Origin of the sequence: Microcoleus sp. FACHB-68, assembly GCF_014695715.1 — a bacterium.
Taxonomy (GTDB): Bacteria; Cyanobacteriota; Cyanobacteriia; order Cyanobacteriales; family Oscillatoriaceae; genus FACHB-68.
In genome coordinates this window covers 57672-115342 of the sequence record NZ_JACJOT010000005.1, presented here as the reverse complement: position 1 = coordinate 115342, position 57671 = coordinate 57672, and the positions used below count along the sequence as shown (strand labels likewise).

The following is a 57671-nucleotide window of genomic DNA, read 5'->3' as shown; positions in this document are numbered from 1 at the left end:
AATCCTAATCACTTCGGCAGTTACCTTAATTTGGGAAATTTACTGATAGAACAAACTCAAGTTGATCTGGCGATAGAAGCTTATCAAATTGCCTTAAAATTAAATCCTAATAATCCCGATATTGTCAATAATTTAAACCTTGCTCTCGAAGCAAAAATAAATCCAGCCGATTATTTATTATTTTGGGCAAGTAAATTTTATCAAGTCGGCAGATATCAAGAGGCAATTGATCGATATCAAAAATATTTAGAACTTCAGCCAGGAACCATTGATCTTTACTTAACCTTAAGTGATTGTTATACTAGACTTGAGCTAAACGAAGATTTTATTCAAATAGTTGAAGAAGGAATTCGTCTTTACCCAACGGAAGGCCGGCTGCACTTCCCATTAATTCTAACATTACTGCGAAATAGACGCAATTTAGAAGCTGTTGCCTGTGCGGAAAGAGCGTCGCGTCTGCTACCGGAGGATTATACCTTTAAAATTCTCAGTCATCTAATTGTGCCGATTATTTATAATACTCCGGGTGAAATAGATATCTATCGGCAGCGATTTGTCAAAGGACTCGATGCTTTAATTCAAGAGACAGTTTTAGACACTCCAGAAAACAGACAAAAAGCTTTAGCCGGCACAGGAAATGTTACAAACTTTTACTTAGCATATCAAGCGCATAACGTTCGAGAATCCCAATGCCGGTATGGAAATTTACTCCATAAAATTATGGAGGCTAATTATCCAAATTGGGTGCAGCCTATTTCAATGCCACCCATTCCCCCCCAGCAAAAAATTCGGATTGGCTACCTTTCTGCTTACCTACATTCTTATAGCGGAACGCTTTGGTTAATTGGCTGGCTGCGCCAACACGACCGAAATAGTTTTGAAATTTACTCTTATTATATCGGAAATGAACCCGATCCTATCACCCAAAAGTTTCAGGAATACAGCGATTTGTTTCATCATATTCCAGGCAACCTGGAAGCAGTTTGTCAGCAAGTAACTTCAGACAATCTCCACATTCTCATATTCCCGGAAATTGGCATGAATCCCCCAACCATGCAAATCGCAAGTTTGCGTCTTGCGCCGGTGCAGTGTACAGCTTGGGGACATCCAGTAACCACCGGCTTGTCAACCATTGATTACTTTTTATCTAGCGTGTTAATGGAACCCGAAAACGCGCAAGAACATTACTCTGAGAATTTAATCCTGCTGCCAAATATTGGAGTAGCCTACCCAAAACCCCAAGATATTCCACCGCTAACCAAGACTCGCGCTGATTTTGAGTTGCCAGAAGAAAGTATTATTTATTTGTGCTGTCAAGCTCCATTTAAATATCTGCCGCAATACGATCACATTCTTGCAGAAATTGCCCTTCGTGTTCCTCATGCTCAGTTTTTATTTCTGCGGGGAGTTGTGCTTCAGGAACGATTACAGCGAGCATTTTCAGCAGTTGGACTAAAATATGAAGATTACTGTGTATTCCGCAAAATTCCCACTCGCTCTGATTATCTAACAATTAATTTACTTTCTGATGTTTTCTTAGATACTTTTACCTGGTCAGGTGGAAATACTTCGCTAGAAGCAATTGCTTGCAATCTTCCGATTGTAACTTGTCCAGGAGAATTTATGCGCGGACGTCATGCAGATAGCTTCCTCAAAATGCTCGGCGTGACAGATACAATTGCTCAAACTGAAGCCGAATATATAGAAATTGCAGTCAGATTAGGATTAGATCCAGATTGGCGGCAGGAAATCGCCGAAAAAATTAGAATCCGGCACGACAATCTTTTTGATGATAAAGTCTGCGTGGAAGCATTAGAAGCCTTTTACAAACAGGTGGTTCAAGAACGGCTGAGTTGACAAATATTAATGTCAGGCTAGGCGATGCCAAACGGCAGGCTACGCTAACACTAATCCCTTGACTAAGAAGGTAACTTGAACCGGCAAGGGAACTTAATTGAATAAAATAGAATTAATCAGCTTAAAACCCTCGGTGATCAAAGCTGTAGCAATAAATGAGAGATTGCGCTTTTAGACAAGTTAAATGCTTGTAAAGAATCGTGTCTTCTCCTAGGTCGGCGATCTATTATTAAAGATTGTGAGAAGCAGCCGCCGGCACATGGAAATAGCCGGCAACTCATGGGAATAATAGTAACAACACGCAGCAGGTGCATTTACAGAGGGATAGCGTGTTGTAATAACCGCTCAGATCGCACTCAAGCGTCGGCAAGGGAAAGGTGGAGATCCCCAAGGTTCCGCCTATGGGCATTGCCGGCAACCGTTGTGATCCAGGCATTTGGCATCACCACATCCAGAAAGTGAAGGTTTTAGTGTAACCGATCTTTGATAGCGACCTTAAATTGGGAATCCTTAATATGTCGCCCAGCAAAGCAATCGCCCGTCTACCGCACCCATCAGACAATATGCCTAATTTGCTAGATTCGGATTGGAACGAACCCATAAAATTTTCAAAAGTTACACAACGACTTCAAAAAGTCAAAGATTTTTCTCTCCCTCCTCCCCTCTCCCCATCCCCCCCTCAATCGAATTCAGGGGTGAAAGCGGTAATTGCTGATTTTATGCCGTTCGGGGCGCGTCACATTCCCCGACGCAACCGGCATCGAGGAACGATCTTGCCCGGTTCAAAAGCGCACGCTGAAGGAGCAAGTGCATGAAACTTCGTAAGAAGACTTTGCTGATTGTTGGCGCAGCGCTGATCACTTTGAATGCCGTTCTGTACGCCACAGCTTCAACGATTTTGCTGCGTGACTTCCAAAGACTGGAAGAACAAGGCGTCCGCAAAGATCTAGCCCGCGCCGTTAATACGCTGGGTGACGAGATATCTAAATTGAACACAATCGTTCAAGATCAAGCGGCATGGGATGACACCTACGCTTTTATCCGAGGTCAGAAATTAAAATCAGCCTTTACAGAGAACTATCTCAAGTCCAATTTTGGGGATGACACGTTTAAGCAATTAAGACTAAATGTGGTGGTGTTGAGTGACAGTGCCGGTCGCATTGTTTTTAGCAAAGGCTTCGATCTGAACCGGCAGACAAAAACTACCATTTCCCAAAGTTTGCAGAAACACCTGTCTCCTAACAGTCCCTTGCTGAAACACGCGAATTCTGAAACCTGGGTATCTGGAATCATTCTGCTGTCGGAAGGCCCATTATTGATTGCCTCACAGCCGATTTTGACCAGTGAACGTAAAGGGCCGGTTCGTGGCACTCTGATTATGGGACGCTACCTCAATGCCGCCGAACTAACGCAGTTAGCTAAGCTCACCCAGCTTTCTCTCGGTTTGTACGAAGTTCAAAAAGTTAGGGCCAACCAACAGGGCACCACACAGCCTCAACTACAGAGTGCAATTGCCCCTTTGTTACAGGATAAACCGGCAATCGTAGAACCATTGAGTGAAGATCGCATCGCCGGCTACACGCTGCTCAAAGATATCTATAACAAGCCGGCACTGCTGTTGCAAGTCGATTTACCCCGAACCGTCTATCGGCAGGGTAAAGTTAACGTCCGCTATTTTACTCTCTCCCTTTTAGGCGTCGGGCTTGCATTTAGCGCTGTTACCCTGTTGCTGGTGGAAAAATTGGTACTTTCTCGCTTGGCATCTCTCAGCAGCAGTGTCAGCAACATCGGCCAGCGCGGCGATCTTTCGTTACGAGTCTTAACAACCGGCAATGATGAACTGTCCAGTCTGGCTGACAAAATCAACGGAATGCTCGAAGCCATCGAAGGTTTCCAGCATGAGCGCCACACCACCGAAGAACGCTATCGCCTGATGGCGGAAAACTCCACTGACATTATTGCCAGACACAGCCCCGACGGAGTGTTTCTCTACGCATCGCCGGCTTGTCGCGCCCTACTCGGTTATGAACCCGAAGAACTAATTGGCCGGCCCGCTTATGACTTCTTCCATCCTCAAGATTTAAAATCAATTAATAAATCTTATAGTGCTTTACGGCATCAGCCGGTTACTTACACAATCAGCTACCGCATTCGTCGCAAAGACGGTGATTATGTCTGGTTTGAAACCACCAGTCGCACCATCCGCGACCTGGAAACCGGAACCGTACAAGAAATTATCTCAATGTCCCGCGACATCACAGAGCGCAAGCAAACAGAACAAGAATTGCGAGAAAGTGAGGCGTCTATTCGCGCTTTGTATAAGGTTACTTCCGCCCGGAAACTCACCTTTGAAAAACGCCTCCAAGGACTTTTAGCGATGGGATGCCACCGATTTGGCATGGAATGCGGCGCTTTGGCTTTCATCGAAGATGACCGCTATGAAATCATAGCCGGCCACTCGCCCAACCATTTTCTCAAAAAAGGCGATGTCTTCGATTTGCACCAGACTTACTGCCTAGAAACCATCGGGCACAAAGAACCGCTTTACTTTGAATCCATGATGGTTTCCCGGTGGCACCGGCCTCCCTCTAATAACTTATTCGCTCAAGAAGCCTATCTTGGCACCCCCGTCATTGTGGCCGGCAAAGTTTACGGCACCCTCAGCTTCTGGAATTCTAAGCCGCTCCACAGACCCTTCAGAGCCGTAGACAAAGAGCTTTTAAAGCTTATGGCTCAGTGGATTGGGCGCGAACTTGAGCGTCAAAAAGATGCCGAAGACTTGGCCAGAGCGCGTGATCAAGCACTTGCCGCCACCCGCGCAAAAAGCGAATTTCTCGCCACCATGAGCCATGAAATCCGAACCCCCATGAACGCGGTGATCGGCATGACCGGCTTGCTGCTCGACACGCCCCTGATGCCCGAACAGCGAGACTTTGTGGAAACCATCCGCAGCAGTGGCGACGCCCTGCTCACCATCATTAACGACATTCTGGACTTTTCTAAAATTGAGTCCGGAAAGATGGAACTCGAACAGCAACCCTTCAACCTGCGCTCTTGTATCGAAGAATCCATCGATCTGCTCGCTTCCAAAGCTGCGGAAAAACATCTGGAAATGGCTTATTTAATTTCTCCAGACACCCCGCTCGCGATCATGGGCGATGTTACCAGGCTGCGGCAAATCTTGGTCAATTTGCTGAGCAATGCTGTTAAATTCACTAACAAAGGCGAGGTGGTGATATTAGTAATCGCTCAAAAAATAGAGCATGAAGAATTAAAATTAAAGAAAGAAGAAAATTCTCACTATTCAATTATATTTGCCGTTAAAGATACTGGCATTGGTATTCCCGGTGACCGGATGGAACGCCTGTTTCAATCGTTCACCCAGATAGATTCCTCCACCACTCGCCACTATGGCGGCACGGGACTAGGTTTGGTGATCAGCCAGCGCTTGAGCGAAATGATGGGGGGTCAAATGTGGGTGGAAAGTCGCGGCGTTTTGGGCGGCAATCCCCCTGATGAATTTGAATTGAGGGATCGCGATGGCGATTCAGAAATATTTGGAATTAAGCAACAACTGGATCGTTTAAATTCCAAAGGTTCTACGTTTTATTTCACGGTGAAGGCTACTGCCGTTGAAACTTCTTCAGTAATTAATCTTGCCGACTTTCAACCCCAACTGCTTGGCAAGCGGCTGCTGATTGTGGATGATAACTCGACGAATCGGCAGATTTTGACCCTACAGGCGCAGTCATGGGGAATGCTGACAGAAGTTGCTGAATCGGGTGCGATTGCTTTAAACCGGCTCAAACAAGAAGAGTCGTTTGATTTGGTAATTCTGGATATGCAAATGCCAGAAATGGATGGTTTGACTTTGGCTAAACAAATCCGTCGCATAGCGGGTAACGATGCCTTGCCGTTGGTGATGCTGACTTCTTTAGGCCGGCAAGAAATCGATTTTCCCACTGCCGGTGTTGAGTTCGCAGCCATTTTGAGCAAGCCAATCAAACAATCTCACTTATACAATGTTCTAATAGGCATTTTTGGCGGGCAGCGTCTCGAATCTTCTCGACCCTGGCAAATGGGTGCGATCTCGCCCGATCTCGGAGAATTGCGGCCTTTGCGGATTCTTTTAGCTGAGGACAATCCGGTTAATCAAAAGGTGGCTTTGCTCACTTTACAGCGGATGGGGTATCGGGCAGATATGGCCGGCAACGGGTTAGAAGTGCTTGACGCTCTGCACCGGCAGCCCTATGATGTGGTCTTAATGGATGTCCAGATGCCTGAAATGGATGGGATGGCCGCCGCCCGCCATATTCGTCTGGAATGGCCTGATGGTAAGCGTCCTCGGATTATTGCAATGACAGCCAATGCCATGCAGGGAGATCGAGAAGCGTGCATTATGGCCGGCATGGATGACTACATCAGCAAGCCAATCCGGGTAGATGAACTGGTTCAAGCTTTAGGCAAGTGCCAGCCTTATTCCAAACCCGCAGAGACTGCTTCGGTTGTTGGAGAGGGGGATGACGAAGTGTTTGGTCAAAAGATAGAAGACGACAGCATTGATGAATCCCAAATGCCGCCAGTCCTTGATGCCAAAATGTTGCAATCACTACGGGACATCGATGCCTTAGTTGAGGTGATTGATCTTTACCTGGAAAATGTCCCTGCATTGCTGCAATCTATCAGCGGGGCAATCAGCGCAGACGATGCGCCGGCATTGAGAACAGCAGCTCACTCTTTAAAATCAACCAGCGGGACGGTAGGTGCGCTGACTCTTTTTGAACTTTGCAACCAACTGGAATCAATCGGACGTGCCAACACCACTGCCGAAGCGCCGGCGCTAGTGTTGCAAGTTGAGGCGGAGTATGAGCGAGTGAAAGCCGCCTTGGAAATTGAAAAAATGAAGGATGAAGGGTGAAGAGGGAGTCCTGAGTCCTGAGTCCTGAGTCCTGAGTTGGATTAGTAGGAAAGTGCTTAAGTGGAGAGTGGAAGAGTAGGTGAGTAAGTGAGGGGGAGAGTGGGAGAGGGGAGAAAAAACTTCTCAATGCCTCGTTCCCAGTCCTCCATCCTTTGTGCCTTAAAACTTCCGCAGATCCAAACCGGCTTCTTTCGCAAAAGCCTGTAAACCTTTGTGTTCTAAAGTTTTAATCGCTTTAGTGGAAAGCCGCAATTTCACCCAGCGGTTAGCTTGGGGCCACCAAATTCGCTTCCACTGTAAATTGACTTCTTGCAGTTTGTGGGTGCGCCGGTGGGAGTGAGAAACTGCAAAACCATTATTTGCCTGTTTGCCGGTCAGTTGACATTTGCGTGCCATTGCAACTCCTAATCATCCTTCTTATGTGTGCAATCTCCCATTGTAACCCACTCTTTTTAGTTAGGAGTGCTGAGTGCTGAGGGGAAGAGGGGGAGAGGGGGAGAAATGCCCCATGCCCTATGCCCTATGCCCTATCCCCCATGCCCTATGCCCTATCCCCCATGCCCCTCTTAGACACCGGCAGCGCGTTCTGTGAGGCTCGTTAACAGTTTGTTAGAGCGCTCAACGAAATTTTGCATCCCTTCAGCATCAAAGCCTTTCTGAGCCATCAGCGCCAAATCATAGACATGATGGCAAATCATATTAGCCAATTCGCCAGAGGGAGATTGCCCTTCACCTTGAATAATGCTGCCTTGGCTGATATTGCCCAGGTTTTGGATCATCGGGTGAGCTGTATTGATCACCAAGATATGTTCCTCTGGGAATTGCGACAACTCTTGTTGTTGCATCAAGGCATTCATATCACGCAACCGGCGCAGAAATTCTGGCAAAAGTACCATTGCCGGCGGCGTACCTTTGGCATCGTCTGACTTCAGCGCCTCGGTGCGAATCGTCAGTTTCGGCTTATTTAAAGCAGTTTGGAACAAATCTTTGATCTGTTCGCTGCGGGTTTTGTTGGTTGTGGGATCGACAATTTCAGATGCTTTGTCTTTCTCAATCAGCTTGTCGTCGAGTTCGGAATCCACACGAGAGAATTTAACATCTTGATACTCTCGTTCCAAGAAGCTGATGAAGTGAGGATCGATGAAGGAGTCCATAAATAGGACTTCTAAACCTTGGTTCTTGTGCAATTGCACGTAAGTTGCTTGGTTAACTTCATCGGTGCAATAAAATACCCGGTTTTCATGGCGCTCTTTATTGCGTTCCAGGTATTCTTTAATCGTGGTATAAGAAGGGCCGCCGGCAGGGTTAGATGAAGGGTTCACTTGCTGCCAAATGTCGCCTTCCTCAGATTGCACTTCCACTGCCGGCGTGTCGCTGCCGGTGCCGGCATTCAGTTCGGCTGTGCTACGGAAGATAATGATATCTTCAACTTGTTTTTTGAATTTATCATCGTTCAAGCAGCCGAATTTGACAAAGGTGCCGATATCTTGCCAGCAACGGATATATTCCTCTTTGCTATCGCGGTACAGTTCTTTGAGACGATCCGCAACTTTCTTGGCAATAAAATCGGCAATTTTGCGAACGGTTCGATCCATCTGCAAGGCGCTGCGGGAGACATTCAGGGGAATATCTGGGCTGTCAATAACCCCGCGCATGGGCAGCAGGAATTTAGGAATAATTTCTTCGCAGTGTTCGCTAACAAAAACCTGATTGCAGAACAGTTTAATTTGTCCTTTGGTAACATCTACATCAGGTTTGAGTTTAGGGAAGTAGAGAATGCCGTTGACGAGGAAGGGATAGTCGGTGTTTAAATGCACCCAAATCAACGGTTCTTCTTGGAATGGGTAGAGGTAGCGGTAAAATTCTAAATAGTCTTCTTTGGTGAGACTGCTAGGAGATTGCCGCCACAAAGCTTTTTGCCGGTTGATGGTTTCGCCATCAAGTTCAATCGGCACCGGCATGAAGTCGCAGTAGGTTTTTACTAGCTGTTTAATGCGGGCAGATTCTGCGTATTCTCCCTCTTCATCTTGAAGTGTAAGGGTAATGGTGGTGCCGCGAGTAGTGCGAGAAGATTCTTCTAACTGAAAAGTGGGTGAACCGTCGCAAGACCAGTGTACCGCTTGAGCGCCTTCTTTGTAGGAAAGGGTATCAATCTCGACGTGTTTAGCCACCATGAAGGAGGAATAAAAACCCAAGCCAAAGTGACCGATGATTGGCTGTTCGTCGCCGGCTTTGTACTTTTGAATAAATTCTTCAGCGCTAGAGAAGGCGACTTGATTGATGTATTTTTTCACCTCATCAGCCGTCATGCCGATGCCGTTGTCGGAGATGGCTAAGGTTTTCTTTTCTTTGTCGAGGGTAATCTGAATTTTTGGTTCCTCCAACTCGCCGCTGAGTTCGCCGGCAAGGGAAACCATTTTCAGTTTTTGGATCGCATCGACGGCATTAGAAACTAATTCCCGCAAGAAGATTTCATGGTCAGAGTAGAGGGACTTCTTGATAATGGGAAAAATATTCTCGGTATGAATAGTGATAGTGCCCTGTTCCAGCATTGTCATAGCTCTTGTTTTGGTTACTACTTAAAGACTGAGGACTGAGTTGAGTTTTCTGCTTTCAGCCTATAGCGCTTTGCCGGCTGACTGCTAAACTTTACCGCTCAGTCCCGATTATGATCGATTTTGTAGGCTGACGCCTGATTTTGCTTCAGGGATTGCCCCACCGGCAGTGATTCGGATTTCCCTACTTTTTATGGGATTATTATTTGGGTAAAGACCAACTCACTTGACTCACTTCTTTGCCCAGCAGAAATTATAACTTTGAAGCTGAGTGTTCAACGTCCGGGGAGTTCACATCTCGGAAACTTTTGAGAAATGTCACAAATATCCCTGTGACACGCTTCTACAGTTTCTGATTTTATTAAAATTGACTAGATGGGCAGTACTGGACTTGAACCAGTGACTCTCTGCTTGTAAGGCAGATACTCTACCACTGAGTTAACCGCCCGGGTTTCTCATAGAATACTATGGTAGCACCTTGTAGAAAATAAATCAATCAGCCAAACTGATTTAAGATGGGCATTTTCTACCCCAATCCCCATTCCCCTATCCTAAATCCTGAATGCCCTCTGGTCGCACCCATGACCGTATTACCTTGTGGACTTTGCCGGTGGTTGCCGGCCTGACGTTCGCGCAAACCCGGAGTGGTAATCTCACTTTGTTGGTTGCCGGTGGCTTTTTCTTCAGCGGCCTGATGTTTGGCCCAGATTTGGACATTTACTCGCGGCAGTTCCAGCGTTGGGGATGGCTGCGTTGGATTTGGTTACCTTACCAAAACAGTTTGCGCCATCGGTCGTTTTTGTCTCATGGGCCACTGATTGGATCGGCGCTACGGCTGCTTTATCTGGCCGGCTGTGTGGGGATTGTGGTGATGTTGGGGTTATTAGCCGGTCAGCAGTTTTGGGGTTGGTCTTGGACTTGGGACATGGTTGCTGACTTTCTTCTGCAATTACTCAAACTTTATTATGCTGAATGGATTGCGCTGTATATCGGGCTGGAATTAGGCTCAATGAGTCACTATCTCAGTGATTGGGGCGGGTCAGCTTACAAGCGGATTAAGAAGTATGGGCTGATGGGCTGGCTGTTTCCGGCTGCGAGTTCTAAGAAACGCCGGCGTCCTGCAAGTGAAAATAAGCGCCGGCAAACTAAAGGTAAATCTAAAATTTAAGTTGGTAATTTTTCAGTTTAATAAATTAGACTGGTTGCAAAAATTTGGTTTGATTTTTTTTAACCGCAGATGCACGCAGATGATAGCGCAGCGTGCCGTTAGGCATACGCAGATGAGCGCGGATGTATTAACGTTAGGTGCCGTTGATTTTGGAAAATTTCGATCTTAGCAATATATTTATTTATTAAAATTAAACTTTAAAATAAAGCAAAAGCAATTTTTTATAAACCACATAACTATTAATAAGGTCTTTTTGTAGAATTTTATTGGCACCGGCAGCAAATCTAGTTAAGAATTATTAATAAGTCTTGGAGTTTTCCCTCATGTCTACCGCGCAAACACCCGAACCGGCTGCATTTGATTCCGCTACCCTCACAGCTCTACAAAAGCTGATTGAAGTTGTTGCCAAGTTGCGATCACCCGATGGCGGTTGTCCTTGGGATTTAGAGCAAACACCGCAAACCTTGATTCCTTATGTGATCGAAGAAGCTTATGAAGTGGTAGATGCAATTCGTAGTGGCGATAAAAAGGCAATTGCCGAAGAATTAGGCGATTTACTGTTGCAGGTGGTGCTGCAAGCGCAAATTGCCAGTGAGTCTGGTGATTTTACAATGGCTGAAGTTGCCACCGGCATCACAGAAAAATTAATTCGCCGGCATCCTCATGTATTTGGTGATGTGGAAGTTAACAGCGTTGATGAAGTTCGTCAAAATTGGGAGGAAATTAAAGCAACTGAAAAGGGAGAAACTACAGAATCGCAAACATTTTCCTCAAAACTAAGCCGGTATGCGAAAACGTTGCCACCGTTGATGGCAGGAATGAAGATTTCTGAGAAAGCTGCCGGTGTTGGTTTCGAGTGGGAAAATGTTGAAGGAGTTTGGGAGAAGTTTCAGGAAGAGTTAGGGGAATTTAAATACGCCCTTGAACATGAAGATAAAGCCCATCAACAGGCAGAATTAGGGGATATTTTATTTGTCTTGATTAATTTAGGCCGGTGGTATGATTTAGATCCTGCTGAAGCTTTACAGGAAACCAATTTGCGGTTTATTCAGCGCTTTTCAAAAATGGAAGTTTTTGCAGAGCGACCGCTAACCGATTATAGCTTAGATGAGTTAGAAGCGATGTGGCAAAAAGCAAAGGCTCAGTTAGCAAAGCAGAAGCAGGAAAGGGATAATTCGGACGAGTGAAAATTGTATCTACACAAGTAAAGCCCGCGCTGGCGGGCTATCACTCGGTTTTCGCTATTTTAGTAAAGGTAGCGCCTCTTCATAGATCCATTTCTGAAATTGAATAGCGGTTTGCTGATTTGCAAGGTCAAGCAACAATTCTATTCCCCGCTGTTCTACAGTTAAAAGAAGCTGTTGCCAAAGATATAATTGACCATTTTTGCCTTGACTGACTTGTCGCAAACTTTTTAAATTTTCTGGAATTTTCTTTAAGGCAGTGTCGGTGAGATTCAGTGCCGGCAGCAAATCTTCAGCAATCCATTCGATTCCTTCTGCTGTTTTGATAAGTCGCAAGGAATGATCTTTGAAATATAGCTCTTGTTCGGTTTGTTGTGGGGTGTGCATAAAATCAACTTTCTGTTTAGGACACTAATAGCATTGCATGAGGCGCTTAAAACCCTTACTAGGAAATGATTTGAGTAAAATGTGAATTTGATGTGATTGATGTGAATTTGTAGCGAAATTGAGCTTTGACTTAGATGAGTTTTGTGGAATGATGTGAGTTAGTAGCCAAATTAAATAAAAAATTGTCTTAAGAAAAATTTAAGATTTAGAGCAGGTGTATGGGCGTTCGGGGATCTCAATCAGGTATTCAAAAAGCGGTAGCAGCTCGGATTTCCAAAGGTTGGACACAACAAGAATTGCAAAAGGCGGCAAAAGTTGGTAATCAGGCAGTTTCAAAGTTTTTTAACGGCAAGTCTGTTGCTCTTTCGACTGTTAAGCACATTTACTCAGCACTTGATCTGATACTGGAAGAGGCGGATCTGGAATCTGAGACAAGTCAGGTGGATGGGAATAATAATCTCAATGGCTTGGTGCGAGAGGTGCGGGAAAAAATCACAGCTCGAATTATTGAGCGATGTGGCACAATGCGCGTGCTGGACATGACTCAATCGATTGGGTTAAATGATATCTACACCAGCGTCAATATTCTGGAGAAAATCACCGGACGCAGAGGCATCGGAATTGATAAATTGATGCAAGGCTTTGACCCAGAACAAGAAAACTTTGACCGTGTAGGATTTGGGGAAATTTCTGAAGAGCGAGTACCCGGAATAGAAGCAGTCAAGCGCTACTCTAAGCTGATGGTTTTAGGTAAACCAGGAGCGGGTAAAACTACTTTTTTGAAATATCTGGCCATTCAGTGCATTGGTGGAGAATTTCTAGGGGATCGAGTGCCGATTTTTATCACCCTAAAGGATTTTGCTGAAACTGATACTCAGCCAGGATTAATTGAATTCATCAACCAGAGATTCGCTGAGAGTGGGGTGACAGAAAGTCAAACTGCTGATTTGCTAAAGCAAGGGAGGGTATTTCTTTTGCTCGATGGCTTGGATGAAGTCAGAGAAGAGGATGCCAGCCGAGTCATCAAGCAAATTGAGAGGTTTTCAGAACGCTATTCCATAAATCATTTTGCAATGACCTGCCGGATAGCGGCACGAGAGCATACATTTCAACCATTCAAAGAAGTGGAAGTTGCAGATTTTAATAATGAGCAAATAAAGACATTTGTTGGCAAATGGTTTCAGATAAAACAATTAAGTTTGGTTAATCGATTTATGACAGAATTAGAGGAAAATGAGTCAATTAAAGAATTGGCAACTAATCCTTTACTACTAACCTTGCTATGTTTAGAGTTTGAAGATTCAGGTGATTTTCCAAAGAACCGTTCTGAATTATATGAAAGAGCAACTCATACTCTACTGAGAAAATGGGATAGTAAGCGTGGAATTAAGCGAGATCAGGTTTATAAAAACCTATTTGCCAGCCGAAAAGAAGATTTGCTTAGTCAACTTGCATTGAGTACCTTTGAACGTAAAGAATACTTTTTCAAGCAGAGAGATGCTGAGCGGTATATTACTGATTACATTCGCAATTTACCAGATGCCAAAACCGATCCTGAAGCTTTGCAACTAGATAGTGAAGCAGTGCTGAAATCCATTGAAGCACAACATGGCTTACTGGTAGAACGAGCAAGAGGCATTTATTCTTTTTCTCATCTCACATTTCAAGAATATTTCACAGCCAGAAAGATTTTCACCAGTTGTAATCCGGATTCATTAGATGACAAAGCTTTGCAAAGTTTGGCCTGCCACATTACCGAACATCGTTGGCGGGAAGTCTTTTCGCTCACCCTAGAAATGTTACCAAATGCAGAGAGTCTCTTACTGTTAATGAAACAGCAGGTCGATACAATTTTAGCAGAGGATGAGAAGTTGCAGAAGTTCTTAAGGTGGGTAAATCAGAAATCTTTAGCTGTTGATAAATGCTACGAGCAAACTGCTGTTAGAGTTTTTTATTTTTGTCTTGAGTATATTTATAATTTTAATATTTTTTCAATAGATGATTTTATTGAATTAGCTGATTATTTTAATATTCACAGTTTTAATGATTATTGGTATTGCTCTGGAGATAAGGGTTTAAAGGGTTTAATCGATCTCAAGTGCTATGAGTTACTTTATTACGAAAATATTTCTAAGTTCATTCCCAATAGTGCCCTTGCTGATAGAATTGAAAATGTTCTGGATGACAAAATTGAACCTCATCTGAAACAATCATTACAAAAACTTAGAAATGAGTTAGCCGATTCAAATCAAGATCAAGAAAAATTTCAAGAATGGTGGCAATCTAACCGTCAAACTTGGATTAACAAAGTAAAAGTAGAAATGATTAAATACCGAAATATAGCTCATGATTGGCAGTTGAACAGTAAGCAGTTTCAATTACTTGAGCAGTATTACGATGCGAATCTATTGCTAGTAGAATGTCTCAGCAGCGATTGCGTTGCATCCCCTGAAGTACGACAGGAAATAGAAGACACCTTACTATTACCCATCGCTGAAATTGAGAAACGCAAAAACCGCAGATAAGCCCAGATTAATTGCCGGTTATCTGCGGTTTAATCACTTACCTGTGCAACGCTACGGCATCTTCTCCCGAAACACTTCTAACACTGCGTCGTGAATCGCCCCATTACTGACAACGACACCCTGGTTATTCACCATTTTTGTGCTTTCAGAAAAATTTAGGGGAATGCCATACATATCCGTCACCCGCCCACCGGCTTCTTCCACCACAATCGCACCGGCAGCGTGATCCCAAATATTCTCCCGGTAATCTGGCGTCTTCGGTGAGGGCAACCGCAAGTAAAGTGCCGCCATTCCACAGGCTACCGCGCCATACTTTGCCTGAGAATCCATCCGCACAGAGGGGGCAGTAATGCCCGCCGCCTTCGCCACCGCATCTTGCCGCGACTGATCGCTGTGCGCCGCTTCCACACTCTCTACAAAGCGGAAATTACTGACATTGCCGGCACTCATTACTTGAATTGGGCGTAATTCACCGCCGGCAAGTGGCATCATCTGCGCCCCCTCACCGCGCACTGCCACAAATAGCGCCCCGGTTTCGCCGCCTTCCACCGGCAGCGCAGGGCAAGCCAAAACCCCCACTTTTATATCACCGGCTTCCACTAGGGCGATCGCTACTGCATATTGATCTTGACGTAAAAACCCTTTCGTGCCATCAATCGGATCAAGTGTCCAATAACGCGGCGCTACCGTACCATTACCCCGATCAATCCAGTCCAGCACCTGCTCAGGCGTTGCATCAGCAATTAATTCTTTAACATAATCGGTTATTTTTGTTAAATTCTCAGCCATCGCCGGCTCTCGTAGTTGGGCAGCATCCTCCTCACCTACCACCGGATCATCGGGAAACGCCTCAGAGATCGCCTTGCAAATCACCGCCTGAGAGCCATAATCAGCAATCGTCACCGGGCTTTTGTCGCTTTTTTCCATCGCTGCCGGGATTGCAGCGCGGACTTGCTCACACAGTTTCGCCGCCGCAATTGCAGCTTCAATGGCAACTTGTTTCTCTTGTTCGTAAGACATAAAGGATTTTGAGTGGTGTACCAAACGCTATTTAGAAGTAGAGTATGTTGCTCTTTGTCGCAGCAACCACCGGGGACTTAAGTCCCCGGCTAATAGCAAAAGTCCTCTTCAGAGGACTGAAACCGTTTGCCAGTCCACTTTAGTGGACTTTTGCTATTAGCCCGGAAATTTATTTCTGGGCGGGATTTGGGGCTAATCGAGAAGCTCAACAATTTCCCAGTCCACTTTAGTAGACTTTTAGTATTAGCTCGGAAATTTATTTCTGGGCGGGATTTGGGGCTAATCGAGAAGCGCACAAGATGTCAGAACTAACCATCAATAACTCATAATTCGTAACTTTTGCAAAAAAAAACCCGTTTCCTTAAGAAAACGGGTGCATGAACCGGCTTGCCGGCACAATTGCAAATTAAACGCTGCCGGTTAAAACCACCGCCACGACAACACCGAGTATGATCGCACCGGCACCCATAACAAACGACCAGAAACGATGGTAACTATTCACCACCGTGCCGCTTTCACTATTCATCTGAATCAAATCCATCCACGGTGCGACGCCGCGACGAAACCAACCCAAAGTACCCACTTGCCCCCCAATCAGGCTTTTAACTCGTTTCATGCCAAATAGGAAATTCCCAACCGGCCCGAAACGAGACGCATAACGCAAATACATTAACCCAGTCCGATCTTGTAACATCAGATCCGATCCAAACGCATAACCGGCATCCCCGCGCCCGATCAACTCACCGTCTAACTTTGCCGGCACACCCCGCAACGGGCTTGCATAGGGGTTAGACATCAGCGTGAGAACATCCGTTGCCGGTGCCTGCTTATAGCTAGGGAACATCACCAGCGTCTTGATTAAAGTTCCTAGCCCAAACCCAATCAGCGGACAAGCAAGCGCCATCTGTGGCCCGATAGAAGTGATCAGGAAAATGCCGAGTACCAAACCCCCGAAAATCCCAATGACTTCAGCGCTGTAGAGCAACAGATCCAGCACAAAACTACCGTAGAGCCGGCCTTTATTCAAACCGCGACCTTCACCGATGACGCGGCCCATGTCGAATTCAATCTCAATGCCCAACTGTTCTGCGTAGGTACTCAATGCCCGAACCCGCTTACCTGTCAATGGATGAGTAGAATTCAACTCCATCCACCAACCCCACGGGTTAAACATATCCCACAGAAACACCCGACCGATTTTACTCGGATCGGAAGCAATTCGGTAAGCGGTGCCGGTGGAAGAGGCCGCCTTGTGGTCATAAATACCTAGCGCCCGCGTGCCTTCCATCAACCGGCTGGGTTCTTGCGCCCGCTGCCCCTCTTCCAAAATGCCATAGGCAATCTTGACCAAAGCGCGAGACAAGGCGTTCGGGTTGCCGGTGACTTCAGCCGCAAAGTGATCGGCAAAATACTCCCGTGTGCGCGACAAATACAACACCAGATAGGTGCCGGCAACATAAAACACATAAGCCACCATCGCCGCAGTTGCGAAGGCATCTTTCATCTTTTCGCCACCGCTACGCCCCATGCGTCGGGCAAAGATATATATCAGATAAACGATTTGCACCAACGTTGAAGCCAACGTCATCACTGCAAAATCCCAGTGGACAACGTGGCCGAGTTCGTGGGCGTAAACCGTTGCAACTTCGTCATCGTCGAGGTAGGTAAACAACCCCTGACTCACCACTACCCGCGCCGTATTTGGCAAGGAACCGTAAGTAAAGGCGGTGGGGTTTTCGTCGTCGATAATTCCCAAGCGGGGCTGTTTCAGTTGTTTCTCGGCACACACTCGCTGAATCACGGCGGCTGCCTCTGGACTTTGGCTTTCAATGTCTGCCAGAGATACCCAACGCGTGTGATACAGCCAGCTTTGGGTTAAGTCCATCAACCAAGGGGAGAGGAAGAAAACAGCGACGTTGAAAATCAGGGTAAACGCCACTGAGATGATTAAACCCGTGGTGGGCGTTTCGCTGCTGAGGATGAAGAAGACGGCTAAGGCTAAAACCAAAACCATACCCAACAGCAAGGAAATTGTGACGCCAGAGGCGAGGGTGAGATTACCGGCTCCAGACATGGCCAATTTTAGGCCGGCACTCCCTGCCCGACCGGCTTTCTCAACCATACTCGGTTGAGCTTGAGTGCTTGCCGGTTCGCCGGTGATAGATTGTCGGGCTTGCTGTGCCCAGTTTGCCACGTCGGGATTCTCGTTGAACGCTAGCCGGTTGCAGAGTGCCCTCGCTTGTGAGTGCTGGCCGTTGTGCTGATAAGCTTGAACCAGCCACATCTGCGCCCGGAAATAGTCTGGCGATTGAAGATCAGTGCAATTGAAGCAAAATTCTTCGAGGCTTTGAATCGCTTCTGGGTAGCGCCCTTGTTTAAAGGCGTCATGCCCCGCTTTGAGCAATCCAGATTGAGAGGACATAAGTGTTTCTGTGAAGAAGGAGTAGAACGGATTCAGGTCTTAGGTGGGCAAAGATACTGATTGATGCAACTACCTTTAGATAGAGTTTTCTATTCCTTAATAACCTGTAAATTTAATTTCGTCTGCAATTCCTCCACAAAAATTAAGCTGCCGGTGGCAGAAGGCCGCTTGGGAGATTTCTGTACGCGTTGCACTAGGATTGAAAGAGAAGCCAACATTTTGGCGAAACTTTGGCGTTTGATTCAAAACCATGACCACCACTCCGATAGCTTCTCTTCCTCTGACTGCGATCGCTCAGCAGACGCGTCAAGCTGCACGCCAGCTGGCAATTCTCCCCACCGAAGCGAAAAACCAAGCGATTGAAGCGATCGCCCAGGCTTTAGAAGCGGCTGCCGGCGATATTTTGGCAGCGAATGCAGCAGATTGCGAAGCCGCAGAGGCTGCCGGTATTGCCAAACCACTTTATAGCCGGCTGAAATTGGACGAGACGAAGCTCAAAGGTGCGATCGCCGGTGTGCGAGATGTGGGTAAATTGCCTGATCCAGTCGGTGCAATTCAAATTCACCGGCAACTCGATGAAGGGTTAATTCTCAAACGCATTACTTGTCCTTTGGGAGTGCTTGGTGTGATTTTTGAAGCGCGTCCCGATGCATTAATTCAAATTACGGCCTTAGCAATTAAATCTGGCAACGGTGTCATCCTCAAAGGTGGACAGGAAGCGGTGCGCTCTTGTCAAGCATTAGTGAAAGCAATTCACCAAGGTTTATCGACAACGGCAGTTAAACCAGAAGCGGTGCAATTGCTGACAACGAGAGAAGAAATTCAAGCCCTACTGAAGCTAGATGAGTATGTGGATCTAATTATTCCCAGAGGCTCTAATTCTTTTGTGAGATTTGTGCAGGAAAATACTCGCATTCCGGTACTCGGTCATGCTGATGGAATTTGTCACCTTTATGTAGATAAATCCGCAGATATTCAGAAAGCTGTAACAATTGCAGTGGATGCAAAAACTCATTATCCGGCTGCTTGTAATGCGATTGAAACTTTGTTAGTTCACAAAAAAATTGCTCCTCAATTTTTGCCGGCAGTTGCCGAGGCGTTGCAAAAACAGAATGTGGAATTACGGGGAGATGATAGCAGCCGCGAGTTTGTCAATATTGTGCCGGCAACGGAAACAGACTGGTCAACTGAATACAGCGATTTAATTTTATCGATTAAAGTTGTAGATTCTTTGGCAGAAGCAATTGACCACATCAATACTTATGGCTCAAAACACACGGACGCCATCGCCACTGAAGATGCAGACGCTGCTGATACATTTTTAAATCAAGTAGATGCTGCCGGCGTTTTTCACAACTGTTCAACACGCTTTGCCGATGGTTTCCGTTACGGTTTCGGTGCAGAAGTTGGAATTAGCACCCAACAAATGCCGCCTCGCGGGCCGGTAGGTTTAGAAGGGCTGATAACCTATAAATATAAAGTTGCCGGTGACGGGCATATTGCGGCCACTTATTCAGGCAAAGATGCGAAACCTTTTACTCACAAAGATTTAGAGTAAAAATAAAACCGCAAAGGCTGCCGGCTATAAAGATATCTAGTTTCTATAGCCGGCATTTTGTAAACTCTAGAAAACAGGTTGTGACGAGCTGTGATGAGGTGGACAATGAGCAACATCTGTGTTTAGCTCAATTGTATAAAGACGGCCAAAAGCTACTACAAAGTTTGGTTAACACTACTTTTGAATAAATCCATGCAGTGGTTTAAATTGGCTTTACAACTTCGCGGTTCAGTTGCACCTACGGTATTTCCTCGCGTCGTCTTGTGCGGTGTATTTGGATTTTTAGTCTCTTTGATTTATTATTATGGTGCGCCTGTATCATGGGATATTTTTGGCAGCGTAGTCACGAATGTTGTATTCAATTTAGTCTTAGGTTTATTATTAGTATTTCGCACCAACACAGCTTATGAGCGATTTTGGGAAGGTCGAAAGATTTGGGGAGTTATCGTTATTAATGCTCGAAATTTAGCTCGTCAAATTTGGGTTGGGGTTTCTGAAGTTGAACCGGCAGACAGAGAAAATAAAGCGTCTGTTTTAAAGCTGTTGGTGGCTTTTGCGATTGCGACTAAGTTGCATTTGCGAAAAGAGCCGGTGGACAGCGAGTTAGAAGCGCGAATTAATCCAGCTCAAACGCTTAAACTTAAAAAAGTCAAAAATCCCCCGTTAGAAGTGGCGCTTTGGATTGGAAATTATTTGCAGCAACAGCAAAATCGCGGTTGCTTAACAAGCAATCAGTTAAGGGCGATGAATAAATTGCTAGATAGTATGGTAGAAGCCTTAACCGGCTGCGAACGCATTTCCAGAACCCCGATTCCTTTAGCTTATTCAATTTATCTAAAGCGATTGTTGCTGATATACGGCCTGATATTGCCTTTTCAAATTGTCGATAAGACGCAGTGGTACACAGGGTTAATTGTCGCTTTAATCAGTTTTATTTTATTAGGAATTGAAGAAATTGGCAATGAAATTGAAAATCCTTTTGGGTACGATCCCAATGACTTACCGTTAGATGAGATTTGCAACACTATCTCGAATAACATTGAAGATTTGATCGTGCTGGATGCGAATGAACTCTCCTTGGTAGATAATTGGCAGACAACTGCAGTGGAGTAACAAGTTAATGGATTCAATTCAACTCACCGGCATCAAATGTTATGGATATACCGGCTACCTGCCAGAGGAACAAGTTCTCGGTCAATGGTTTGAAGTGGACATCACACTCTGGGTCGATTTGGCAATAGCCGGCAAAAGCGATCACATCGAAGACACCCTCGATTATCGCAGCGTGATTTCCACCATACAACACTTAGTAAAAACCTCTAAATTTGCCTTAATCGAGCGATTAGTTGATGCGATCGCAGAGGCTAGCTTAGAACCGGCACAGGTGCAGCAAGTCCAAGTTCGCTTAAGCAAGCCGGCTGCCCCCATCCCCGACTTTGGCGGTAAAATTACTGTTGAAATTACTCGATCAAAATAGCTTTTCCGATGAAGTCGCGGGTAGACAAATTTTAAGTCCGCCACGCCGACTTCGTTTGTTTAGCTAGGGTTCAACCGCCTCTATATTTGCTTCCTGTTTTAAGCATTCAGTAAAACAATGGCAAGACCTGCAAAAGCAAGTCCTAACATTTGAGTTCTGCTCAAGATTTCGTGAAAATAGAAAGTTCCCACTAAAACAGTTCCAATGACAATGGTCAGATTCACTAATGAGCCGGCAACACCGAGTTTTACTTGCTTATTCAGAAAGCCAAAAAACAGGTAGGTACTTGGGGAAAGCAGGCAAACAATCGCAATACTTTTCAAGTCGCCGGTCTTTCCCCAATTTGCGCTTAAAGAATCGCACAGAGTAAAGAGACCACCACACAGCAAGACTAAAACCCAGATATATAGTTTTGGCATCAAAGGCACCGAATAACATCAACTAACTGGCATTGAACGAACATCCCTTAAATACAATACATTTTTACAGGGAGAAATCCATTGAGTTTTTCAGCAATTTATCTAGAACGGGTATTTTACAAAAGATATGCATTAAAATTTTGATCGTTAAATACTTGGTTCACGACCAACAGTAACCGAGTTTACCGGCTTATTTCTAATCCTGGAAACCAGGTCGGCTTCTTCTATTACCTTTCCATCCAGCTAATGCAATTGTGCATCTGTTGACGCATCGCCTCTTTATCTGCATGAAAACGGCGACCATGACCGGGAAGCACCCATTCAAACTCATACTCAGCCAGCCGGCGCATTGACTGAAGCAATTCTGGCCACGAGTACCAACAAACATCTCGGAAAGCAACTAGATGGTTGCGAGTTTCAGACCAAGCAAGATGATCGCCGGTAAAGAGAAACTTGTTTTTGTATAGTAAAACTGTGTGACCTTTCGTGTGACCTGGAACGGGAATTATTAACAAATCAGGTGCTAATTCTACCGGCTCAAATCCAGTGAGTTGAATTTCCACATCACGAGTGCCGGCATTGATTTCATCTTTATGCAAGATTCGCTCACACCCAAAATGCTGCTGAAACTTCTGATGATCTGCCACATCATCTCGGTGAGTAAGATACAAATAGCGAATCCCTCCCATTGCTTCTATCCGCTTGACTAAGGGCGGGGCAAAACGAGGAGAATCGACCAAAATATTACCTTCCGGTCGCACAATTAAGTAGCTTGCAGCCCCATAAGAGTCTTCTGAATGGTAGCCGCAATGGTAGACATTTTCTGTGATTGGGATGGGAAAACTTTGCTGTGCGTCTTTGATATCTTTTGGCTTTTCAACTGTGCCAATCGAAGCGGTCGGACAAGCCAAAAGCGCTTGCATCGCTCTCAATCTTTCGGCTTCGTCTGTGGGTTGGTGATAAACTGCTGACTGATCGCCGGCGCTGCGAAATACCTCTGGAGTCATCCACCGGCACGTATCGCAATCAATGCAGGTACTATCCACATAAAAGTCACCAGCGATATTTTCAGGCCGGCGCTGTTGGAGAGTTGCCATTTTTAAACCTCTTGAATATGCTTTTGTTGTGATTGGCTAAGAAAGTCCGTATTGTCTCTAGGACTTTACGGACTGTCGAGTAGTCTCTATTACTATTGTGGCAAGTAAATATTGATGTTGTGTATTTGCGGTTGAGTTAAGCACAACCGAAAGTCAAAGATAATAATTATAAAGCTTATCTATCAACACCTATCAAAGCAGCCGATCTCATCGTCTTAAAGACATTTGTAGTCGCCAGCTCAAAAATTTGTTTACCCCACCGGCACTCCATCCCAAGCCGGCCCACTTTGCTCAAACTCTGCCGGTACTGAACCTAAGCGAGACTCGCAGCGCCGAATATAAAGCGCCGCAACAGTATCTCGTATATTTTTGTTGACAATTTCTTGAAAAGATGCTATTGCTAGCGGAAAGTTTCCCTGCTGCCATGATTGAATGCCCATCTCAAATGCCGGCAGTGACAGGATCTTCGCCTCATCAAGGGGATGAGTTTGTGTACCTAGTACCTCGTAGATATTAATCGCCTGCTGCTTGCCACGCGGTGCAACCCGATCAATCCAGCGTAAATGAAAAAACTCCGGTTGATTTAACTCAGCAATTGCCGCATCACTAACAATCACCTGGCAACCGTAGACTTTTGTCAAATCTTCCAACCGAGATGCCGTATTCACCACATCACCAATCACGGTTGAATCCATGCGAGAATTTGCCCCAAGTGTACCAATCAAACCTGTGCCGGTGTGTACCCCAATTCCAATATTTACCGGCTCTTTTAAATTAAATAAATCCCGGCTAGCATTAAATGCACGCAAGTTTTGCCGCATCATCACCGCCGCATTCAAAGCATCTTGCGCGTGCTGTCCTGGCCGGTCAAAAACCGCCATAATCGCATCGCCCAAAAACTTATCAATAAACCCAAACTGGGATGAAATCGCTTGATTCATCTGCGTAAAAAACGCATTTAACCAGTTAAACGTATCAATTGCTTGCTGGGATTCTGCAATTGCCGTGAAACCGCGAATATCGCAAAAGACAATTGATAATTCTTCCTCTTTCGCATTCCCCAGCTCAATCGATTCCACACCGCGCGGCGCAATACGTTGAAGAAATTGTTCTGGTACAAACAGGCGAAATTTTTCCGTTAGCGCTTGATTTATTTGCCAAGCGGCTGCCATATTTCGCTGAGTTTTTTCCTTCATTTGCTGCCCAATTTGAATTTGCGATTGCCGCATTCGCATCTGGTGTAGATACAAGACACTAGCAATCTTTTTTAGCAGCAAGGTGCTTTTAACCGGCTTGGTAATATAGTCATCGCCCATCATCTCCAATCCTCTCAGACGAGAATCGTCATCATCAAGAGCGGTTAAAAAGATCACCGGCACTGTTTGTAAATTCACATCTTCGCGCAAACGCCGGCACAGCTCAAACCCATCCATATCCGGCATCATTACATCCAGCAAAATCATTGCCGGCAATGATGTCTTGGCGATTTCCAGCGCTTTAGCCCCGGATTCTGCCAAAAGGGTGTCATACCCTTCTGATTGCAGTAATTCTTCTAATAAACATAAATTGTTAGGCTCATCATCAACAAGCAAAATGCAGGGCTGATTATTTGACATAAAATTGAGAAGAAATTGGCATTGCAGGATAGGTGAAAGAATTTAAAACTCTCTCAGGAAACTTTTAAATCCTCAATTATTAATCGTTAATTTAGATGCCCCTGATTCAGTCTGGCCGGCCTCTTGTGCCTTTAAGCCATAATACGGTTTGCTTCGGCTCTATATTAATTTGAGCCGGCAAAAGAACGCACTGTTGAAAACACGCGATCAAAATTAAGCGGCTTGCTTAAATAGCCATCCGCACCGGCTTGAAGACACCGCTCACGATCTCCCGGCATCGCCATTGCCGTCACCGCAATCACCGGCACCCGCTGCCAAAGTGTGTGAGCTTTTAGCTGCTGGATCAGTTCAAACCCATCCACATCTGGAAGCTGAATATCCATCAAAATTAAATCGGGCAGTGAACCGACTGTCGCCAAAGGTGAGTAAATCGCCTCCAACATGGCAGAACCATCACAAATCAGCTCAACCATGTACCCCTCAGACTCCAAAAACTCTGCAATCAAAATTTGGTTAGAAGGTTGATCTTCCACAACCAAAACGCGCTTGAGGGCGACAGCAGTTGCACTTCCACCAAAACTGGGATGTTTGCTAGAACGGCTTAATCTGGCAAGCCGATCATGAGCAACCGGCACCTCCTGGCGCGGTTCCGTCACCGGCAGCCAAACTCGAAACGTACTACCCTCACCGGCAATTGATTGGAACGACACCGTCCCCCCATGCAGTTCCGCCAGCCGCTTTGTTAGCGCTAGTCCCAAACCTGTGCCTTCATGCCGGCGTGTCAAGGAAGAATCTACCTGTTGAAACGGGCGAAACAGCAAGTGCCACTTTTCCTGGGGCACCCCGATCCCAGAATCACTCACCTCCAAACACAGGTACGGCGTCATGGGATTTACCGGACTTCTGTCAGGGCGAACATCTTGCGCCAGTTGAGTGCCGTAAGCTAACCGCCCAGCCAGCTTGATGTGTCCTCCTTCCGGGGTGAATTTAACCGCATTTGACAGTAAGTTAATCACCATCTGCCGCACCCTACGCTCATCGAGCATGACACGATTAAGCCGGTAATCTAATTCCAGCGTCAGTGCTAAGCCCTTGGCTTGGGTGCGGGGTTGAATCATTTTCAAACACTGCCCGCACAGTTCTTGGATTGAAACCGGCTCTAAATCTAGCTCAGCTTTGCCGGCTTCAATTTTAGATAAATCCAAAATATCCGTAATCAATTGCAACAAATGCTGGCCGCTTTTTTCAATCGCCTTGACATGATTAACTTGTCGATCCGTCAAAGGGCCACCAGTTTGCCGGTGCAGCAAATCTGCGAAGCCCAGAATGCTGTTGAGGGGCGTCCGCAGTTCGTGAGACATCGCCGCCAAAAACTCGGATTTTAGCTGGGATGCTCGCTCTAAATCTTTATTAATCTGCTGTAAGTGGGCTTGGGCTTCGGCGCGTTCGATCGCCACACCCAAGGTGCGACAGGCTGCCAGTAGCATATCCTGTTGGGGGGCTTCCTGCAGTTTTTGCAGATTGCGCGATTCTAAGGTGAGCAACCCAATAATTTTGCCGGTGGTGGAGGGAATGGGAAAGATGCCCAGCTGCCCGATACCGGGATGGCGAAATGCCGGCACTGCTTTTGGGTGGTTTTGATAGTCATCCACAAATAAGGGTTTGCCGGTTTCTACAACATCCCAAACCAATCCTTGCCCGTAGGGAATGCCCTGAGCCAGCACCGCTTCCATCTCAGCTACAGCCGGCGCACCATAAGTGGCAATAAATTCAGTGGAAATTTGATTGGTGAGGATGCCGGCGTAACGATCAACCCCGACGCCGTTAATCACTTTCACATCCCCAAAGGCAGCATTCATCGCCTGTACGAGGTAGCTCAGGGCAAAGTGGCCAATTTCCCGCAGTTCCACAGACGCTTGTAGCCGTTCCGTTAAACCGAGTATAAATCTCAGACGCCTGACTTCAGCATTCAAGTTATCTTGGGATCTGCGATAGCCGGTGACATCCCGAAAGGTAAACAGCCGGCCCCCATCGGAAGTCATGGTGGTATAAACCTCCAAGCAGATGCCATTTGCCTGTTCTAGATACAGGGAAACACTCTCGCTTTCTGTTTGTTCAAGGGCTTGCCTGAGCTGTTCTACCTGCTCAGTTGACCAATAGCTTTGTTCTACAACTTGGGCAAAAACGACGTCATAATGAGGCTGCTCTTGAAGCCAATCAGGCGACATCCCCCAAATTTCAGCGAGTTTGCGATTAAACAAAATTAAGCGATCAAATTGGTCAAACAGCGCAATCGCATTATCAACTTGGTTAAGGATGAGTTCTCGCTCCTCCTTTAACCGCTGCAAGCGCCGCTCAATCTGCTCTTGATTCATAAAGTTTTATCAACCAGACGGGGGCTGTATTCAATTCTTAATTTTAATTTACAAAACATAACAACTGCCATGATGCCGCTCTCTTTGCCATTGTGATTTGAGAGCCGGCACTCTGGCAAGCCATTTTTCCCGCTTTCCTATTTGTTTTGTCTAAAAGATTTTCTCATAATCTCGCCCTCACCCTTAAAGCTGTTACGGCTGGGGTTGGGCGCTGGCTAGCTGCCGGTAAAGTTCAGCTTGCTGGATAGCGATCGCCGCTTGAAGTGCGATTTGGTTAAGCAGGCTAATCTCATTCTGCTGCCAGTGTCGGGGTTCGTAACACTGATGAGCGATTAACAACCCCTGCAAATTATCTCCTTGCAGGACAGGAACAACCAAATTGGCTCTGACCTGAAACTGAGCCAATAAATTAATGTGACAGGGCGCTAAAACAGCGTCATAAATATCTTCTATCGCTCTCACCCGCCCTTCTTTGTAATAACGAACATAGTTTTCTTTAAAACAGCAATCTTCTATTTTTACTCCTAAAATGGATGGACAACCTTCTGCCACAGATTCTACAGTTACACGCCCACTCCAATCAAATTCAAAACAATAAAAGATGAGTCGATCAATAGAAAGAAACTGTCTTACTTCTCTAAGAATTTTGTTTAGAACTTCTTCTGAGTTAAAGTTAAAACAGATTTTTTGAACAATGTTTGCCATTAATTGCTCTTGTTTATATTGCTGGCGCAGCGCTTCTTCAATCTGCTTGTATTTAATAATTTGTTGTTCAAGTTCTTGATTCGCCACTTCAAGAGCTTTTGCACGAATCAAAATTTCTTCATCATAGTTTCTATTTTCATTGAATTTTGCTAGTGATATTTGAGTTGCCAATTCCGCACCCTCACTAACCTGCGCGTAAGACAGCAAACCCTCTAAGTTGTTTCCCTCATTTAAAGGCTGCTGTGGTTGCGCCGGCACCCAATTGCTTAACAGTTGAAAAGCGGCTTCTGGAGGCAGCGGTTTGCTAAAAAGATAGCCTTGAGCGCTGTCACAGCCAATCGACTGTAAAAATGCTAACTGTTCTAACGTCTCAACTCCTTCAGCTAATACTTCTAAATTCAAACCTTGTCCGAGAGCGACAACGGCTTTTGCAATTGCGGCATCACTAGGATCTTGGAGGAGATCCCGCACAAACGACTGATCGATTTTGATAGTATGTAGGGGAAAGTATTTGATAGAATTGAGCGAAGAATAACCCGTCCCAAAATCATCCATTGCAATTTTAATTCCCATTTGCCGCAGTTCTTGCAAAACAGCAATGGTGAAATCGATGTCTTGCATCGCAATACTTTCAGTAATTTCTACCTCTAAATAACAAGCATCTACGTTAGTTTCTTGTATAATTTGCTTGATCGTTTTGACTAAACCTTGCTGTTGAAACTGCCGGCCAGAAAGATTGACCGCAATGGGAATCGGTGGCAGCCCTTGTTCGCACCAAGCTTGATGCTGGTTGCACGCACTCCGGATTACCCATTCCCCAATCGAGCAGATCAGTCCTGTTTCTTCTGCTAAGGGAATAAACTGATTGGGTGGCACCAATCCCATCTGCGGGTGCTGCCAACGAATCAGCGCCTCTAAGCTGACAATTTCGCCTGTATTGATATCTACTTGAGGTTGGTAATGCAGCAGCAACTCGTCTCTTGCCAACGCCTTACGCAAATCGGCTTCCAGCTCCAATTTTTCTAGCGCTTTAGTGTTCATATCAGGCAAGTAAAACTGGTAGTTATTTCTCCCCTGCTGCTTAGCCCGATACATGGCAGTATCTGCATTTTTCAGCAACGTTTCTGCATCTTCGCCATCATAGGGAGCTAAGGAAATTCCTAAACTTGCACTGATATAAAGTTCCTGAGCTTCGATAAAAAACGGAGTGCTCAGAGCATCCAAAATTCTCCGAGAAATTCTGCTAATGTCTTCCACATAACCAATGTGGGGGAACAAAAGCGTAAATTCATCTCCACCCCACCGCGCAACGGCATCGCACTTACGAAGACAACCCCGCAAGCGTTCTGTTACTTGCTGCAATAGCTGATCACCAACTGCATGACCTAAAGTATCGTTAACGGTTTTGAAGCGATCTAAATCTAGAAATGCCACCGCCAGCATTTCTCCTGTTTGATGGGCGTTTGCTAGTGCCAGGGAAAGTTGTTCGTCAAATAGCAGCCGGTTGGGAAGCTTTGTGAGCCGATCATGGGATGCTTGATGGCGCAGCATAGATTCTACGCGCTTTTGCATCAGCGCCATATACAGGTGAATCCCAATCGACTGTGCCAGCTTGATTTCATCGGAAGTCCATTCTGGACTTTGCTCTGTTTTGAGTTCGCGCCAAGCTTCAAATGATTTGCGCGGGTGCAGGTTCCGTTCATCACGGTTGTAGCGCCCTGCCCACAAAATTTCAGTATCATAAGCGTTACGAAAAATACTCAGGCACCCCACACATTGGTGCCGGTACTGGAGTGGGATGATCAAGATTGAGCGAATTGGCGTGGATTGAAAGGCAAACGCTAGGGACTGCCCTTGAATGTCGCCACAGAAGTCGGTGATGATCTGGGGGGAGGGCACTCCACTGCTGCTGAAGGTGGGGCTGCTTTGAGTGTTGATATCGAGTGCAATCAGTGATTTTCCTGCTTGTTGCCAAGCGAGGGCAATTTCTTCATGAGTTGAACTATGGGTTGCCGGCGTTTCCTGCCAACCGATCAGTTCTTTCCAGACGGTTGTTTCTTCAATAAACGGCACCGTCGGCTGTTCGCCATAAGTATAGATTTGTGATGGCTGCGATGCCGGTTCCACAACAATATGTAGCCGCCCGCCAGAACCTTGCAGTGCTTTAACTGTTTCTTCTAGAACCATTTGCCGGATTTCAGCCTGATTAAGGGGGCAGTGGAGGAGGCTGCTTACTCGATTAATCATGGCTTCGTGGTGTGCCTGCTGCTGCACTTGAATGACCAAGTTAGACTGAGCAATGGCAATGGATATCTGATCTACTAAAAGTTGTACAATTTGCAACTCTCGCTCTGAGAAGCGGCGCGGTTGGGTGTGGTGGATGGCAAGCAGTCCCCAAAGCCGGTTTTGATAGACAATCGGCACGGTTAAAGACGCGAGCACTCCCATTGCCAAAAGATATTGAACGTGGCACTCGTCAACCGGCGCGTAGCGGATGTCTTCAACGCTCAGATTTTCTCCGGTTTCTGCACAATCCAACTGATTAAAGGTTTTCCGCTGAGCGGTCACATCAATAATCACTCGCTGACGTGTTTTAAGAAACATTTCCCTGGCTTGCGGCGGGATATCATCGGCAGGAAAATGCAGGCCCAGCAGTGAGGGTAAGCGCTGCTCTTGGATACTTTCGGCAATGACTGCCCCACTGTCATCTGCATCAAATTTATAGATATTGACTCGGTCTACTTCTAAGTAGGAGCCGATTTCTTGCACGGCTGTGTTCAAAATCTCTGGCAATTCTAGTGATTGCCGGATGCGATTGGTGATTTGATGAAGCAGATTTTCTTGGCCTAGTATCATTTGTAACCTTTTAACGGGTATTTGTAAAAAAAACCTTTGAACCGGCAGTGTACAGAAATGAACGATGAGGCTGAGCGCGAATCTGCTGCTATGTTGACTTTGCCCATAGGGTGCTGAGGGGCGCTGCCGGTCTGGGTTTGAGTCGCCAACCACCAAACTTGGAAGCAGCCTAATACTTTAGAGATATGGTTTATTTTCTTTGAGAGCATTTTTAGCAATAAAAATCATTCTTAAAAAAGTTGACTTTTTGTACATTATTACTTGTGATTTCATTAGTCGCTACTTTTTGCCCACATTTCTCTCGAAAGAGCGAAAAAATATTAAGTCGAAGTGTAATGCTGAATACTTAGAACCCTAGAGTGTTCTAAATGTAACACCAGCAACCATAGATGGGACGCTGGAATTGAAGGAATTGCGAAGGCACTTGCTCTAGAAAAAAAGCTGTAGATGACTTTAAAGTTTATTTAAACGACTTAACAAAGGCTAACCGGCAATGGTTCTGACTTGTGTGCCGGGTGAACAATAGCCTGAATTGAGATGGGCTTGCCCTGCGCCTTAAAACTGACGCACTTGAGTTGAAACGGGACTTTTGATATAAAATTCTATCATTAAGTCTGATAGCCACCGGCCCGAAGCAATTTAGATGCCGGTGAGAAGACACGATCAGCTTAATAAAGCCTGAAAGCCGATTCAGTGCTTAAAAGCAGTTTAGAGAGGATTGAACACAATGGCATTTACGCTTCCTGAGTTACCGTATCCCGCCGATGCCTTAGAATCAGGCCATATGTCGGCACAAACTTTTTCCTTCCACCACGACAAGCATCACGCAGCTTACGTGAATAACCTCAACAAACAAATCGAGGGGACGGAACTCGCGGACAAATCTCTTGAAGAAATCATTACCGCAACCTCTAAAGATTCCAGCAAAGCCGGCATCTTCAACAACGCCGCCCAAGTTTGGAACCACACCTTCTTCTGGCATTGCATGAAACCAGGTGGAGGCGGTCAGCCCTCCGGCGCACTTGCCGATAAAATCAACTCAGACCTCGGCGGCTACGACAAATTCAAAGAAGAGTTCAAAACCGCTGCCACCACCCAATTTGGTAGCGGTTGGGCTTGGCTGGTTTTAGATAACGGCACTCTGAAAGTCACCAAGACTGGCAACGCAGAAAACCCCCTTGCAAACGGGCAAACAGCGCTGCTGACTCTGGATGTGTGGGAACACGCCTATTATCTCGATTTCCAAAACCGCCGGCCTGACTTTATTCAAAACTTCCTCGATCACCTAGTTAACTGGGATTTCGTCGCCGAAAACTTGGCTAAAGCTTCCTAAGCAAGTTATTTACTGACTTGAGAAACCCGGTTTAAAACAGCCGGGTTTTTATCGGTTTAGTTGAGATAGGCCGATGGGTTTAAGGCTGCCGGTTAAATACTTTCCTTAAAATCACTACATCCTCATACAAAAAAGTATTTAAAATCAAAATTAAAGGCAATAGGATTCTGGCCATTTATCTGGAAAAATGAGCAGAGTGCCGGCAATTATGTTGCTTACCTAAAAGAATAAAAATTGCGTTATTTTTGAGTAAAACCGTTATTTTCTTGTTAATTTATTAAAGATAACTATTTCTCCTCAATCGGCTGTATTTTTGAGTTAATCCAACAGATACAATCGTGAGAAACACTTCCTTAATTAAGTGATCAAGGCCAAGCCTCTAGAGTGAAGCCAGCCGGCGCTAACATTACTCCTTTTTCTAGATTCCTTCAAGGTCAGATAAGCACATAAAATTTTATCTGTCAATAAGCAAGCCTTAAACAATGAATAGCAAAGAACTGGCCCAGTACATTGAAGCCACCGACAGCATTTCTAAACCCTGGCTGTTGGTACAGTTGCGCTTAAAAAAATTGCAAGAGAGCAAAGACACCCTTTCGGCTGAAGATTATGCCAAAGAGCTAGCCGATATTCACCAGGACTTGATGAAATTAGGGGAGTGGTGGGTTGGCATCGAAGACGAAGCTTTCGGAATGTAAAGGCAGTTTCTCACAGAGGGCAGCGCATAGCAAAATTTAGTAGAGGCACTTAGCAATTTTAAATAAAGAATAAATACAAACCTCCCAAATACTTCCACCTTGCCAAACGCTTTTAGCCCCCAGCTATTTTTCATGCCCACACCCACTCAAAATCATGACCACAACCCAGACAACTAGAGACGAAATCAACCTCAGTGATCCGCAATACTACTTCAGCCGCGAACTAAGCTGGCTGGAGTTTAACAACCGAGTCTTGCGTGAAGCCCTTGATCCCCGGACGCCACTACTAGAACGCCTGAAGTTTTTGGCTATCTTCAGCGCTAACTTAGACGAGTTCTTTATGGTTCGCGTCGCCGCCTTGAAACAGCAGGTAGAAGCGAAAGTTAGTAAATTATCTGCCGACGGGCGTTCGCCGCAAGATCAACTAGATGTGATTTGCCAGCGACTCCGCCCGATGGTGACGGAACAGCACCAGCATTTTGAGCGGGAAATCCGACCGATTTTAGCAAACCACAACATACACATCTTGGAATATGTAGACTTAAACCAAGAGGAACGACTGTATCTGCAACGGTATTTTGAGGAGCAAATCTTTCCCGTCCTAACGCCCTTAGCAGTCGATCCGGGTCATCCATTTCCCTATATCTCTAACCTCAGCCTGAACCTAGCAGTTGTGGTAAAAGATCCGGACAGTGAGGAAGAATTTTTTGCCAGAGTCAAAGTGCCTAAAGTTTTGCCCCGGTTTGTCTCTTTGCCGGCAGCCGAAAGAAGCAGCGAAACTGCTTTTCTGTTTATCTCGCTTGAGCAGGTAATTGCTCATAATTTAGAATTCCTGTTTCCCGGCATGAACATTCAGGAATATCACCCGTTCCGAATTACCCGCAATGCGGATTTGGAAGTGGAAGAAGACGAGGCGGATGACTTGCTGCTGGCAATTGAGCAGGAATTGCGGAAACGCCGGTTTGGTGGATCGGTTGTGCGGATGGAAATTCAAGCCGCCATGCCGATACCCGTGCAGCAAATGCTCAGAGAGGAGCTTTCTCTGGCGGAAAGTGATGTTTACGAAGTCGAGGGTTTGCTGAGTTTAGGGGATTTGATGTCCTTTATGGCATTGCCCCTGCCGGAACTTAAAGATCCCCCGTGGACGCCGGTGGTTCCGCCTCGGTTCCGCCGGCTGAGTGAACCCCATGTGGAACACTCGAAAGTAGATAGCGACGAGGGAGAAGATATATTCGCACTCATCCGCCAGCGAGATTGGCTGCTGCATCACCCGTATCAATCGTTTGCCGCAACGGTGCAGCGCTTTATCACGCAAGCTGCCCACGATCCAGCGGTGTTGGCAATTAAAATGACACTTTACCGCACCTCTGGAGATTCCCCCATCGTCAACGCCTTGATCGCAGCGGCGGAAAATGGCAAACAGGTGGCGGCTTTAGTGGAACTGAAAGCCCGGTTTGATGAAGAAAATAATATCCACTGGGCGCGGAAGCTAGAAAAAGCCGGCGTTCATGTGGTTTATGGTTTGGTGGGGCTAAAAACTCACACCAAAGTTGCGATGGTGGTGCGGCGAGAGGAAGATCGGATGCGCCGGTATGTCCACATCGGCACCGGCAACTATAATCCGAAAACCGCCCGGATTTATACAGATTTAGGACTGTTAAGCTGCCGGGAAGAGTTGGGTGCAGATTTAACAGATTTGTTTAACTACTTAACCGGCTACTCGCGGCAGCGATCATACCGCAAACTTCTCGTCGCGCCGGTGAATATGCGCGAACGTATGATTTCACTGATCCGGCGTGAGATCGACCACTGCCGCAACGGTCACACGGGCCGGATTGTGGCCAAAATGAATTCCCTCGTAGACCCACAAATTATTGCGGCACTTTACGAAGCCTCTGGTGCCGGCGTACAGATCGATCTGATTGTGCGTGGGATGTGCAGCCTGCGTCCCGGACTGCCTGGGGTGAGCGAGAATATCCGCGTCATCAGCATTATCGGTCGCTTTTTAGAACACTCCCGAATTTATTACTTCCACAACCGAGGTCAAGAAGAAGTTTACACCGGCAGCGCCGATTGGATGCCTCGCAACCTCAACCGGCGCGTTGAAGCGATCGTGCCGGTGGAAGAACCCGAAATTGTTAAAGACCTGGAAGAAATTTTGGGAGTCATGCTAGCAGATAACCGCCAAGCTTGGGAGTTACAGTCTGATGGCAGCTACATTCAGCGTCGTCCAGCAGAGGAAGGCAACGAGCAATCCGCCCAGAAAATCCTGATGGAAATTGCGATGCAGTAGTCATTTGTCATAAGTGGGCAGTCATGAAACATAGATCCTTGACAAAGGACAATTGACAGCGAACAAAAAACAGCACACAGCAGATAGATGACCAAAGTGATTGGTTTGATCAGCGGCACCTCAGTAGATGGCATTGATGCCGCTTTAGTCGATATCACCGGCACTGAATTCGATTTAAAAATTCAGCTACTGGCGGCAGATACCTATCCTTATCCCGCCCAACTCCGAGCGCAAATTCTGGCCATCTGTGCCGGCGCGGCAATTTCAATGGCAGAACTGGCAGAACTTGATGATGCAATTGCTCAGCAATTTGCTTTGGCAGCCACCGCCGTTGCCGCCGGCACCCCAACTGATTTGATTGGTTCTCACGGCCAAACAGTCTATCATCGTCCACCTCAGCCAGATCCGGGCACAAATGATTCTTCTCTACCGTTGGGCTACAGCCTGCAACTCGGACGGGGTGCTGCGATCGCCCATTTAACCGGCATTCCCACAGTCAATAACTTTCGTGCTGCTGATATTGCTGCCGGGGGCCAGGGTGCGCCCTTGGTATCCAAAATCGATCTGTGTTTGCTCACCCATCCCACCCGCAGCCACTGCATTCAAAACCTTGGTGGCATTGGCAATGTCACCTATTTACCCTCAGCCGGCTCCAAGATGCAAAAGCCGGTGGGATGGGACACCGGCCCAGGTAACGTCCTGCTGGATCTGGCTGTGCAACAGCTCACAAATGGCGCTCAAACTTACGACAAAGACGGTGCTTTAGCCGCCGCCGGCACCCCTTGTCTGAGTTTGGTTGAGCAGTGGTTGCAGCACCCATTTTTTCACCAGCCACCGCCCAAATCCACAGGCCGGGAACTGTTTGGCCCAGACTACCTTCAAGGCTGTCTTAGTGAGGCTGAAGCTTATTCCCTCACACCAGCTGACTTACTAGCCACGCTAACTGAACTCACGGTTGCTTCGATTGCTCACAGCTACCGGACTTTTTTACCCCAAATGCCGGATCAAGTCTTCTTGTGCGGCGGCGGTAGCCGAAATCTATACTTAAGAAGCCGGCTGCAAGCCCAACTTCAGTCTGTGCCGGTGTTAACAACTGATGAAGCCGGTTTAAATGCTGATTTCAAAGAAGCGATTGCTTTTGCTGTGCTAGCTTATTGGCGTCAGAGGGGCATTCCCGGTAATCTCCCACTGGTGACAGGTGCGTGCAAGCCGATGCTCCTCGGTGATATTCATTTCCCATATTCTTTGCCTGAACCGGGCGAAGAGTAGGAATAATTTTTTCAGGCACGATCACGAAGGAAGAAGAGAATTTATTCACAGGAGTTGTGAGCAATTAACAGGATTTCTTTGTTGCCGGCGAAAGGCAATAAGATACCAGACAAGGCCATTACGGCAGCAATTAGTTCAACCAAGGAATCATGCCGTGAGTCACACGTTTTTAATGCAATCAGGTCGGTGGATGTTAGAGGGCAACTGGCTAGAGCGCAATGGAATGCCGATGCCTGTCAAAGGTAGAACTTTAGTTGCCTGGAATCAAGACAATTGGTTCACGATGGTCACAAAGCTAATATTTCCAGGCAGCGAGCGGGGTGAAATTACGTTTCAGTACCGAGGACACCTTGACGGAGGCGAGCGTCAATATACTTTTGTACTCCAGCACAGCGAACTTGGCCGAGTAGAGGGTGAAGGCTGGATCGCCCCGGAATCGATTGTGCAACGCTACTGGGTACTCGGTGATCGGCAGCGCCGCAGTGGTTTTGAAACGTTGCACCGCATGGATGTTAATAAGTATTATCACTCTAGTGGGATCATGGCCGGCCACTCTCTCATTAGTACGATGGAAGCAACCTATGAGCGTCAAATAGACTAGCCGGTTTAGGCGTTCAAGTGGCAAGTGACAAGTCATTCTTCTCGTCACTTGTCGTTTTTTATTGGCTTTTTCTCACGCTAGCTCTGTGAAATTTACTGATTACCAAAAAGCTAGAATTCGACTTTCGGGGAAATCAGCTTATTGAGAGTTGCAAGTAAAATTTTTAAACAAAATGTATAGCAAATCTCTATTGTTTGGAATCTCTAAAAGTTCATTTTTTATAAAAAATAGGGATTTTTATCTCATGATCTATACAAAACATATAAAAAGTATTAAATACTGTTAAATTTTTAGAATTTTATTAGTTTTAAATTTGAACAAAAAAGTTTAAAACTCTGATTCTTATTCTTTTTGGGCAAATTTTAACAACGTGAGATGCATTGAAGAATAAAAAATCCAGCACGTCTTTTGCAAATAGCAAGTAGTTGTTATTCTTATAATTCCCTCGTTGATGGCCGCTACTGGAAAATTAAGTATGGCTATATGCATATTTATTGATGATTGTCAAACAGTAAATTTGATGTTTCTAATACTTTTTGTGCAAGACTCTGTAGACCATCCTTTGTAGCGTGTCCGAAAGCGCAACCACCTTTTTCGAGGGAGGTTTTCAAGGCAGAAGCCGCGCAAAGGGTTAGCATAAGTTGAAAAACTGGCAGCGCAAATACCTATGAACTTAACAGCTGGCACAGTCCTTCAAAATGGCCAATATGTCATCAACGCGACTTTGGGCGAAGGTGCGGTAGGCATCACCTATCGGGCCACCCAGACCGATTTAAACTTACCTGTAGCGATTAAAACCCTCAACGAGAGCCTGCGCCATCAAGCGAACTTTGAGCAGTTGCAGAAGCAATTTCAAAGCCTCGCGCGTCGCCTGCAAAAGTGCCAGCACCCGAACATCGTCAGAGTTTTCGATTGTTTCAAACAAGCTGGGTTGTTTTATATGGTCATGGAATATATTCCAGGCCAGACTTTAGCAGAACTCATACAGTTCAGCCAGCCGGTGCCACAAGAGCAAGCACTTGACTATATCCGTCAGATTGGCTCAGCAGTGGGCGTCCTTCATGAACATGGTTTAGTGCATGGGGACATCAAGCCCCAAAACCTGATTCGCTTAGAGGGCAGCAATTGTGTGGTGGTGACTGACTTTAGTATTGCCAATGAGCTGAGTGCCGGCTTTTTTGCGACCGGCTATGGGCCGGCTGAGCGAGACTTTGCTCAATTGCGGCATACCCCAACCACCGATATTTATGGACTCGCGGCCACCCTCTACGGCTTGCTAACCGGCCAACCGCCGGTGGCAGCACAATTGGGCGAGGGTATTCTGTCCACAGATGGGCAACCCGGTAAACCCAACCTCAGTCTGGCCGTTCTTGAGGCGATTCGCTGCGGTTTGGAAACAGAGGTGAGCCGGCGTCCACAAACAGTCGAAACCTGGCTGTCATTTTTACCGGCAGGGAAACACATGAACGAGATAGAGCCGGCAAACCCAGAAGTTCAAGGGGACAGCAGCGAGGAACTCGAAGAACCGGCAACGGTAACAACCCCCAAAACTTCAGATCGGCACTCATCCAATAAACGCTTTGTTAGACTCAGTTTTATCCTAACTGCCGTGCTTGCTGGGCTAGCCGGTGCCGGCTTTGGGTTGTCACTTCGCTTTGGCAATGCCGGCAAGGTGGGATCTGGTCTCTTTAATCCTGAACAGTCCTTTCCCCCGCTCAAAGACTGGCCGGGGACAGACACGCAGGGTTTATCTCCATACGCCCTCGGTAAGAAAAGTTTTTCCGCTCACACCCAAGAAGAAGCGGTGGATTTCTCGCCGGCACAAGACGCTTCAGAGCTTGAAGAAGAACCAGAATGGGCCGCTCCACCTAGCTCGGTTTCCCCAGCTAGTACCTCACCCTCAGAGGCTGGCGCTGCCATTCCCCTACGCCAATCCTGACTAACCATCCCTCCAGGGTCAGAAATTTGTCAGCGCCTCAAGCCTGAATCTAGGGCCAAAGGGTTTCCTCCTCCCCCACTTGCTTTGATCTAGATTCAGACAGCGCCTCAGCCAGCAGGTTATAATTTGTGCGGATAGGCACAGAGATTTTTTTATGAGTGATCCATTAATCCATGCTTTTTTTGTCGGCAGAGCCGTGGCTGAAGCTCTCAACGAAGAGCTGGAGAAATCCGTAACCAACGCGTTTAGTGAACTCGGTAAATTCGATGCTGAGCAACGCGAGCGCTTGCGCCAGTTCACGATCGCAGTCATGGAGCGAGCCAATCAAGCAACGGCAGCGGTTCCCACGCAAGGCACGTCTGGTTCCACGACGAGCCGGTACAGTTCAGCTTCTCTTGATTTGCAAGCAACCATTGATGAGCTGCGAGCAGAAATCGCTCAATTGCGTGTCCAGTTGCAGCGCTATCGCACCGGCTCTCTTTAAAGACAGAGTGCTGAGTACAACGGTTGACTCAGGACTCTGTGACTTTGCGACTTGAGACTATCAATTACCTGAAACCACAAGTTAGGAAGCCTAGTGTCTGTTCTCCCTGATGATCCTGTCACCCCTAAACAGCACCAGAAGCGCTCCGCATTGCCAGCGCATTCCGCCGGTGTTCGTGCCACCTCTACCCAGGGAATAGCTTGGCCTCCAGTTTTGGGCAAGGCTAACAAGGATAAAGCTTACCGCTGGAGCCGCGAAGATTACTCCCACAAACGGCGCTTTGTCGAAATCTGGACGTTTTTTCTGTTGTTTATGTTCACTTTGTGGCGCGATAGCAAAGCTTGGAGTTATCCAGGTGGCATGACGGAACCTAAACGGATTGCCAGACGCCGCGCCCAAGCTATCTGGATTCGCGAGTCGCTCTTGGAGTTGGGGCCAACTTTTATCAAGCTGGGACAGTTATTTTCGACGCGTGCCGATATTATTCCCGGTGAGTATGTTGAAGAACTCACTAAGCTGCAAGATAAGGTGCCGGCTTTTAGTTATGAGAAGGTGGAGCGAATTATTGAGCAAGACTTAGGGAAGCCAATAGCGACGCTCTTCAAAACTTTTGACCCGGTTCCTTTGGCAGCCGCAAGTCTGGGACAGGTACACAAGGCGTACTTGCACTCCGGGGAAGAGGTTGTGGTTAAGGTGCAACGCGCTGGACTACGCCGGCTGTTCGGAATCGATTTAGATATCGCTAAGGGAATTGCTCGTTACTTTCAAAACCATCCAGACTGGGGCAGAGGTAAGGATTGGATGGGAATCTATGACGAGTGCTGCAAGATTCTCTATGAGGAAATCGATTATCTCAGCGAAGGGCGCAACGCGGATACTTTTCGGCGCAACTTCCGCGATGAGAACTGGGTGCAGGTGCCGCGTGTCTATTGGCGCTACACTTCGCCTAGGGTTCTGACTCTGGAATATATGCCAGGGATTAAGATCAGTCACTACGAAGCGCTGGAGGCTGCCGGTTTAGATCGCAAGGAATTGGCAAATCTCGGTGCTAAAGCATACTTGCATCAACTCCTCACTGATGGCTTCTTTCATGCTGACCCCCATCCGGGCAATATTGCGGTTAACCCGGACGGCTCGTTGATCTTTTATGATTTTGGCATGATGGGCCGGGTCAAAAATGATGTCCGGGAAAAGATGATGCAGCTGTTTTTTGGCATTGCCCAAAAAAATGCCAATAAAGTTGTGACTTCTTTGATAGAACTGGAAGCTTTATCCCCGATGGATGACATGGGTCCGGTGCGCCGGTCGATCCAGTATATGCTGGATCACTTTATGGATCAGCCCTTTGAAAATCAGTCGGTGGCAGACATTACTGATGATTTGTACGAGATTGCCTACGATCAGCCTTTCCGCTTTCCGGCTACCTTTACCTTTGTGATGCGGGCTTTTTCCACTTTAGAGGGGGTGGGGAAGGGACTTGACCCAGATTTTAATTTTATGGAGGTTGCAAAGCCTTTTGCAATGCAAATTATGACGAATGGCAATTCCTCAGATCGCAGTAGCTTTCTCGATGAACTGGGGCGTCAAGCAGCTCAGGTGAGTAGCACGGCCTTGGGTTTGCCGGGTCGAATTGACGATACGATTGAAAAGCTAGAGCGGGGGGATCTCCGCATTCGCGTCCGCTCAACTGAAACAGACCGGGCCATCCGCCGGCTGAGCAGTATGCATTTGGCAACGAACTATGCGTTGCTGATCGGTGCTTTCACCTTGTCGGCTACGATTTTATTAGTGAATAATTATGTCTGGTTGGCGCTGGTTGTGGCTCTGGTTGCAACCGTGCTAGCTGTGACTTTGATTCGACTCCTGATGCGGGTTGACCGATTTGATCGGATGTCTTGACGCGCTCTGAACTCTGGCTGAGTGAAAATGGGGCAGTAAGCGTTAGCACAGCCTGTGATTTCTTCACAGACTGCCCGCACAAGTATTTAAGTGAAGGCTTAATCACTCGGTTAGTCTGATTCACTCAGGGGACTGTGGACTCAACACTCAGCAACCAGCACTTATTGCTTAATACTGAATTCATGAAACGCTACTTTGCCGGCCTTACAGACCAGGGACTGCTTCGCTCTGTTAATCAAGATGCCTACTACATCGATCCCAGCGGACGATTTTTTATCGTGGCGGACGGGATGGGCGGTCATGCAGGGGGTCAGGAGGCGAGTCAAATTGCGACTCAGGTGATTCAGAATTATCTGATTGAGCATTGGGATTCGCCTCAGTCTTCAAATGCTCTGTTAGAGGAAGCTTTTCTTAAAGCCAATCAAGCAATTTTGGTAGATCAGCGCAATCATCCAGAACGCTCAGATATGGGGACAACTGCAGTGGTGGCGATTTTTAGAGAGGAAGCGTCACAAACTGCCGGCACCCAGTCGCCGAAAAGTTGGGTGGCTCATGTGGGGGATTCGCGCCTCTACCGGCTGCGCGGTGCCAAGCTAGAGCAAATTACGGAAGATCATACGTGGATCTCGCGCGCGGTGAAAGCTGGGCATATTACTTTGGATCAAGCCCGTAACCACCCTTGGCGTCACGTTCTATCTCAATGCTTAGGCCGGCAGGATTTGCAAGAGATTGATATTCAGCCGATGGAAGTACACCCAGGTGATCGCCTGCTGATGTGCAGCGATGGCTTGACTGAAGAACTTCCTGACAGTGCCATCGGCTCTTACCTTAAGTCTATTCGTGCCTGTGATCAAGCCGCGAAGACGCTGGTGAATGCCGCGAAGGATAAAGGGGGACGCGATAACATTACCGTGGTGATCGTGGCGGTTGAAACGCGAACTTAAGGTAGATCACGGGTTAAAAATTTAAGTGCCGGCGGATACAGCCTAGAACGCTTCACAACTTCTTTTTCTGTTAAGCCGGTCTGACATTTATTACAGAATCCGAATAAATAATCTTTAATACAACTGAAAGAGGGACTTTGGCAAGAGTTCTCTCAAACTTTTATATATCAATGTTTTTGTTAACCTTTTTCCTGATTTAGGGGAGAAGATACATCATTTCTAATTAAACATATAAGCTGGGATAATTAAAGATTTGTTCAGGTTGAGCAATTTTACTCTTTACAATTTGATACAACTACATTACTTTGCCGGGGAACCTTAGGAGGGAGGTTGAGCATCTTCATACCTAAGTTACCTATTTGGACGGATGTGCCCTTTGTCAAACGATTGTTATCTTTTGTAATATAAGTTGAGAGTTGACTGTTTCCGGCAATCCTGAAACCAAGCGGCGATCACTGAAAACGAGTGCATCGATCTGGTCTATCCAGAGTTTGAGAGTCAAAAATCCTACTTCTTCTTAAATCGGAGGACGTTATGAGCCAACCTATTAACCTATCTTTGGAACAACAATTCAGTATTCGTGCTTTTGAAAGCCAAGTTCAGCAAATGAGCCGGCAACAAGCTCAGGACTTTTTGGTAAAACTTTACGAACAAATGATGGTTCGTGAAGCAACTTATCAGAATCTTCTGAAACACCAATGGGGTCTAGAACAGGGTCCCAGCTTTGGTTAAAATCGTTTATGCCATAGTAGGCGACCTCCCTCTCTTGCTTGGTTCCAAGGAGGAAAGAAGCTGGGGATGCTGGGGCGTCAACTTTACCACTCAATAGCTGCTGTGTTGGGTTTCTAACAGAATATTTTTCTAGTTTCTAGCTATCGTTTTGATTTTTCTGAATGCTTTTTATCCTGACTGGTTGCCGGCAACTTGTGACTCAACATCTGATGCGCCACTCAGGTTAATGCGTAGTGTTTGCTCCTGTCGTTTGACTGCTGCTAAAAGCTCAGCATTCTGGAGAATCACGCCCACTTGATTATTAAATATTTGCAAATATTGCTGATCGCTTTGATCAAAACTTGCCTGGAAATAATCAGGCACAACATTCGCCTCAACCGGCGCGTGAGTTGAACGCTCACCCGGTTTAATTTTATTGATTAATTGAGTAACAGCAATCAACTCACCATCGGGATTCCAAACCGGCATACACAGTAAACTGCAAGTGCGGTAGCCGGTTGTGCGATCGGTTTTCTTCGCCATGTCTGAATCCGGGTAATCATATAAATCAAAAGGAATATTTAGCGGCACTCCCATCTCTGCCACTTTGCCGGCATAACCTTGTCCCACAGCCACTCGCAGTTCCTTCATTGAACCATCTCCAAAAGGAATTCTTGTCCATAGCTCATTTGTCTCGCGATCCAGTAACCAAAGCGTGCTGCGATCCGCATTCATCAATTCTTTCGCAGCTTCCATCACCCGCTTGAGGATCGAATCAAGCTCTAAACTGCTTTGAGAAACCGAGCGAGTTGCTGCCATTAGTGCCGCCGCCACCCGCTGCCCTCTCGCCGTTTTATGATAAGAGCGGAAGCTTTCCAAAATCATTTGAATCAGGGGAGCATTTTCTGCAAATCGTTCTTCATCTAATTGAGTAAAACCTTCTGGATCAATTTGTTCAGATAAAGGTGACGTCCGGTTATAAAAACGCTTTAATTTGTTAATTAACTGAATAACTCCAATTAAATTTCCTTGATCATTTAATAGGGGCAATGTCAGCATTGTATAAGTGCGGTAGCCATTTTTAATATCTTGTTCTTTGGCAGTAGTAGAGCGGGGATCATCATAAAAATCGTAGGGAATATTAATGATTTGCTTGCAGGCTGCCACTTCTCCCACAATTCCTTTATCTGCCGGCAACCGAATTTCTAAAGACCGATCCCCTTCCGCTTCAGCAATAATTGACCAAAATTCATTTCGTTCTTCATCTAATAGAAAAATTGTCGTGCGATCCGCACTTAAAGATTTACCCATTTTTAAAGTAATTGAACGCAAAGTTGCGTCAAGAATATCATCAAATCCTTGACCGTCCATGACCTGATTAAGCATCGCTAATGTCTGGCTAACAACATTTTGCGGTTGATTCTCCGCTTGTTGTTTCATCGCAGCGAACTGTTTAGCATTTTGCAAAGCAACTCCCACTTGAGAGTTAAAAATTTGCATATATTTTTGACTGTTTGCATCAAAACTATCCTCAAAACATTCAGGCGCTTCCGGCCAAGTTTCGGGATCATATTCAAGATGCTCACCCGGTTTTCGTTTATTAACTAATTGCGTCACCCCGACTAATTCACCTTCAGGACTCCAAACCGGCATACACAGTAAACTGCAAGTGCGGTATCCTGTTTTTCGATCAGTTTGCTGGGCGGTTTCTGAGTCAGGATGATTGTACAAATCAAAAGCAATATTTAAAGGTTCGCCGGTGGCAGCAACTTTGCCGGCAAATCCTTGTCCCACTCGCACACGCAGTTCCCGCACAGTCCCATCTTCAAAGGTAATTTTTGTCCACAATTCATCTTTTTCGGAGTCTAGCAACCAAAGCGTGCTGCGATCCGCATTCATCAATTTTTTAGCAGCTTCCATCACCCGCGTGATAATTTCTTCCGAATCTAGACTACTTTGAGAAACAGAGCGAGTGGCTTCTGTGAGGGCTTCCGAAGCTTGCAATCTTTGAGTTAACTTATAACAAGACTGGCATCTTTCTAAAATTCGTTGCAGTGCCGGCACATATTCAGCAAATTGCTGTTTATCTGCTTCTGTAAAACCCGTTTCTGCAATTCTTTCGGCAAACAAATCGTTGGGATTATTCGGTTGCTTAAGCTTATTCACTAACTGAACAAAGGCAAAAATATTTTCCTTTTCGTTCAACAAAGGTGAAGTAAATTCATTATAAATGTGGTAAGCAGTTCTCTTATCCTGTTCCTGAGCAACTCCGGAGTACCAATCTTCTGATAAATCAGCAGGAACGCTAACAGCTTGTTTGTAAATCGTGACTCGACCGGCACTCGGATTATTCGCCAAAATTTGTATCTTCGTAGAACTTATACTGGCTGTTCTGGCAATCACTGACCATAATTCATTTTTATCTTTATCAATAAAAAAGATAGCCATGCGGTCAACACTCATTAACTCGCCCAGCTTCAGGATAATAGAACCCAAAATTTCATAAAGAATATCATCAAAATCTTTGCCCTCCATGCCGCTGAGCATCGACATGAGTTTGTGTTCTTGATTAGCAACCAGTTGCTGAAAGCTAGGTTGCAGAATTGCTAGAGCTTTGTTTAGCCAAATCCAGTTAAAAACAGCCCCATAAATGCGGTTATAAGCCTTGAGAGTTCCGCCCTCTTTGACGACTAACCCAGAAAGCCGCAATTCCATCTGTTCAAGACTTTGATCAGCGGCAATTTCACCCCGTTGTAAAATTTGCTGGTAAAGTTTTAGGAGCGGTTCTGTGCGGTCTCCACTTCTGAGCAGCCGGTCGCGAATCGTCTTGAGATGCGGGGGTTCATCTTGCGCTTCCCAGTTCTCAATCAGGCGAGTTTGCACGATTTTTTCTACCCATGCTTCGGAGTTTTTGATCAATTTACCTTCTACATTCTCAAGAATAAGTTTGCAAAGCTTTTGGGTGAGAAATGGTTGGCCGCCGGTCCAGTTTAAGACCGCTTCTAAAACGGCTTCAGGGTCACTAATTTTTCCTTCAAAACCTTGAGCGAGTGGTTGAGCTTCGTAAATTCCAAACCCGTGCAACTCGATAGCGCGACCAATATTAAAGGGAGTGTGGTTTTTATCTTTAATTAAATCTGAGGGACTGGCAACTCCCAACAAGGCAAAGGTCAGCCGGTCATATTCATTACAGGCACGAATAAAGGCAAAAAAGTCATAAGTTCGGAAATTTAAGCTGAGAATGCTATCAATTTCATCGATAAAAATGACAATTTGTTCACTGATAGAATCAAGCAAGACTTGTTCAATAAACTCACTTAAGCACTGCACCGGCGGCAAAAATTCGCGATCGCGCAACCAAGACCTTAAATTAATCTGAAGGTGAAAACTTGTCACCAGGCGTCTCATCAAACCGGCATACCACTGCTGCGGCGTGATATCTTGGCTACCAATTTTCGTCAGATCAATCGCCGCACAGGCAACGCCTTCCGCTTGCAGCCGGTGCATTGTTCGCACCCGCAAGCTAGTTTTCCCCATTTGTCGGGAATTCAGTACATAACAAAACTCCCCTGCTTTTAACCCTTCATAAAGGTCTCGATCAGCTTGCCGCACGACATAAGTCGGGGCATCAAGGGGTAAATGTCCGCCCACTTTGTAGCGATAGTTTGAGTCTGGTTCTTCATCTAACACGGGTTCTGGTTTTTGCGAAAACATAGCGTCCCTGACAATTTAAGATGCAGTTGTAGCGCGGGAATGACCCGCCTATTATCCTTTTTGAGATGCACAAATCCTGACAAAATAGATACAATCGAGGCATTACATAATTGCCGAAATTACCGCAATCCTTGTTGTTTTAATCTTATATTCCCCCAGACTGTATCTTCTACTTTAAACACCGGCATCGGCTGCTGAGTATAATCTACTGCTAAATCAATCCCGCCTGATCGTAAATTCAGATTTTTCTAAGTAGAGATCTCCCCCTGGGAATGGAAAAAGCATTTTATCACCTCTAGCAATAATTCTGAATGGATATTTCCTGATTTTTTAACTTGAGGAAATTTTGTTTAAGCGATCTCGGAAATACTGACGATACAAATCGAAACGTGGCGTTACCTCATTTCCCCGCAACTGTACTAATCCTAAACTGTGTAATTTAAACGCCGGCACGGATTCTAATTCAACGGGTTTGTTTGTTACAACTACTTTAGCGAATGCTTCAGCTAAATTTGGGTGCTGTTGAAGGTTCCATAGGTGCCGGCGCAAATGATCACCATAAATTCCTGCTTCTGTTGGGGCAATTTCTGCCAGTTGCCTTAAGGTGAGTTGCTGCCCAGCAATGTAATAAAGCGCTAAGCGGACTAGATAAGGATGTCCTCCCACAATTGTCATGAGTTGTTTAACCTCGCTTTCCCCCCAATTCAGTCCATGCCGGCACGCCAAGTCAAACACTTGATCCGTGCTAAATTCCGATAATTCAATCGGCAAACCTACATTAAACGGCGATTGATTGATATCAAGCGGAATGTAAACTTCCGTTGAGTGAACAACGACTAATCGCAGTTTTTCCCAAACATAGCCCTCATTCGCGCCATATCCCGCTTCCTCATACCAAGCGCGTAATAACCCAAAAAAATCATCGGCAATTTTGGGATAGTGAAAAACGCGATCAATTTCATCTAAACCCAGCACAAGTGGGCTATCTGTTTCCGGCAATAAACAATCTTCAAAGAAGGCGGTACAGTTATCTTTACTGCCGTAAGTATCACTCCAATAATCATCAACTTGATAAGGCAGCCGGAGCTTTCTGCTAATTTTGGCGCAGAACCATTGTAAAAGTTCTTTGAGGTTGGTAAAAACTGCCGTATCCGCGTGTTGAAAACTTAGGGGAACGGTACGATATCCCTGTTCTTTTGCTTGATAAAGAATTCTCGCCATTAATGACGTTTTGCCCATTTGTCTAGGCGCTTTAATCCGAATTAAACATCCAGGTTGCAAAATTTCTTTATAACATTGCGTTTCACAGGGAACGCGCTCAACGTAAAATGCAGAAGCAAGACGCACTTGACCACTCGGTAATTCAGGTTCGGCAACCGGCGAGGGTGGAGTGTTTGAGCTTAAGGATGGGGAGGTGGAAGTTAAGGAATTGCCGGCACTTTCCCACTCTTCAATTTTCTGCGGTTGCCCCTTTTCAACCCCCTCTGCCAGTTGCTTGAGAACATCACGCACGATCCTCGCAGTGTCTGCCGGCGAAACCCACTCATTCTGCACAGTTCCGTGCAGGTAGCTTTGCAAGTCGTGATTTAGCGACAAATTGGGAGGAAAATTAACCCGAATCGGTAACAGCACCGGCTTGCTATTGTGGCGAGAGTCCCGCAACTGTCGCGCCCGCTGCAACTCTTCAATGACCATTTCACTCACGGCTGCTTGTGGGGACAGTAGCAGCAAAAAACAGTCACACTCTTTGAGTTGTGAGTCAAGCTGAGATAGCCAATCTTCTGCCGGCTGAATAGAACCCGGAGAACTTGCTCCCAAATTCGTAATAAATGCTTTGTGTCCAGCCGCTGAGATCGCTTCACAAAATTGCGCCGCTAAAGACGAATCCGGTTCTTGGCTACGATAACTGATAAAAACTTTTTTAACAAGCTGATTTCCCGACTTTCCTTGTCGCTCAATGGCTCTTTCTAGCGCTCCTTTTACCTTTTTTTTAGTGACTTTTTCTCCTAAAGTATCAGAAAGCTTTTGCCACAATTTATAACCGACATATTTTTCTACATATTCAGGATTAATTGGGTAAATTTCCTCATAGGTTTGTCCTTGCCAAGAGCCGGTAAACACTTCTCTTTCTAGATCGTTAAGGTGCTTGCCGGTGCTGGCATAAATTAAGTTGTCTGCAAATTCTAAGGCTTCTTTACAATCCATATTGCCGGCTGAATTGAAGAAAATATTAATCTAAATTATAGAATTCACGTCATCCCTCAGGCAAGGTAGGGAGCGAGTGAGAGTGGGGTTTTTCCATTTCAGTGTTTTCTGACTCTGTCTAGATCGCACTCCACAAGGTTGCTGAGCCTTGTCGCTTGCCGGTTGTGCCGCGATTCTAAGCCATGCTTCAAAGATACTGCTTATTTAACTCAAACATAGGTTTTTTGGTAATTTTACAAGTTTTTATGAGGTTTTATGAGGTTTTAAGAAGCGAAAGCGCAAGGTAGAAAATTTTCTTGACTAAAATTCTGAGATTTTCTGGTTACAATTTCGTGAAGCCTGAACCATACTAAAAAAGTAGGAAAGCCAGATTCATGAGTTTAAAAATGAAGGAACGCTAAAAAAGATAAATAAGGGTGTGCTAAAGTTAGGCGTTCAGGTTGCTGTTTATTCAGGGTTGTAAAGATGTTTAATCCCACAGACGTACTTATTAAAACTTTCGCAGAAAGCTTGCAAGCCGGCTACCGTAAAACTTACGGAAATATTAAGCCGAAGTATGCAGAAATGCTCGGCTGGGTTGCCAATCTCGCTTTAGAAAACCTTGCCAATAGCAACGCCCTTTATCATAACGTTGAACACACTGTGATCGTCACCTTAGTGGGGCAGGAAATCCTACGGGGCAAGCAGCTTCGGGAAGGAAATGTTTCTTGTGAAGACTGGTTACAGACGATTATTTCTTTATTGTGCCATGATATTGGTTACGTTAAGGGGGTTTGCCGGCAAGATAGAAGCAAAGAAAGATTATTTGCAACCGGCATAGGCGATGAAATGATTTCTCTGCCTCCAAGTTCAACAGATGCCAGTCTCACTCCTTATCATGTAGATCGAGGAAAACTGTTTATCGAGGAGCATTTTTCTGGGCGCGATTTCATTGATGTTCAAGCAATTAAACGTAATATTGAGCTGACACGCTTTCCTGTGCCAAATGATGCAGATCATAAAGATACGGTTGACTTTCCCGGCTTAGTTCGGGCAGCCGATCTCATCGGTCAGTTAAGCGATCCGCGCTATTTAGACAAATTGCCGGCACTCTTTTATGAATTTGAAGAAACCGGCACTAATAAAATCTTGGGTTATCGCCATCCTGGGGACTTGCGTGCCGGCTTTCCTAACTTTTTCTGGAATGTAGTGGATTCTTACATTCAAGAGGGACTGCGTCATTTAGAAGCGACGTATGCCGGCAAACAAATTATTGCCAGCTTAAGAATGAATGTGTTCGTCGTTGAATATGAACTGCTGTTAAATAATCTTCAGTTGTCATTCACCCCACAAGAGACTTTAAGGGGTTTTGGGGAACAAGAAGGCAGACACCGCTTGGGGGAGCCTAGCTTATCCGGTGACAGGCAATTTTCTGATCTGTCACCTAATTATTTATCTATTTGCTAAATAGATGTAGGTTGGGCGAAGTGAAACAGAGGGTTTTAACCCAACGTCTTAAATTCGTGCCGGTGTTGCGCGGCCCAACCCATTTATCGCCTTCTCTTCTTAAATTAATCTAACAAAATAACTGTTTAAACTTTCTGTTTGAAACGTTATATATCAAGTATTGAAAACTGCCATATCTTAGCATTTATTGATCAATTTTACCTTTAACCGGCCTCACCCGCAACAAGAGGAAATTGGAAATAAAGGTTAAAATTGATAAAATTAAAAGGCAAATCCAGTAAAATCAAAAACTCTTTAACCCAACAACACTCTCAACAAATCCAACCTGATAATGGAGAGAGTGCTAATCTAGAAACCAAGGGCTTTGCCCGGTCTTATACTGTCATTTTGCAGAATTATGTCATCACACGACCTGTTAATGTTAGGAATACTGCTGCTACCCGGTTTAGCGCTATCCATCGCGATTATGAGCGCATTTGCCGCCGGCGGTTGAGTCTTGAGTGGGGAGTTGCAACTGTTTTGAGTTCTCAAATCTCAGGACAGTTGCAACTTCCAAAATCTTGACCTCATAACCACCCAAAATTACAAGCCCAACAACTTCCCAGTTTGTTCAGGATTCACCAAAGTATTGGCGCACAAAATACCAGAAGCGGCAACCGCTGGAACGCCAATACCGGGCATCGTGCTGTCTCCCACTCGGTACAAACCGGCAATCGGCGTGTGCAAGCCAGGAAACATCCCCTTGCCAGCCGCAATTGCCGGCCCGTAAGTGCCTTGATAGCGGCGCAAATACTTGGCGTGTGTCACCGGCGTCCCGCTCATTTCCAGGGTAATGCGTTGCCGCAAGTCTGGGATCACCCGTTCCACAGCCTGAAACAAAGGTTGCGCTTTCAGTTGTTTGCGTTCCTGATAACCGCTATCTCGCTGCCAACCGGCATAAGGTTCCAAAGTATAAGCATGAACCAGATGGTGTCCTGCCGGCGCGAGTTGGGAATCCCAAACACTGGGAATGGAAATCATGCAGGTATTTCCGGGTGTGGCGATATCGAGGTTGCTGTCGTGAACAACGACATGATGACCCGTTAACGCCTCCAAACCCTCACCCCGGATGCCGAGATGTAAGTGCATGAAGCTTTCCACAGCCGGCGTTTCCAGGGCATCGCGCCGATAAGATGCCGGCAAGTCTTCGAGTTTAAGCAGATGGGTGTAAGTATCCCAAATTGTGGCGTTAGAAATAACAATTGGCGCGTGGATCACTTCACCCGATCGCAACCGCACACCCACCGCCCGACCCGATTCTACTAAAATTTGCTCGACATGAGTTTTCAGCCGCAGCCTGCCTCCCCAGCGTTCCAATCCTCGCACCAATGCGTCAACAATGGCGGTACTTCCTCCGACTGGATATTCAACGCCCCAGCGGTTGCGTTCCCCAAACATGAACGCCACTTCCGGCGCAATGGTTCCGTGTGCTTTTAAACCCGAAAGCAAAAAGCATTCCAAATCAATCAGTTGCCGCACTTGCGCGTCAGTAACATCCCGATCCATAATCTGGCCGGCAGAACCTTGGATCACGCCAATTTGAGGCAGCAACTTTAATAAAGCCGGCCAATATCGCAGCAAAGCCGGCAGCATTTGCCAATCCGCCCGCAGTGCCAAGGTGGGGATATCTTTCAGCGCATCGTAGAGAGTTAAGAGACGCTTCTCAAAGCGCTCTAATTCCCGCGCACCTTGGGGAGTAATCTGGGCGACTGCTTGCCGGTAACGTTCTGAATCAGAATACACCGGCAGCGTGAAATTTGGAAAGTGGTAATGACCCAGCGGTTCGTAAGGAACGGTTTCCAGGGATTCTCCCAAAACTTCTAGCACTTGCCGCAGCGGGTTCAGACTTTGCCGGCCTGACAAGCCGCAGTAAAATGATGGGCCGGTGTCAAAGTGAAATCCCTGCCGGTGAAAGCCATGTGCTGCGCCACCCGCGACTGTGTGGCTTTCGCAGACCACCACAGTTTTACCATAGCGAGCTAGCATCGCCCCAGCCACTAAGCCGCCAATGCCGGTGCCAATGACAATCACATCAAAATCTGGCATGAATCTACCTAATTCAGGGACTGCGGCAAAAACTGCATTTTTTTTGGAAAAATGACAAAATGCGGGAATTTTCAATGAATTTCTTCACTTCAAAATTCCTGCATGGCGATACATCTTTTCAAACACAAAGCATTCATCCGCGATGGACAGGATGAATGCTTGTGAGAACAGCTTTATTTACACGCTTTTTCCAGCTCTTCTTTCATTTTCTTCTAGAGTTTGTAAGATTTCCAGATATTTTGAGGACTGGAATTGAACGGTTTTTACAAAACTCTTCAGGCTATGATATTTTAGCGGGACAGAGCCTTGAAAATTGCCTTCTTCTAAGTTTTGCTCCAAATAAGTTTCTAAGTCCCGGACGCTGTTTTCAATGACAGCCATCACCTCACTCACTCGCTGTTCTACCAATCCCTTAACAGCCGCTTCCAGTTCGAGTTGCTTTTTAATGGTGTCACTAATTCTCCCTTCTGCATCCTCAGTCCCCAAGGGAAATTCTGGAATATTTAAGAAGCCGTAGTTACAACTGTCATCCTCATCATCATCCTCATAAGCATCTTTGCTGTTTAGTGGCAGCGCCAGGTAGTTTTCTGAGGAACGGTTGTCCTGAGCTTTTAAATCTATTGCGGTAGGTTCATCCTCATCCGCATCGTCAGTAATATCCCGTCCTTTTTGCAGATATTGATAGTAAGGCAGCAGACAGTCAACGATGATTCCCGCCGTGCCGATCTGCTTGTCTGGTTCATCCAAGCAGGCTGCTGTCCCATACAATCTAAATTCTAAATCTTCTGGAGTTTCACAAGAATAAAACAAGGCTCTGACGATCTCATCAAATTCCAGTGAATCAAGCGTTGCCCAGTCTTGGGTGCTGTAGGCAAATTTATAATTCAGGGCGGAAAATACCAGAACTTTTGCGCGTCTTAGGGTTGAATTTCTGGCAACTTTAAATTTTAAATCGTACAAATCGTAGGGATATTTGACTCCTTTTTTGAGTTGTTTTAATTGCGTGCGTATCCGTTTTCTTGACGCCAAATTTTCTGGATACAGTTTATTTAATTTTTGAATCAGCGTATTAGCCAGCATGAAATACTGAACTTTTTTATTCAGCTTTTTGACAACTTGAATTAGAACCGATTTAAGCTGGCCATAAGTTGGGGCAATTTCGTGAACGTCTTTAACTAAAGTGGATAATTGAATGGCTTCGAGCTTTTTTTGGTCATTCTCCCATGTATTTTTACTAGCGCATAACAGGAGTTTTTTGACTTTGGTTAAATTTTCAATACGTTCTAAATCTTTGACAACGTCATCTACAAGTTGTATCGTTTCCACGGGTTTTTTCTCCTATAGAATGCCCAGCAAACAATTGATGGCGGCTGAAAGAGGAGTGCTGGCCTCTCTTCGTGGCGGTTGCGGACAGCCCGATAAAACTCATATCGAGATTACTACGATTGAGATTTTGTAGGGGGGTGTAAGGTATATAATACCTCAGCCGGCTCTTTCGCCTAATTGCCAGAGGGTTTCTAACCGGCTGATCCTCACATTTATCGTAGAGAGTGAAGAGTGAAAAGTGAAGCGTGATAATACTGAGTTGCCATTATCTAGTGTGAAGTTTCTGCTAGTTTAGTTTATCACATTTCACTTTGTACTTGTATCTTCTCACTCAATTTTTCACGCGCCTGCACTTTCTGCCGGCGGTGTCAAGCAATCTTTAAGGCTGTAGACGACCTGAGTTTGCTGTGCCGGTGAAAGTTCTGGGAACATCGGCAAGGATAAGACCTCTGTCGCAACCTGTTCGCTCACCGGCAGCTGGCCGGCCTGATAACCCAATTCTTTGTAAACTGGTTGCAGATGCAAAGGCAGGGGATAATAGACCATTGAACTAACGCCCAACTGCTGTAGTCGCTCTCGCACGTGGTCGCGACCGGCACCCGTTGGCGACGCTTGAGGGATGCGAATGGTGTACTGATTCCAAACTCCGCGCCCCTCAGACAGTTCTAGAGGGCGAATGATGCTGGGAATCGGACTCAACAGTTGGTCATAAAGCGCCGCAACCGCTCGACGCTGGTTATTCCAATTATCAAGATAGCGCAGCTTAATTTGAAGAATTGCAGCTTGTATAGTATCAAGCCGGCTGTTCATGCCAATTTCTTCGTAATAGTAGCGCCTTTTCTGGCCGTGTTCCTTCAGCGCCCGAACTTCAGCGGCGATTTGAGGATCGTTGGTTGTCAGTGCGCCACCATCGCCACAAGCACCCAGATTTTTGGTGGGAAAGAAACTGAAGCAACCAATATGACCAATGCTACCAACTTTTTGGCCTGCCCATTCAGCGCCGGTGGCTTGAGCACAGTCTTCAATCACTGCCAACCCGTGATGCTGGGCAATTTCCATCAATTCAGTCATATTCACCGGCTGCCCAAACAAGTGTACCGGCACAATCGCCCGCGTCTTGCCGGTGATCGCGGCTGAAAGCTGATTGAGATCAAGGTTGTAAGTTTGCGGGTCAATATCCACAAACACCGGCGTCGCGCCGGCGTCACTGATGACCTCAGCCGTGGCAAAAAATGTGAAAGGCGTTGTAATCACCTCATCCCCAGGGCCGATTTTTAGAGCTTTCAGGGCCAGATAGAGGGCATCTGTACCAGAGTTGCACGCCACACATTCAGACACACCCACATAGGCGGCAAACTGCTGCTCAAAACCTTCCACCAACGGTCCGCCAATGTAACGGCCAGAGGCGAGTACCCCTAAGACAGCTTTACTGACTTCTTCACTGATGGTTTCGTACTGTTGGGCTAGGTCAAGAGGGGGAATGTTATTCACTCGCTTACACCACAAGGTTTTATTTCTTGTGATTATCTCAGACACCGTCTAAAGAGTGCAGCCTACAAGGCGAGCACTCAAGTGTAGGATCGCCTGCAATCAACAGGTACAGCACAATTCCCTGTTGATTCAGCCCCATTTCCGGCAAATCCGGAACGCCACTGCCACCCTTCCCAAAATAGGTAAAAGTGCGACAATTAACCAATATTTAACCTTTCCTGCTAACGCGCCCATGCCCGTTCTTTTCCTGGCTTTAGTCAGTTTCGCTTCTTGGTTCATCAGCACCTTGGCTGGTGGTGGCAGTCCTTTGGTGCTGATTCCGCTGGTTAATTTTCTCTTGGGTTCCCAAGCCTTAGCGCCAACCCTCACAACGGGAATGCTGCTGGGAAACTCCCAACGGATTTTTCTGTTTTGGCGGCATATCAACTGGGTTGTGACGTTTTGGTATTTACCGGGTGCGATTGTTGGGGCGGTTGCCGGCGCGTATGCTTTTACCAAAATCCATCTCGATTGGCTGCAACTGTTAATCGGCCTGTTTTTGGTGATTACGGTTTTTAGCTTCGGTTTTGGCAAAAAAGAACGTATTTTTACCGTCAGATCGTGGCATTTCTTACCCGCCGGCTTAGTATATGCGTTTGTTTCTGGAATTATTGGAAGTAGCGGGCCGGTGATGAATCCGCTTTACCTGAACTATGGCTTGGTCAAAGAAGAGATGATCGCCACAAAATCGACCAATGTGGTGGTTGTTCATATTGCCAAAATGGTAACTTATGCAGCTTTAGGCGCTTTGACTCCAGAGTATCTTGGATATGGTTTGGTGATTGGGTTAGCAGCAGCGCCGGCAAACTACCTCGGTCAGTACGTTCTTAGCAAAATGAGCGAGCAACAGTTTCGGCAGGTCGTTCTTGCTACAATGGCAATTTCTGGTGCGTTGATGGTGTGGGGTCAGCGAGACTTGATGAGTTTTTGGTAAAAACTTTTGTCGGTTCCCGTGAATAGGGAGTGCCGGTGAGAGTTAATGGATGTCAGGGGTGCTAATTAACTGGTTGTAACTGTGTAAGGGTGGGTGCCGGCATTGGATGTCTCCCACCTGCCGGTTGTGGCAAGCATGGGCCATATACCCCTGTCTGCACACATTCAGGGGCCAAGGCAGAAGCGATCCGCAGAGTGATTGAAGTCACTTATCGCGGTAAAAATTGTCACATTTTCTTTCAGCTTCAATCACCCAGCTTGACTGTAAAATAACGCATACTATGGATGAACAAACTGTTCTTAAAGTTCAGATGCCCACACAAGTTGTTCTCAAGCTAACTACAAGGAACCTTAAGGGTGCTTCCAGCATCATCCCGCCTTCTGTTGCCGGCGTTTTCCAGCCGCAGTTGATAAGTTTCACAGACTGGAAAGATTTTCATCGCAAACAGCCACGTTTTTCTATCATGACACCTCCTTTTAAAAATTATCTGGTGCATTTTTTTTAACCCAATTCGCAATTAACGAAATAATTCATCCTCAAAAGTGAATTTTTCCAGATATTGTCAGTTCCTTCTGAAGACAGGTTTTATTAGGCAACGATGAATGTAAAAATAGAAATGCCTAAGCCGCACACAATAATTGCAAAACGCTCATCAAGTTTAAAATTGTTGTCATAAGGCAATTATTCTTTTTTACGAGATTTGTAAGAAGTAAACTTTTTTTTAAATTAGGGTTCATGTTTAAATTTCAGGGAGAGTCTACCAATGGTCAGAAATTTTGTCAGCACTGCAATTCAGAATGAGACATCTTTACAAGTGACAGAACAAAGAAAACTTATTCAAAAGGCTCAGGATAAAGTCTACCGATTTTGGCTGGATCTTGTCAGACAAGAATCATCTGATCAGGTTTTATTAGAGTTTAAAAAATTATTTATTCATCTTTTAGCTGCGTCTAATCCAGAGGTCATCCAAGCTTTTTATGAAATTATTATTACTAACGATGAAGAAGAGTTTGTCAATACCATAAAACGGTCTTGTTATATTCTGATCAACAATTGGGCTGCCGAGAGGAACCATCAGGCAATTCAGCAGTTAGTGATGGAGGTGTTTTCTGATTCCGCCATTCAGGAACATACTTCATCCATGACTTTAAATCGGCTGAGAGAGTGGCTAGAAAATTTCATCAGAAGCAAAGATTATGATGAGTTAAAGCTATTTGCCTCTCGGTATGAAGAAGCTGAAGAAAAGCATTGGAGTGACCGCTATACTTCGTATCTGTTGGTACATCAATACATCAACATAAAAAATTCACCCGAACAGAGAGAAGCTGCCAGAATTCGAGCGCAACAGATAAAAGAGCGGTTTAAGTTCGATTTGGCTATGTATACCGCGCGTTCTAATTCCCCACTTTATCGAAATGAGAACCCTAAGAACCCAACCGGCTTAGGAGATGAAGTTTTAAAGCTGATTAAGCTAATTGTGGCTAAACGTGGGCAATTTAGCTATGGAAACCTTGCGAATATTTTTCTAGAGCAAACGAAAGAATTGAGGTTTGAAGATTTTAAGCAAAGTCTGCAAAAATATTTAATTTACTCCGTAGACAATAAAGATTGTGTGGAAGCGCTTAATATTAAATTATCTAAAAAGCTCAAGCCGATCTATGAAGAGCATAACGAGGAACCCCTCAATGATGCAATTATGCTCAGAACCTGTAAGCGAGTTGTGGAATTTTTGACGACAGAAAACCATAAGAATCCGTCCTCACTGTTTGTTTTACTACTCTCTCAAGGTCATCCAATTACCTTAGTAATTATTTTGCTCAAGGTTGTCTTAATTTGCAAGCCGGTTCGGACTTACCTGGAAGGGTGTCTAGCGGATCTGATTCAATATTATTTGAATTACCCAGAAGAAGAATGTCAGTGGGTGGTGAATTTTCTGGAAATTTTGAAGATTACTTTTGTAATTTATGATGATAACGTGCAGTACAACTTGCTTAAGATGAAGAATGGCATCAAAGGAGATAGTTCGGCCATTAATCTAGATGCTTATCGCGTGTTTTCACAGCTAATGGCGAAAAAGGAAAGTCATGTAGAAGCTGATTCAAATACGGCTGTACCTCTTACCGG

At 45.8% G+C, this 57671-nt stretch carries 40 protein-coding genes and 1 tRNA gene (2 of these 41 cut by a window edge); 23 read left to right on the top strand and 18 right to left on the bottom strand.

The features are described 5' to 3' along the window. Window positions 1-1857: the 3' portion of a tetratricopeptide repeat protein gene (locus tag H6F73_RS04595; RefSeq protein ID WP_190757635.1), read on the top strand. It extends 1149 nt beyond the left edge of the window; the window shows 1857 of its 3006 coding nt (coding positions 1150-3006); the start codon falls outside the window, past its left edge; its stop codon occupies window positions 1855-1857. A 277-nt stretch (window positions 1858-2134) separates the two neighbouring features. On the opposite strand, the gene H6F73_RS04590 is transcribed toward H6F73_RS04595, so the two are convergent. Beyond that, window positions 2135-2293 (bottom strand): hypothetical protein, encoded by a 159-nt coding sequence (locus H6F73_RS04590; protein ID WP_190757634.1) that lies wholly within the window; start codon window positions 2291-2293, stop codon window positions 2135-2137. A 79-nt stretch (window positions 2294-2372) separates the two neighbouring features. Here H6F73_RS04590 and H6F73_RS04585 point away from each other — a divergent pair, with 79 nt between their 5' ends. Together H6F73_RS04585 and H6F73_RS04580 are read left to right on the top strand one after the other, a co-directional pair. Continuing rightward, a complete protein-coding gene (locus H6F73_RS04585; RefSeq protein ID WP_190757633.1) occupies window positions 2373-2672 on the top strand; it encodes a hypothetical protein in 300 nt (99 codons plus the stop codon). Further along, on the top strand, window positions 2669-6775 hold the full coding sequence (locus tag H6F73_RS04580) for a response regulator (RefSeq protein WP_190757632.1): 4107 nt from the start codon (window positions 2669-2671) through the stop codon (window positions 6773-6775). The genes H6F73_RS04585 and H6F73_RS04580 overlap by 4 nt, the downstream gene beginning before the upstream one ends. Before the next feature lie 159 nt (window positions 6776-6934). Here the strand turns inward: H6F73_RS04580 and rpmB are convergent, their stop codons facing one another. The 3 genes from rpmB to H6F73_RS04565 all read right to left on the bottom strand — a co-directional run bounded on the left by rpmB (window position 6935) and on the right by H6F73_RS04565 (window position 9778). After that, window positions 6935-7171, bottom strand: coding sequence for a 50S ribosomal protein L28 (rpmB, locus tag H6F73_RS04575; RefSeq protein ID WP_190670128.1), 237 nt, complete (start codon window positions 7169-7171; stop codon window positions 6935-6937). Window positions 7172-7341: 170 nt separating this feature from the next. Further along, the gene (gene htpG, locus H6F73_RS04570; protein WP_199330413.1) at window positions 7342-9333 is read right to left on the bottom strand and encodes a molecular chaperone HtpG; all 1992 of its coding nucleotides are present in this window, start codon (window positions 9331-9333) and stop codon (window positions 7342-7344) included. 373 nt (window positions 9334-9706) lie between these two features. Continuing rightward, a tRNA-Val gene (locus H6F73_RS04565) sits at window positions 9707-9778 on the bottom strand. Between the two features lie 114 nt (window positions 9779-9892). Between H6F73_RS04565 and H6F73_RS04560 the strand changes: the two genes are divergently transcribed. Next, a complete protein-coding gene (locus H6F73_RS04560) occupies window positions 9893-10498 on the top strand; it encodes a metal-binding protein (protein WP_190757630.1) in 606 nt (201 codons plus the stop codon). A gap of 323 nt (window positions 10499-10821) precedes the next feature. Further along, window positions 10822-11685, top strand: coding sequence for a nucleoside triphosphate pyrophosphohydrolase (gene mazG / locus H6F73_RS04555; protein ID WP_190757629.1), 864 nt, complete (start codon window positions 10822-10824; stop codon window positions 11683-11685). A 54-nt stretch (window positions 11686-11739) separates the two neighbouring features. Here mazG and H6F73_RS04550 read toward each other — a convergent pair whose 3' ends face one another. Next, window positions 11740-12069, bottom strand: a complete 330-nt coding sequence (locus tag H6F73_RS04550; protein WP_190757628.1) for a hypothetical protein — start codon at window positions 12067-12069, stop codon at window positions 11740-11742. A gap of 539 nt (window positions 12070-12608) precedes the next feature. Between H6F73_RS04550 and H6F73_RS04545 the strand changes: the two genes are divergently transcribed. Further along, the gene (locus H6F73_RS04545) at window positions 12609-14594 is read left to right on the top strand and encodes an NACHT domain-containing NTPase (protein WP_242072333.1); all 1986 of its coding nucleotides are present in this window, start codon (window positions 12609-12611) and stop codon (window positions 14592-14594) included. A gap of 51 nt (window positions 14595-14645) precedes the next feature. Here H6F73_RS04545 and H6F73_RS04540 read toward each other — a convergent pair whose 3' ends face one another. The 3 genes from H6F73_RS04540 to H6F73_RS04530 all read right to left on the bottom strand — a co-directional run bounded on the left by H6F73_RS04540 (window position 14646) and on the right by H6F73_RS04530 (window position 18288). Continuing rightward, window positions 14646-15614, bottom strand: a complete 969-nt coding sequence (locus H6F73_RS04540; RefSeq protein WP_190757626.1) for a 3'(2'),5'-bisphosphate nucleotidase — start codon at window positions 15612-15614, stop codon at window positions 14646-14648. A gap of 406 nt (window positions 15615-16020) precedes the next feature. After that, window positions 16021-18036: a M48 family metalloprotease gene (locus H6F73_RS04535; RefSeq protein WP_190757625.1), complete on the bottom strand. Its 2016-nt coding sequence runs from the start codon at window positions 18034-18036 to the stop codon at window positions 16021-16023. A gap of 96 nt (window positions 18037-18132) precedes the next feature. After that, window positions 18133-18288, bottom strand: coding sequence for a hypothetical protein (locus tag H6F73_RS04530; RefSeq protein ID WP_190757624.1), 156 nt, complete (start codon window positions 18286-18288; stop codon window positions 18133-18135). On the opposite strand from H6F73_RS04530, the gene H6F73_RS04525 reads away from it, so the two are divergent. The 3 genes from H6F73_RS04525 (at window position 18287) to folB (ending at window position 21071) form a co-directional block, all read left to right on the top strand. Next, the gene (locus H6F73_RS04525) at window positions 18287-19594 is read left to right on the top strand and encodes a glutamate-5-semialdehyde dehydrogenase (RefSeq protein ID WP_190757623.1); all 1308 of its coding nucleotides are present in this window, start codon (window positions 18287-18289) and stop codon (window positions 19592-19594) included. The genes H6F73_RS04530 and H6F73_RS04525 overlap by 2 nt on opposite strands. A 192-nt stretch (window positions 19595-19786) precedes the next feature. After that, a complete protein-coding gene (locus H6F73_RS04520; protein WP_190757622.1) occupies window positions 19787-20707 on the top strand; it encodes a bestrophin family ion channel in 921 nt (306 codons plus the stop codon). 7 nt (window positions 20708-20714) lie between these two features. Further along, the gene (gene folB / locus H6F73_RS04515; RefSeq protein ID WP_190670144.1) at window positions 20715-21071 is read left to right on the top strand and encodes a dihydroneopterin aldolase; all 357 of its coding nucleotides are present in this window, start codon (window positions 20715-20717) and stop codon (window positions 21069-21071) included. 98 nt (window positions 21072-21169) lie between these two features. Here the strand turns inward: folB and H6F73_RS04510 are convergent, their stop codons facing one another. The 5 genes from H6F73_RS04510 to H6F73_RS04490 all read right to left on the bottom strand — a co-directional run bounded on the left by H6F73_RS04510 (window position 21170) and on the right by H6F73_RS04490 (window position 30139). After that, complete coding sequence (locus H6F73_RS04510) at window positions 21170-21490, bottom strand: hypothetical protein (protein WP_190670146.1); 321 nt, start codon at window positions 21488-21490, stop codon at window positions 21170-21172. 227 nt (window positions 21491-21717) lie between these two features. Beyond that, complete coding sequence (locus H6F73_RS04505; RefSeq protein WP_190757621.1) at window positions 21718-22587, bottom strand: MBL fold metallo-hydrolase; 870 nt, start codon at window positions 22585-22587, stop codon at window positions 21718-21720. Window positions 22588-22838: 251 nt separating this feature from the next. Further along, complete coding sequence (locus H6F73_RS04500; RefSeq protein WP_190757620.1) at window positions 22839-24203, bottom strand: response regulator; 1365 nt, start codon at window positions 24201-24203, stop codon at window positions 22839-22841. A gap of 164 nt (window positions 24204-24367) precedes the next feature. After that, a complete protein-coding gene (locus H6F73_RS04495) occupies window positions 24368-26578 on the bottom strand; it encodes a response regulator (protein ID WP_190757619.1) in 2211 nt (736 codons plus the stop codon). Window positions 26579-26770: 192 nt separating this feature from the next. Then, entirely contained in the window at window positions 26771-30139 is a 3369-nt protein-coding gene (locus H6F73_RS04490) for an EAL domain-containing protein (protein ID WP_190757618.1), read from the bottom strand. A 727-nt stretch (window positions 30140-30866) separates the two neighbouring features. Between H6F73_RS04490 and H6F73_RS04485 the strand changes: the two genes are divergently transcribed. From H6F73_RS04485 to H6F73_RS04440, 10 genes are all read left to right on the top strand, one after another. Next, window positions 30867-31472, top strand: coding sequence for a superoxide dismutase (locus tag H6F73_RS04485; protein ID WP_190757617.1), 606 nt, complete (start codon window positions 30867-30869; stop codon window positions 31470-31472). A gap of 482 nt (window positions 31473-31954) precedes the next feature. Then, window positions 31955-32167 carry a hypothetical protein gene (locus H6F73_RS04480; protein WP_190757616.1) on the top strand — a complete coding sequence of 71 codons (213 nt, stop codon included), beginning with the start codon at window positions 31955-31957 and terminating at the stop codon, window positions 32165-32167. Window positions 32168-32321: 154 nt separating this feature from the next. Continuing rightward, on the top strand, window positions 32322-34460 hold the full coding sequence (locus H6F73_RS04475) for an RNA degradosome polyphosphate kinase (protein ID WP_190757615.1): 2139 nt from the start codon (window positions 32322-32324) through the stop codon (window positions 34458-34460). 87 nt (window positions 34461-34547) lie between these two features. Further along, complete coding sequence (locus H6F73_RS04470; protein WP_190757614.1) at window positions 34548-35729, top strand: anhydro-N-acetylmuramic acid kinase; 1182 nt, start codon at window positions 34548-34550, stop codon at window positions 35727-35729. A gap of 154 nt (window positions 35730-35883) precedes the next feature. After that, window positions 35884-36330, top strand: coding sequence for a hypothetical protein (locus tag H6F73_RS04465; RefSeq protein ID WP_190757613.1), 447 nt, complete (start codon window positions 35884-35886; stop codon window positions 36328-36330). Between the two features lie 667 nt (window positions 36331-36997). Beyond that, window positions 36998-38269 (top strand): serine/threonine-protein kinase, encoded by a 1272-nt coding sequence (locus H6F73_RS04460; protein WP_190757612.1) that lies wholly within the window; start codon window positions 36998-37000, stop codon window positions 38267-38269. 154 nt (window positions 38270-38423) lie between these two features. Beyond that, the gene (locus H6F73_RS04455; RefSeq protein ID WP_190757611.1) at window positions 38424-38753 is read left to right on the top strand and encodes a DUF6825 family protein; all 330 of its coding nucleotides are present in this window, start codon (window positions 38424-38426) and stop codon (window positions 38751-38753) included. 195 nt (window positions 38754-38948) lie between these two features. Further along, the gene (locus H6F73_RS04450; RefSeq protein ID WP_347239473.1) at window positions 38949-40652 is read left to right on the top strand and encodes an AarF/ABC1/UbiB kinase family protein; all 1704 of its coding nucleotides are present in this window, start codon (window positions 38949-38951) and stop codon (window positions 40650-40652) included. 182 nt (window positions 40653-40834) lie between these two features. Beyond that, window positions 40835-41596 (top strand): PP2C family serine/threonine-protein phosphatase, encoded by a 762-nt coding sequence (locus tag H6F73_RS04445; RefSeq protein ID WP_190757644.1) that lies wholly within the window; start codon window positions 40835-40837, stop codon window positions 41594-41596. A gap of 534 nt (window positions 41597-42130) precedes the next feature. Then, window positions 42131-42328 (top strand): NblA/ycf18 family protein, encoded by a 198-nt coding sequence (locus H6F73_RS04440; protein ID WP_190670174.1) that lies wholly within the window; start codon window positions 42131-42133, stop codon window positions 42326-42328. A gap of 168 nt (window positions 42329-42496) precedes the next feature. Here the strand turns inward: H6F73_RS04440 and H6F73_RS04435 are convergent, their stop codons facing one another. Further along, window positions 42497-46021: a GAF domain-containing protein gene (locus H6F73_RS04435; RefSeq protein ID WP_190757609.1), complete on the bottom strand. Its 3525-nt coding sequence runs from the start codon at window positions 46019-46021 to the stop codon at window positions 42497-42499. A gap of 330 nt (window positions 46022-46351) precedes the next feature. Beyond that, window positions 46352-48226 (bottom strand): AAA-like domain-containing protein, encoded by a 1875-nt coding sequence (locus H6F73_RS04430; RefSeq protein WP_190757608.1) that lies wholly within the window; start codon window positions 48224-48226, stop codon window positions 46352-46354. A gap of 465 nt (window positions 48227-48691) precedes the next feature. Here H6F73_RS04430 and H6F73_RS04425 point away from each other — a divergent pair, with 465 nt between their 5' ends. Then, on the top strand, window positions 48692-49672 hold the full coding sequence (locus H6F73_RS04425) for an Npun_R2479 family HD domain-containing metalloprotein (protein ID WP_190757607.1): 981 nt from the start codon (window positions 48692-48694) through the stop codon (window positions 49670-49672). Between the two features lie 582 nt (window positions 49673-50254). Here H6F73_RS04425 and H6F73_RS04420 read toward each other — a convergent pair. The 3 genes from H6F73_RS04420 to H6F73_RS04410 form a co-directional block, all read right to left on the bottom strand. Continuing rightward, window positions 50255-51757, bottom strand: a complete 1503-nt coding sequence (locus H6F73_RS04420) for an NAD(P)/FAD-dependent oxidoreductase (protein ID WP_190757606.1) — start codon at window positions 51755-51757, stop codon at window positions 50255-50257. Window positions 51758-51934: 177 nt separating this feature from the next. Continuing rightward, the gene (locus tag H6F73_RS04415; RefSeq protein WP_190757605.1) at window positions 51935-53083 is read right to left on the bottom strand and encodes a hypothetical protein; all 1149 of its coding nucleotides are present in this window, start codon (window positions 53081-53083) and stop codon (window positions 51935-51937) included. A gap of 339 nt (window positions 53084-53422) precedes the next feature. Beyond that, complete coding sequence (locus tag H6F73_RS04410; protein ID WP_190757604.1) at window positions 53423-54574, bottom strand: aminotransferase class I/II-fold pyridoxal phosphate-dependent enzyme; 1152 nt, start codon at window positions 54572-54574, stop codon at window positions 53423-53425. Between the two features lie 232 nt (window positions 54575-54806). Here H6F73_RS04410 and H6F73_RS04405 point away from each other — a divergent pair, with 232 nt between their 5' ends. From H6F73_RS04405 to H6F73_RS04395, 3 genes are all read left to right on the top strand, one after another. Further along, window positions 54807-55547, top strand: a complete 741-nt coding sequence (locus H6F73_RS04405) for a sulfite exporter TauE/SafE family protein (RefSeq protein WP_190757643.1) — start codon at window positions 54807-54809, stop codon at window positions 55545-55547. Between the two features lie 280 nt (window positions 55548-55827). Further along, window positions 55828-56052, top strand: coding sequence for a hypothetical protein (locus H6F73_RS04400; protein WP_190757603.1), 225 nt, complete (start codon window positions 55828-55830; stop codon window positions 56050-56052). 258 nt (window positions 56053-56310) lie between these two features. Beyond that, on the top strand, window positions 56311-57671 hold the 5' portion of the coding sequence (locus tag H6F73_RS04395; protein ID WP_190757602.1) for a hypothetical protein. The gene runs 103 nt beyond the window's last position; 1361 of the gene's 1464 nt are visible here — the first part of the coding sequence; its start codon is at window positions 56311-56313; its stop codon lies beyond the right edge, outside the window.

Coding starts and splice junctions, on each gene's coding strand:
- H6F73_RS04590 (WP_190757634.1), bottom strand. CDS start 2,293: ATGCCTGGATCACAACGGTTGCCGGCAATGCCCATAGGCGGAACCTTG.
- H6F73_RS04585 (WP_190757633.1), top strand. CDS start 2,373: ATGTCGCCCAGCAAAGCAATCGCCCGTCTACCGCACCCATCAGACAAT.
- H6F73_RS04580 (WP_190757632.1), top strand. CDS start 2,669: ATGAAACTTCGTAAGAAGACTTTGCTGATTGTTGGCGCAGCGCTGATC.
- rpmB (WP_190670128.1), bottom strand. CDS start 7,171: ATGGCACGCAAATGTCAACTGACCGGCAAACAGGCAAATAATGGTTTT.
- htpG (WP_199330413.1), bottom strand. CDS start 9,333: ATGACAATGCTGGAACAGGGCACTATCACTATTCATACCGAGAATATT.
- H6F73_RS04560 (WP_190757630.1), top strand. CDS start 9,893: ATGCCCTCTGGTCGCACCCATGACCGTATTACCTTGTGGACTTTGCCG.
- mazG (WP_190757629.1), top strand. CDS start 10,822: ATGTCTACCGCGCAAACACCCGAACCGGCTGCATTTGATTCCGCTACC.
- H6F73_RS04550 (WP_190757628.1), bottom strand. CDS start 12,069: ATGCACACCCCACAACAAACCGAACAAGAGCTATATTTCAAAGATCAT.
- H6F73_RS04545 (WP_242072333.1), top strand. CDS start 12,609: ATGACTCAATCGATTGGGTTAAATGATATCTACACCAGCGTCAATATT.
- H6F73_RS04540 (WP_190757626.1), bottom strand. CDS start 15,614: ATGTCTTACGAACAAGAGAAACAAGTTGCCATTGAAGCTGCAATTGCG.
- H6F73_RS04535 (WP_190757625.1), bottom strand. CDS start 18,036: ATGTCCTCTCAATCTGGATTGCTCAAAGCGGGGCATGACGCCTTTAAA.
- H6F73_RS04525 (WP_190757623.1), top strand. CDS start 18,287: ATGACCACCACTCCGATAGCTTCTCTTCCTCTGACTGCGATCGCTCAG.
- H6F73_RS04530 (WP_190757624.1), bottom strand. CDS start 18,288: ATGGTTTTGAATCAAACGCCAAAGTTTCGCCAAAATGTTGGCTTCTCT.
- H6F73_RS04520 (WP_190757622.1), top strand. CDS start 19,787: ATGCAGTGGTTTAAATTGGCTTTACAACTTCGCGGTTCAGTTGCACCT.
- folB (WP_190670144.1), top strand. CDS start 20,715: ATGGATTCAATTCAACTCACCGGCATCAAATGTTATGGATATACCGGC.
- H6F73_RS04510 (WP_190670146.1), bottom strand. CDS start 21,490: ATGCCAAAACTATATATCTGGGTTTTAGTCTTGCTGTGTGGTGGTCTC.
- H6F73_RS04505 (WP_190757621.1), bottom strand. CDS start 22,587: ATGGCAACTCTCCAACAGCGCCGGCCTGAAAATATCGCTGGTGACTTT.
- H6F73_RS04500 (WP_190757620.1), bottom strand. CDS start 24,203: ATGTCAAATAATCAGCCCTGCATTTTGCTTGTTGATGATGAGCCTAAC.
- H6F73_RS04495 (WP_190757619.1), bottom strand. CDS start 26,578: ATGAATCAAGAGCAGATTGAGCGGCGCTTGCAGCGGTTAAAGGAGGAG.
- H6F73_RS04490 (WP_190757618.1), bottom strand. CDS start 30,139: ATGATACTAGGCCAAGAAAATCTGCTTCATCAAATCACCAATCGCATC.
- H6F73_RS04485 (WP_190757617.1), top strand. CDS start 30,867: ATGGCATTTACGCTTCCTGAGTTACCGTATCCCGCCGATGCCTTAGAA.
- H6F73_RS04480 (WP_190757616.1), top strand. CDS start 31,955: ATGAATAGCAAAGAACTGGCCCAGTACATTGAAGCCACCGACAGCATT.
- H6F73_RS04475 (WP_190757615.1), top strand. CDS start 32,322: ATGACCACAACCCAGACAACTAGAGACGAAATCAACCTCAGTGATCCG.
- H6F73_RS04470 (WP_190757614.1), top strand. CDS start 34,548: ATGACCAAAGTGATTGGTTTGATCAGCGGCACCTCAGTAGATGGCATT.
- H6F73_RS04460 (WP_190757612.1), top strand. CDS start 36,998: ATGAACTTAACAGCTGGCACAGTCCTTCAAAATGGCCAATATGTCATC.
- H6F73_RS04455 (WP_190757611.1), top strand. CDS start 38,424: ATGAGTGATCCATTAATCCATGCTTTTTTTGTCGGCAGAGCCGTGGCT.
- H6F73_RS04445 (WP_190757644.1), top strand. CDS start 40,835: ATGAAACGCTACTTTGCCGGCCTTACAGACCAGGGACTGCTTCGCTCT.
- H6F73_RS04440 (WP_190670174.1), top strand. CDS start 42,131: ATGAGCCAACCTATTAACCTATCTTTGGAACAACAATTCAGTATTCGT.
- H6F73_RS04435 (WP_190757609.1), bottom strand. CDS start 46,021: ATGTTTTCGCAAAAACCAGAACCCGTGTTAGATGAAGAACCAGACTCA.
- H6F73_RS04430 (WP_190757608.1), bottom strand. CDS start 48,226: ATGGATTGTAAAGAAGCCTTAGAATTTGCAGACAACTTAATTTATGCC.
- H6F73_RS04425 (WP_190757607.1), top strand. CDS start 48,692: ATGTTTAATCCCACAGACGTACTTATTAAAACTTTCGCAGAAAGCTTG.
- H6F73_RS04420 (WP_190757606.1), bottom strand. CDS start 51,757: ATGCCAGATTTTGATGTGATTGTCATTGGCACCGGCATTGGCGGCTTA.
- H6F73_RS04405 (WP_190757643.1), top strand. CDS start 54,807: ATGCCCGTTCTTTTCCTGGCTTTAGTCAGTTTCGCTTCTTGGTTCATC.
- H6F73_RS04400 (WP_190757603.1), top strand. CDS start 55,828: ATGGATGAACAAACTGTTCTTAAAGTTCAGATGCCCACACAAGTTGTT.